This is a genomic window from Bordetella sp. (assembly GCF_057362025.1).
In genome coordinates this window covers 1-57,671 of record NZ_JBMQQZ010000108.1, presented here as the reverse complement: position 1 = coordinate 57,671, position 57,671 = coordinate 1, and the positions used below count along the sequence as shown (strand labels likewise).

General features: G+C 66.8%; 50 protein-coding genes (1 of these 50 running past the window's edge). 27 read left to right on the top strand and 23 right to left on the bottom strand.

The annotated features are described in order from the left end of the window. The 3 genes from tssM to ACO1P8_RS24920 form a co-directional block, all read left to right on the top strand. Positions 1–3,112, top strand: the 3' portion of a protein-coding gene (gene tssM, locus ACO1P8_RS24930) for a type VI secretion system membrane subunit TssM (protein WP_486298541.1). 503 nt of this gene lie to the left of the window's left edge; 3,112 of the gene's 3,615 nt are visible here — the last part of the coding sequence; the start codon falls outside the window, past its left edge; the stop codon is at positions 3,110–3,112. A 67-nt stretch (positions 3,113–3,179) separates the two neighbouring features. Next, entirely contained in the window at positions 3,180–3,902 is a 723-nt protein-coding gene (gene tagF, locus ACO1P8_RS24925; RefSeq protein ID WP_486298540.1) for a type VI secretion system-associated protein TagF, read from the top strand. Positions 3,903–3,926: 24 nt separating this feature from the next. Further along, positions 3,927–5,888, top strand: coding sequence for a serine/threonine-protein kinase (locus ACO1P8_RS24920; protein ID WP_486298513.1), 1,962 nt, complete (start codon positions 3,927–3,929; stop codon positions 5,886–5,888). A 186-nt stretch (positions 5,889–6,074) separates the two neighbouring features. Here the strand turns inward: ACO1P8_RS24920 and ACO1P8_RS24915 are convergent, their stop codons facing one another. The 5 genes from ACO1P8_RS24915 to ACO1P8_RS24895 all read right to left on the bottom strand — a co-directional run bounded on the left by ACO1P8_RS24915 (position 6,075) and on the right by ACO1P8_RS24895 (position 13,410). Further along, a complete protein-coding gene (locus tag ACO1P8_RS24915) occupies positions 6,075–6,407 on the bottom strand; it encodes a DUF4148 domain-containing protein (RefSeq protein ID WP_486298512.1) in 333 nt (110 codons plus the stop codon). 290 nt (positions 6,408–6,697) lie between these two features. Further along, positions 6,698–8,062: an MFS transporter gene (locus ACO1P8_RS24910; protein ID WP_486298511.1), complete on the bottom strand. Its 1,365-nt coding sequence runs from the start codon at positions 8,060–8,062 to the stop codon at positions 6,698–6,700. A gap of 71 nt (positions 8,063–8,133) precedes the next feature. After that, positions 8,134–8,637 (bottom strand): redoxin family protein, encoded by a 504-nt coding sequence (locus ACO1P8_RS24905; RefSeq protein ID WP_486298510.1) that lies wholly within the window; start codon positions 8,635–8,637, stop codon positions 8,134–8,136. A gap of 109 nt (positions 8,638–8,746) precedes the next feature. After that, complete coding sequence (locus tag ACO1P8_RS24900; RefSeq protein ID WP_486298539.1) at positions 8,747–9,646, bottom strand: dienelactone hydrolase family protein; 900 nt, start codon at positions 9,644–9,646, stop codon at positions 8,747–8,749. Between the two features lie 47 nt (positions 9,647–9,693). Further along, positions 9,694–13,410, bottom strand: a complete 3,717-nt coding sequence (locus ACO1P8_RS24895; protein ID WP_486298509.1) for a DUF748 domain-containing protein — start codon at positions 13,408–13,410, stop codon at positions 9,694–9,696. 175 nt (positions 13,411–13,585) lie between these two features. Here ACO1P8_RS24895 and moaC point away from each other — a divergent pair, with 175 nt between their 5' ends. Then, positions 13,586–14,107: a cyclic pyranopterin monophosphate synthase MoaC gene (gene moaC / locus ACO1P8_RS24890; RefSeq protein WP_486298508.1), complete on the top strand. Its 522-nt coding sequence runs from the start codon at positions 13,586–13,588 to the stop codon at positions 14,105–14,107. On the opposite strand, the gene ACO1P8_RS24885 is transcribed toward moaC, so the two are convergent. Continuing rightward, on the bottom strand, positions 14,083–15,117 hold the full coding sequence (locus tag ACO1P8_RS24885; RefSeq protein WP_486298507.1) for a membrane-targeted effector domain-containing toxin: 1,035 nt from the start codon (positions 15,115–15,117) through the stop codon (positions 14,083–14,085). The two genes, moaC and ACO1P8_RS24885, sit on opposite strands and share 25 nt — an antisense overlap. Before the next feature lie 564 nt (positions 15,118–15,681). Here ACO1P8_RS24885 and ACO1P8_RS24880 point away from each other — a divergent pair. The 4 genes from ACO1P8_RS24880 to ACO1P8_RS24865 all read left to right on the top strand — a co-directional run bounded on the left by ACO1P8_RS24880 (position 15,682) and on the right by ACO1P8_RS24865 (position 18,277). Beyond that, positions 15,682–15,933 (top strand): MoaD/ThiS family protein, encoded by a 252-nt coding sequence (locus tag ACO1P8_RS24880; protein ID WP_486298538.1) that lies wholly within the window; start codon positions 15,682–15,684, stop codon positions 15,931–15,933. Next, the gene (locus ACO1P8_RS24875) at positions 15,930–16,424 is read left to right on the top strand and encodes a molybdenum cofactor biosynthesis protein MoaE (RefSeq protein ID WP_486298537.1); all 495 of its coding nucleotides are present in this window, start codon (positions 15,930–15,932) and stop codon (positions 16,422–16,424) included. Before ACO1P8_RS24880 ends, ACO1P8_RS24875 begins: the two co-directional genes overlap by 4 nt. Further along, positions 16,421–16,966 carry a molybdenum cofactor biosynthesis protein B gene (moaB, locus tag ACO1P8_RS24870; protein ID WP_486298506.1) on the top strand — a complete coding sequence of 182 codons (546 nt, stop codon included), beginning with the start codon at positions 16,421–16,423 and terminating at the stop codon, positions 16,964–16,966. The genes ACO1P8_RS24875 and moaB overlap by 4 nt, the downstream gene beginning before the upstream one ends. A 105-nt stretch (positions 16,967–17,071) precedes the next feature. Then, positions 17,072–18,277, top strand: a complete 1,206-nt coding sequence (locus ACO1P8_RS24865; RefSeq protein WP_486298505.1) for a molybdopterin molybdotransferase MoeA — start codon at positions 17,072–17,074, stop codon at positions 18,275–18,277. Here ACO1P8_RS24865 and mobA read toward each other — a convergent pair. From mobA to ACO1P8_RS24850, 3 genes are all read right to left on the bottom strand, one after another. Beyond that, positions 18,272–18,922, bottom strand: coding sequence for a molybdenum cofactor guanylyltransferase MobA (gene mobA, locus ACO1P8_RS24860; RefSeq protein ID WP_486298504.1), 651 nt, complete (start codon positions 18,920–18,922; stop codon positions 18,272–18,274). The genes ACO1P8_RS24865 and mobA overlap by 6 nt on opposite strands. A gap of 56 nt (positions 18,923–18,978) precedes the next feature. Continuing rightward, positions 18,979–20,100, bottom strand: a complete 1,122-nt coding sequence (moaA, locus tag ACO1P8_RS24855; RefSeq protein WP_486298503.1) for a GTP 3',8-cyclase MoaA — start codon at positions 20,098–20,100, stop codon at positions 18,979–18,981. 88 nt (positions 20,101–20,188) lie between these two features. Continuing rightward, the gene (locus ACO1P8_RS24850) at positions 20,189–21,289 is read right to left on the bottom strand and encodes a substrate-binding domain-containing protein (RefSeq protein WP_486298536.1); all 1,101 of its coding nucleotides are present in this window, start codon (positions 21,287–21,289) and stop codon (positions 20,189–20,191) included. 357 nt (positions 21,290–21,646) lie between these two features. On the opposite strand from ACO1P8_RS24850, the gene ACO1P8_RS24845 reads away from it, so the two are divergent. The 8 genes from ACO1P8_RS24845 (at position 21,647) to ACO1P8_RS24810 (ending at position 31,678) form a co-directional block, all read left to right on the top strand. Then, complete coding sequence (locus ACO1P8_RS24845) at positions 21,647–22,201, top strand: formate dehydrogenase subunit gamma (RefSeq protein ID WP_486298502.1); 555 nt, start codon at positions 21,647–21,649, stop codon at positions 22,199–22,201. Continuing rightward, on the top strand, positions 22,198–23,766 hold the full coding sequence (locus ACO1P8_RS24840; protein ID WP_486298501.1) for a formate dehydrogenase beta subunit: 1,569 nt from the start codon (positions 22,198–22,200) through the stop codon (positions 23,764–23,766). Before ACO1P8_RS24845 ends, ACO1P8_RS24840 begins: the two co-directional genes overlap by 4 nt. Positions 23,767–23,816: 50 nt before the next feature. Continuing rightward, the gene (gene fdhF / locus ACO1P8_RS24835) at positions 23,817–26,681 is read left to right on the top strand and encodes a formate dehydrogenase subunit alpha (protein ID WP_486298500.1); all 2,865 of its coding nucleotides are present in this window, start codon (positions 23,817–23,819) and stop codon (positions 26,679–26,681) included. A 28-nt stretch (positions 26,682–26,709) separates the two neighbouring features. Then, complete coding sequence (fdhD, locus tag ACO1P8_RS24830) at positions 26,710–27,525, top strand: formate dehydrogenase accessory sulfurtransferase FdhD (RefSeq protein ID WP_486298499.1); 816 nt, start codon at positions 26,710–26,712, stop codon at positions 27,523–27,525. Positions 27,526–27,537: 12 nt separating this feature from the next. After that, positions 27,538–27,795 carry a formate dehydrogenase subunit delta gene (locus ACO1P8_RS24825; protein ID WP_486298498.1) on the top strand — a complete coding sequence of 86 codons (258 nt, stop codon included), beginning with the start codon at positions 27,538–27,540 and terminating at the stop codon, positions 27,793–27,795. Between the two features lie 97 nt (positions 27,796–27,892). Continuing rightward, complete coding sequence (locus tag ACO1P8_RS24820) at positions 27,893–29,560, top strand: OFA family MFS transporter (RefSeq protein WP_486298497.1); 1,668 nt, start codon at positions 27,893–27,895, stop codon at positions 29,558–29,560. Positions 29,561–30,610: 1,050 nt separating this feature from the next. Next, positions 30,611–30,913 carry a putative quinol monooxygenase gene (locus tag ACO1P8_RS24815; RefSeq protein ID WP_486298496.1) on the top strand — a complete coding sequence of 101 codons (303 nt, stop codon included), beginning with the start codon at positions 30,611–30,613 and terminating at the stop codon, positions 30,911–30,913. 417 nt (positions 30,914–31,330) lie between these two features. Continuing rightward, entirely contained in the window at positions 31,331–31,678 is a 348-nt protein-coding gene (locus ACO1P8_RS24810; protein ID WP_486298495.1) for a GFA family protein, read from the top strand. Between the two features lie 852 nt (positions 31,679–32,530). On the opposite strand, the gene ACO1P8_RS24805 is transcribed toward ACO1P8_RS24810, so the two are convergent. The 3 genes from ACO1P8_RS24805 to ACO1P8_RS24795 form a co-directional block, all read right to left on the bottom strand. Beyond that, positions 32,531–32,995: a universal stress protein gene (locus tag ACO1P8_RS24805; RefSeq protein WP_094843737.1), complete on the bottom strand. Its 465-nt coding sequence runs from the start codon at positions 32,993–32,995 to the stop codon at positions 32,531–32,533. Positions 32,996–33,084: 89 nt separating this feature from the next. Further along, on the bottom strand, positions 33,085–33,435 hold the full coding sequence (locus ACO1P8_RS24800; RefSeq protein ID WP_094843738.1) for a protein tyrosine phosphatase family protein: 351 nt from the start codon (positions 33,433–33,435) through the stop codon (positions 33,085–33,087). A gap of 79 nt (positions 33,436–33,514) precedes the next feature. Further along, complete coding sequence (locus ACO1P8_RS24795; protein ID WP_486298535.1) at positions 33,515–34,921, bottom strand: aminotransferase-like domain-containing protein; 1,407 nt, start codon at positions 34,919–34,921, stop codon at positions 33,515–33,517. 150 nt (positions 34,922–35,071) lie between these two features. On the opposite strand from ACO1P8_RS24795, the gene ACO1P8_RS24790 reads away from it, so the two are divergent. From ACO1P8_RS24790 to ACO1P8_RS24770, 5 genes are all read left to right on the top strand, one after another. After that, positions 35,072–35,995 carry a DMT family transporter gene (locus ACO1P8_RS24790; RefSeq protein ID WP_486298494.1) on the top strand — a complete coding sequence of 308 codons (924 nt, stop codon included), beginning with the start codon at positions 35,072–35,074 and terminating at the stop codon, positions 35,993–35,995. Positions 35,996–36,035: 40 nt separating this feature from the next. Further along, on the top strand, positions 36,036–36,671 hold the full coding sequence (locus ACO1P8_RS24785) for a LysE family translocator (protein WP_486298493.1): 636 nt from the start codon (positions 36,036–36,038) through the stop codon (positions 36,669–36,671). 76 nt (positions 36,672–36,747) lie between these two features. Continuing rightward, on the top strand, positions 36,748–37,710 hold the full coding sequence (locus tag ACO1P8_RS24780) for an alpha/beta hydrolase (protein WP_486298492.1): 963 nt from the start codon (positions 36,748–36,750) through the stop codon (positions 37,708–37,710). A gap of 69 nt (positions 37,711–37,779) precedes the next feature. Then, the gene (locus ACO1P8_RS24775; RefSeq protein WP_486298491.1) at positions 37,780–38,712 is read left to right on the top strand and encodes a dihydrodipicolinate synthase family protein; all 933 of its coding nucleotides are present in this window, start codon (positions 37,780–37,782) and stop codon (positions 38,710–38,712) included. Positions 38,713–38,786: 74 nt separating this feature from the next. Further along, positions 38,787–39,437 (top strand): GntR family transcriptional regulator, encoded by a 651-nt coding sequence (locus tag ACO1P8_RS24770; RefSeq protein ID WP_486298490.1) that lies wholly within the window; start codon positions 38,787–38,789, stop codon positions 39,435–39,437. A 20-nt stretch (positions 39,438–39,457) separates the two neighbouring features. Here ACO1P8_RS24770 and ACO1P8_RS24765 read toward each other — a convergent pair whose 3' ends face one another. After that, on the bottom strand, positions 39,458–40,294 hold the full coding sequence (locus ACO1P8_RS24765; RefSeq protein ID WP_486298534.1) for a ChbG/HpnK family deacetylase: 837 nt from the start codon (positions 40,292–40,294) through the stop codon (positions 39,458–39,460). A gap of 21 nt (positions 40,295–40,315) precedes the next feature. On the opposite strand from ACO1P8_RS24765, the gene ACO1P8_RS24760 reads away from it, so the two are divergent. After that, positions 40,316–40,711, top strand: coding sequence for a GtrA family protein (locus ACO1P8_RS24760; RefSeq protein ID WP_486298489.1), 396 nt, complete (start codon positions 40,316–40,318; stop codon positions 40,709–40,711). On the opposite strand, the gene ACO1P8_RS24755 is transcribed toward ACO1P8_RS24760, so the two are convergent. Then, a complete protein-coding gene (locus tag ACO1P8_RS24755) occupies positions 40,671–42,266 on the bottom strand; it encodes an ArnT family glycosyltransferase (protein ID WP_486298488.1) in 1,596 nt (531 codons plus the stop codon). The genes ACO1P8_RS24760 and ACO1P8_RS24755 overlap by 41 nt on opposite strands. Before the next feature lie 12 nt (positions 42,267–42,278). After that, positions 42,279–43,307 (bottom strand): glycosyltransferase family 2 protein, encoded by a 1,029-nt coding sequence (locus ACO1P8_RS24750; RefSeq protein WP_486298533.1) that lies wholly within the window; start codon positions 43,305–43,307, stop codon positions 42,279–42,281. Between the two features lie 271 nt (positions 43,308–43,578). Here ACO1P8_RS24750 and ACO1P8_RS24745 point away from each other — a divergent pair, with 271 nt between their 5' ends. From ACO1P8_RS24745 to ACO1P8_RS24725, 5 genes are read left to right on the top strand one after another with little or no spacing between them, the layout of a single operon-like run. Further along, entirely contained in the window at positions 43,579–44,628 is a 1,050-nt protein-coding gene (locus ACO1P8_RS24745; protein WP_486298487.1) for a TRAP transporter substrate-binding protein, read from the top strand. 47 nt (positions 44,629–44,675) lie between these two features. Next, a complete protein-coding gene (locus ACO1P8_RS24740; RefSeq protein WP_486298486.1) occupies positions 44,676–46,577 on the top strand; it encodes a TRAP transporter large permease in 1,902 nt (633 codons plus the stop codon). A gap of 9 nt (positions 46,578–46,586) precedes the next feature. Then, positions 46,587–47,678 (top strand): LacI family DNA-binding transcriptional regulator, encoded by a 1,092-nt coding sequence (locus ACO1P8_RS24735; RefSeq protein ID WP_486298485.1) that lies wholly within the window; start codon positions 46,587–46,589, stop codon positions 47,676–47,678. After that, a complete protein-coding gene (locus ACO1P8_RS24730) occupies positions 47,675–48,664 on the top strand; it encodes an NAD(P)-dependent oxidoreductase (RefSeq protein WP_486298484.1) in 990 nt (329 codons plus the stop codon). Before ACO1P8_RS24735 ends, ACO1P8_RS24730 begins: the two co-directional genes overlap by 4 nt. Before the next feature lie 33 nt (positions 48,665–48,697). Then, complete coding sequence (locus tag ACO1P8_RS24725) at positions 48,698–49,528, top strand: amidohydrolase family protein (protein ID WP_486298483.1); 831 nt, start codon at positions 48,698–48,700, stop codon at positions 49,526–49,528. A 14-nt stretch (positions 49,529–49,542) separates the two neighbouring features. On the opposite strand, the gene ACO1P8_RS24720 is transcribed toward ACO1P8_RS24725, so the two are convergent. From ACO1P8_RS24720 to ACO1P8_RS24685, 8 genes are all read right to left on the bottom strand, one after another. Continuing rightward, a complete protein-coding gene (locus tag ACO1P8_RS24720) occupies positions 49,543–49,776 on the bottom strand; it encodes a DUF3820 family protein (protein WP_486298482.1) in 234 nt (77 codons plus the stop codon). Positions 49,777–49,794: 18 nt separating this feature from the next. After that, positions 49,795–51,345 (bottom strand): amidase, encoded by a 1,551-nt coding sequence (locus ACO1P8_RS24715; RefSeq protein ID WP_486298481.1) that lies wholly within the window; start codon positions 51,343–51,345, stop codon positions 49,795–49,797. 62 nt (positions 51,346–51,407) lie between these two features. After that, positions 51,408–52,451, bottom strand: coding sequence for an ABC transporter ATP-binding protein (locus ACO1P8_RS24710; RefSeq protein ID WP_486298532.1), 1,044 nt, complete (start codon positions 52,449–52,451; stop codon positions 51,408–51,410). Positions 52,452–52,462: 11 nt separating this feature from the next. Beyond that, complete coding sequence (locus tag ACO1P8_RS24705; RefSeq protein ID WP_486298480.1) at positions 52,463–53,482, bottom strand: ABC transporter ATP-binding protein; 1,020 nt, start codon at positions 53,480–53,482, stop codon at positions 52,463–52,465. Between the two features lie 14 nt (positions 53,483–53,496). After that, entirely contained in the window at positions 53,497–54,393 is an 897-nt protein-coding gene (locus tag ACO1P8_RS24700; protein ID WP_486298531.1) for an ABC transporter permease, read from the bottom strand. Between the two features lie 43 nt (positions 54,394–54,436). Next, entirely contained in the window at positions 54,437–55,372 is a 936-nt protein-coding gene (locus tag ACO1P8_RS24695; RefSeq protein WP_486298479.1) for an ABC transporter permease, read from the bottom strand. Positions 55,373–55,448: 76 nt separating this feature from the next. Then, positions 55,449–57,026, bottom strand: a complete 1,578-nt coding sequence (locus tag ACO1P8_RS24690; RefSeq protein WP_486298478.1) for an ABC transporter substrate-binding protein — start codon at positions 57,024–57,026, stop codon at positions 55,449–55,451. A gap of 59 nt (positions 57,027–57,085) precedes the next feature. Next, on the bottom strand, positions 57,086–57,671 hold a 586-nt coding region (locus ACO1P8_RS24685), incomplete at its 5' end, for an MlrC C-terminal domain-containing protein (protein ID WP_486298477.1).

Below are 57,671 nucleotides of genomic sequence, written 5' to 3'. Positions count from 1 at the left end.
CAAGGTCGCGCTGCGCGGCGTGGGCGGCACGCGCAACTGCGACTGGTGGTTCACCGACGACGCGGTACTGCTGGATACCGCCGGCCGCTATACCACCCACGAAAGCGATCCCACCGGCGACGAGGACGAATGGAAGGGCTTCCTGGGCCTGCTGTCCAAATACCGCGGACGCCAGCCCATCAACGGCGCCATGCTGACCGTCAGCGTCGAAGACCTGCTGCGTGCGTCCGATTCCGAGCGCGTGCAGCACGCCGCCGTGCTGCGGCGCCGGCTGCAGGAATTGCGCGAACAGCTGGGCATCCAGTTCCCCGTCTATGTGCTGATCACCAAGACGGATCTGCTGTCGGGCTTCGAGGAGTACTTCGCGTCCTTCAGCCGCGACGATCTGGCGCAGGTATGGGGCTTCACCCTGCCCTACGCCCGCACCCAGCAGGCCGACTTCGACCTGTACGAATCCTTCCATGCCGAATACCGCCTTTTGCAGCGGCGCCTGGACGATGCGCTGCCCGAGGTACTGGCTGCCGAAACCGACCCGGCGCGGCGCGCGCTGGCGTATATGCTGCCGCAGCAGTTCGCCGGCCTGCAGGCGGTGCTGGGCCACTTCCTGAGCGACGTATTCGCCACCTCCAAGTACGAAGCGCGGTTGCTGCCGCGCGGCGTGTACTTCACCAGCGGCACGCAGGGCGGCGAAACCTTCGACCAGGTTACCGGCCACCTGAAGCGCTATCTGCGCATCGACACGGGCGCCGCGGCGGTGGCCGAAGCCCCCGCTCCGGGCGAAGGCCGCAGCTACTTCCTGAAGAACCTGCTGCAGGACGTGATCTTCCGCGAGTCCGGCCTGGCCGGCCGCAATCTGCGCTGGGAGCGCCGCTACCGCCAACTGCACTGGGCCGGCTATGGGGCGATCACCGTGCTGTTCCTGGCCTTGATGGCGGGGTGGATCGTCAGCTACCAGAACAATGCCGCCTATCTGGACGAGGTGGCGCGCCGCGTGCCCACGGTGGACAAGCTGGGCCGGGATCTGAAGATCACGCAGGCGGGCGACGTGCTGGGCCTGATGCCCTACCTGGACAGCCTGTGGTACCTGCCGCGCGATGCCGGTTTCGAATTGAGCGATCCGCCGCTGGACCATACCTTCGGCCTGTACCAGGGACGCAAAATGGAGTCGGCGGCGCTGGGGGTCTATCGCGGCACGCTGGAACAGACGCTGCTGCCGCAGGTCGCGCGCCGCGTGGAAACCGCCCTGCGCACCGCTCCCGCCAACGACCTGGAATTCTCCTACGAGGCGCTGCGGGCCTACCTGATGCTTTACGAAGCCAACCATTACGATGCGGACTTCATGCATGCCTGGCTGCTGTCGGATATGCAGAAAACGCTGCCGGAAGGCTACACGCGCCGCCAGTACGACCAGTTGTCGCTGCACCTGCGCAACCTGGTGCGCGACAGGGTGCTTTCCTCGCCCTTCCCGCGCGACGACACACTGGTGCGCGCCGCGCGCGAACGGCTGGCGCGCTACACGCTGGCGCAACGCGCCTACAGCCGCCTGCGCCGCATGCTGGCCAACGACGATGACGCGCCGGACAACACCGCGATCACCCTGGGCGGGCCTTCGGCGACATCGGTATTCGTGCGCAAGAGCGGCAAGCCGCTGACCGACGGCATTCCCGCCCTGTACAGCTACCGCGGCTACTGGAACGTGTTCAACAAACGGGTGGATCGCGTGGCGGAGGTGCTGCGCAGCGACGATGCCTGGGTACTGGACATACCGCCCCCGGGCCTGCTGGACGATGCCTCGCGGCGGCAGTTGATCGTCGATATCAAGCGCCTGTACATGAACGACTACGTGGCACGCTGGGATGGATACCTGAACGACCTGCAACTGGCGCCCAGCACGTCGTTGCTGCAGAACATCCAGATGGCGCGAACGCTATCCGCGCCCGATTCCCCGCTGGCCCGGCTGGTGCGCGGCGTGGCCCGCGAAACCACGCTGCTGCGCGATGCCAACGCGGACCAGCGCTCGCTGATGGACCAGGCGCGCGATCGCGTCAGCAGCACGCGCGACGCGCTGGAACAGATGTTCGGCCCCACGGGCCCGGGCGCGGCGACCCGCGCCGATGCCAGCGACGACAAGCTGGAGCGCATCGTCGACCGGCATTTCGAACCCTACCGGCGGCTGACGCAGAACGACAGCGCGGGCGGGCCGCCCCCCATCGCAGCCACCACCGGGCTGATCAACGATCTGTATACCTACCTGACCGCCGCCGACGCCGCCCTGCGCAGCGCCAGCCCGGCGCCGGGATCGGACGTCGTCACCAAGCTGCAGGCCGAAGCCGGCCGCATGCCGGAACCCGTGCGCGACCTGCTGGCCACGCTGTCGGTCAACGCCTCGGGCCAGGTCTCCGGCGTTGCCCGCGAACGCATGGGCGAAACCGTGTCGGCCACCGTTGGGCTGTTCTGCCGCCAGTCCATTGCCGGGCGCTATCCCTTCGCTCCGCAATCCACCCGCGACGTCGCGCCCAACGACATGGCGCGGTTGTTCGCGCCCAACGGCATGATGGACGATTTCTTCCAGAAGAATCTGGTCAACCAGATAGACGTATCGGGAACGCGATGGCGCTTCAAGCCCGGCATCGACGGCAAGCCCGGCGAGCGCGCCGGCTATCTGGACGCATTCCAGAAGGCCGGCATTATCCGCGACGTGTACTTCACCGCCGGCAATCCCATGCCCTCGTTCCGCGTGTCCATACGGCCGCTGGAAATGGACGCTGGCATTACGCAATTCCTGATGGACGTCGACGGCCAGACCATCCGCTACGTGCACGGCCCGCAGGTGGCGACGACAGTGCAATGGCCGGGCCCGCGCGGGTCCAACCAGGTCAGCATCGAACTGACGCCCCAGGTCGGCACCGCCGGCATGACGACCTCCGGCGCGTGGGCGCTGAACCGCATGCTGGACAAGGCCCAGCTGACGCGCGGCAAGTCGCCGGAAACCACTGTGGCGACCTTCGACTTCAACGGCCGCAAAGTGGTGCTGGAAATCACCGCCAGCAGCGTCAAGAGCCCGTTCCACCTGGCCGAGATGCAGGGCTACAGCTGTCCGGGCAAGGCTTGAGCGGGCCGGGATGGCGCGAACGGATACGGGCATGGCCAAGAGAACCGACGGCGGATGGACGGAAAACATGGATGGCGCGAACCGCGGCGAACTGAATGCCCGCCTGGGCTGGTACGGAAAAATTCCCGCCTCGGGCGACTTCGTGCACCGGCGGCTTTCCCGCGAACTGATTGCATGGTGGGACCGCTGGCTGCAACACGGCGTGGCCGGGCTGAAGCAGGCGGCGGAGCCGCACACAGCGCGCGGCTTCGCCGGCGCGCCCATCTGGAACTTCGCCATTCCCGCCGGCCTGGGGGCGGGCGTCGCGCAGCTGGGCTGCATCGCGCCCAGCCGCGACCGCGTGGGCCGCGGCTATCCGCTGTGCGTGGCCCTGCCGATGCGCGCCCACGAGTACAGCAGCGGCCTGCTCGACGGCGCGACCGACTACTACCGCCAGATCGGCCTGAACATGCTGGCCGCGGTCAGGCACGGCTGCACACCGGAAATCTTCGACCGGTCGCTGCTGTACGTCAGCCTGCCCGGCGGCGCGCCGGAGCTGCCGTCACCGGGCGGCAACGACATCATGGATATCCTCAATGCCGGCACGACCGCGGCCGCCACCCCGCTGGCCACGCGATCGCTGGCGGCCTGGCCCGACCTGCCGTTCTGCTTCAACCCCAGTTCTCATACCAGCTATTGGTGGACCAACCAGGCCGACGGGGCCCCGCTTCAGACCTATGTACACGGCGGCGCCCTGAACGCAACATTGTTTTCCCGGCTGTTTTCCTCGCTGCCCGCGTGGCGGCCATGACAACGCCAGCTCCCGGAGCCGACCATGCCCTCAGTTTCCGCATCCTTGCCCGCGCGTGACGTTGAAACGCTGGACCGCTACGCGGCCGCGGGCGGCATGGCGACGGACCGCATCCGCCGCATCCTGGCCGACCTTGCCCCTGCCCTGCGCGATCTGCACCGGGCGGGACGCGCGCACGGAGACATCACGCCTTCGACGATCGGGTGGGACGCGTACGGCCGCGCGAGCCTGCTGACGCCCCCCCTGGCGCCGGCGGCCAATGCGGAGAACGCGACCCGCCGCGAGGGCTATGCCGCCTTCGAGCAATACACGGACGACCCGGACACCCCTTGCGGGCCATGGACGGATATCTACGCGCTTTCCGCCACCGCCTGCGCGCTGCTGACCGGCCTTGCCCCGCCACCGGCGCTGGCCCGCTGCGTGCGCGACGATTATGTGCCCCTGGCGCAACGGCGCGGGTCCGAGGAACAGGCCTTCTGCGCCGTGCTGGACAGCGGCCTGGCCATGGACGCGCGGGCGCGTCCACGGGACATCGACGAATTCGCGCAGTTGCTGGGGTTCGACGCGGCACCCGCCGCCGTGGCGAAGGAGACCGCGGCGCCGCTGGGCAACGCGACACTGGCCGGGACGTCGCGGACTGGAGCGGAGATTCCGGAAATCGGCGCAGGCGCCAGCGTGGACGCCACGTCGATGGATGTATCGCCGCCGGAAGTCGGGGCAGGCGCCGGCATGGCTGCCGCGCCGATGGAGGTATCGCCGCCGGCCGCCGGAGCCGTGCCCCGCCATCATCCGAGCGCGCTGGAGGACCCGGACGGGCTGCCCCGCGCTATCGATGCGGAACCCGCCGCGCCGGCCGGCGGCGCCGGGCTCGAGCCGGCTTCCGGCGGACATGATGCCGGCGGCCGGGAGAGCGGCGTCACCGTGTATCGGGAAGGACGGCTGGCCGATACGCAGGCTGCCACCGCGCGGGCACCCGCGCAGGATCCCGCCGCCGCCCAATACGCGGAGGCCGTTGCGTCCGTCCACACGCGCGAGGATCCCGAACGTCGATATCCGAAAAGCGAGCGGCCGCGGGCGTCCGCTTCGCGCAGGCACCGTCCGCGCCAACGCGCGCCCCGGCTATTGGTCCTGGCGGTGTCCGCGCTGATCGCGGTCGTGCTTTACGTATGGCTGCGTCCCCAGCCGTCGCCGCGCATCAGATCCGTGGCCCGCGTATCGACCACCGCGCCGGGCAACGCACAAGGAGACGCATCGAAAGCGACGCAAACCGGCGCTTCCGATACCGCGAGCAGCGGGACGCCGGATGCGGTGCCGGGCAAAGCGCCGGAAGCGGCGCCACCCCTGGCGCAGGAATCGACCAGGGGCGGCGCCGAGGGAGCGCCCGACAATAGTCCCACATCATCATTGGCCAGTACGGCGCCGTCCGGGACCCCGCCGGTTTCCACCGCCAACAGTCCAGGCGCGTCGCCATCGAATGGCGCGGGGACAGCGGCGGCGCGGGATAACCCCGACCTCACCCCCGGTGCGTCAACGGCGCCGCCCTCCGGCGCCGATAGCGCCTCGCCCGCTGCCGCGTCGACGGCACCGGATGCATCGGCGACTTCCGCGCCGTCGGGCGCCGCGGGCCCCATGGCCACGGGCACAGACACAAGCACGGGCGCGGCCACAGGAAACGCCAGCGCAACCGCCGCCGTCGCGAGCGCCGCCAAACCCGATACCAAACCCGGCGCGACCGCGAACGCCGCGGCAAAACCGTCTATTCCCGCCGCCAGCAAAACGCCGGTCGCGGTGGCGGTCGCCATCCGCCCCTGGGGCGAGGTGCTCGTCAACGGTAAATCGCGGGGCGTCAGTCCACCCTTGAACAGCCTGAGACTGGCGCCGGGCAAGTACGACATCACCGTGCGCAATAATGCGAGCCCGGATTACCACCAGACCCTGACCGTCACGGCGGACCGCAACGCCACGATCGCCCATACGTTCCAATAGCCGCGCCACGACGATCCCGGCGCCGGTCGGGATGGCCGGTCACCGGCATCGCGCATCGACGCCCCGCCGCGGCCGGCGGCGGAAATGAATCGGCCCCGCGATCAGCGGGGCCGATTGTTCTTGCGATGATGGCGGCAACTGCATGGAGCCGGCATCTTCGGAGCGGGCGTCGAATCCCGCCGGGACTTACGCACCTTGGAACGGCTGGTTGTCCAGGTCGCCGAAGGCAATGCTGGTCGTCGTGTTGCCGCGGTCGATATCGGCAGTGATCTGGGCACGCGTCACACCGTTATCGGCTTGCGCGGTGAACGGAGCGTTGTTCGATTCGCTGTTGCCCGTCAGGCCGGCAAGGCGCGCTTGCTGCAGTTCCGCGACGACTTGCGCGCGGCTTACGGTATTGGCGGCCTGGCCGTAGACGCCCTGGAAGGGAACGTTGTCCGGTTCGCTGTTGGCCGCCTGGGCCGCGCCGATGGCGGCGAAGGAAAGAATCACGGCGGAAACGATGGTCTTGGCATTCATGGCAGTACTCCTTAGTCCTGGTTGAGTGGTTCGGGACGGACATCGCGGAGAGGGAGGGGAGGGGTTCCGCGATGTCCGTTGCTGTTCCCGATGAAACGCATTCTGCGCCGCAAGGACTTAGGGATAAACCCTAGGATAAGGAAATCATATTTCCATAAACGCAAATAATCCGCCCACATTAGACCAGGACTATGGAAACCATAGCCAAAGCCAAAGCGCCCTAGCCAGGCGAAACGCGCGCTATGGACAGGCGCAACGCCCCGCTACCGGGGACGTCCGATACGTGAGCGCTAAACGCGCGTCTCGTCTTCGGCCCGTGTCTCTTTTGCCACGGACGCTTCGGTCTCCGCGGCCGGGGACCGGGGAGGCGCCACCACGTCGGCCTGGGGCTCGACCATCACGAGTTGCTGGTCGACCTCCGGGTCCACCCGCGGATCCAGGGTGGCGGCGGCCGCGGGCGAGCTTTGCAGCGCATCCGGCATGGCCTGGAAGTGCATGGGCGCCTCGTCCACCTGATGCTCGTGCGTCACTTTGATGGGCCGCACGGTCAGCACCAGCGTCAGGGCGCAAGCGGAGATGAACACGTAATACATGTTGGGGCCCGCCAGCGACATCAGCCCGCCGGCGATCAATGGCCCGACGCAAGCGCCGATGCCATAGGCCATCAGCAGGATCGCGCTCAGGCCGACCCGGCGCTCCGGCTCCACATGGTCGTTGGCGAAGGCCGCGCCCAGCGGATACAGCGTGAACTGCAGCACGCCGAACACGCATGACAGCAATAGCAGCAACGGGAACGGCATGGACAGCCATCCCCACATCAGGGCCGGCAGCACCGTCAGCAGCGCCGCGTTGAAACGGATCAATCCGGCGCGATTGACCCGGTCGGACACCCACCCCATCGGAAACTGCGACAGCAAGCCGGCCGTCACGGTGGCGGCGACATACACCGCCACCTGCGCGGTGGAAAAACCGTGCCGCGCCGCGTACACAGGGGCCAGGCCGTAGAAACCGCCGGACAGCAGCCCCGCGACGAACAGCACGGTCAGCGACAGCGGCACGCGCGCCGCGAAGAAGCGCAGGTCCAGCGGCGCCGGCACAGGCGTGGCCGGATGCGAGCGCGCGGTCAGCGCGATGGGCACCAGGCAGAGAATCTGGAATACCGCCACCAGCGTCAGGGGCCGCAGGTCCAGCGTGGCGAATAGGGTCAGCGACAGCTGGCCCAGGACGGTGCCCAGGCCGGACATCAGCATGTAGACGGAGAAAACCCGGCCGCGCAGCCGGTTTTCCGTCTGCTCGTTCAGCCAGCTTTCCAGCACCATGAACTGCGTCACCATGGCGATGCCGGCAACCAGCCGGAATAGCAGCCACAGGGACAATATCTCGATCGAAGCCTGGGCCAGCACCATGACGGCGGCGATGGCCGCGCACGCCACGAAAGCGCGGATGTGGCCCACGCGGATAAGCAGCCGGTGTCCCAGCCGCGCGCCGCAGACCAACCCCAGGTAATAGCCCGCGATCAGGGTACCCACCCAGAACGGACTGACGGACTGCGCGGTCAGGCGCAGCCCCATGAAGGTATTGAAGAGGCCGGTACCGCACAGCATCAGCAGCGCGGCCATATACAGGGAAGAGAAAGAGGAAATCGTGGCGAACATAGTGCGCTTAATGGCGAGAGCCGCGCTGGGCGGCTCTCGGATGGACGGTACTCAGCAAGCAGGCAACCGTGTCAGCACTTGGCGAGCATCGATGCCGCGTCGCTGACCTCGAACTTGCCGGGTGCTTCGATATTCAGCGCCTTGACTGCGCCATCGTCCAGCACCATGGCGTAACGCTGCGAACGCATGCCCATGCCCCGCGCGTTCAGGTCCAGTTCCAGGCCCAGCGCCTTCGTCCAGCTGGCCGAACCGTCGGCCAGCATGCGGACCTTGCCGCCCGTCTTCTGGTCGCGGCCCCAGGCGCCCATGACGAAGGCGTCGTTGACCGACACGCACCAGATCTCGTCCACGCCCTTGGCCTTGAACGCATCCGCATTCTGGATAAAGCCCGGCAGGTGCTTGTTCGAGCAGGTCGGCGTGAAAGCGCCCGGCACGGCAAACACCACGATCTTCTTGCCCTTCACCAGGTCTGCGACCTGGAAGTTGTTCGGACCGAGCGCGCAGCTCTCGGTCTCGGTTTCGATGAACTCGGTCAGGGTGCCGTCAGGGACCCGGTCGCCGACTTTGATGGTCATTGATTATCTCCAGTGAAACAACGAAAAACGCATTTCATGCGCTCGTCGCGGCGATGTCGCCACGAGCCGCAACGCCCGTGCCTGGCCAGCGGCCGGACACGCGCGCAGGTCAACCCTGCGCCGACGATGCCAGATTATGCTGCGAAAACCATTCGAGCATACGCTCCCAGGCCTGTTCCGCCTGCGCCTTGCGGTAACTCGGCCGATAGTCGGCATGAAATGCATGGCCGGCGCCCTGGTACACATCGATGACGGACGCCTTGGCGGCGGCGGAACCCCTGGATAGCGCTTCCCGCATGGCGGCGACGTCGTCCTGCGTGATGCCGGTGTCTTCAGCGCCGTAGGCGCCGCGCACGGGCGCATGCATGTCGCCGGCAATGTCCACGGGGAATTTCGGCCGCAGGGTCTCGTCGCGCTTGCCGCGCAAGGGGCCGTAGAACGCCGCACCGGCCTTCAGCTTGGGATCGTGGGCCGAGTACAGCCAGACGAAGCGGCCGCCCCAGCAGAACCCGATAATGCCCAGCCTGTCGGCGTCGCCGTTATGCCCCGCCGCCCATTTGGCGGTGGCGTCCAGGTCGCCGATCGCCTGCGGATCCGGAATTTTGCTGATGATATCCGCCTGCAGCTTGGCAATATCGGTGTACTTCGTGGGATCGCCCTGGCGCGCGAAGAGGTCGGGCGCGATGGCCAGGTAGCCGCGGTGCGCGAGGCGCCGGCAGATATCCTGGATGTACTCATGCAAGCCGAAGATTTCCGGCACCACCAGCACCGTCGGCAGACGGGTACCCCGCTGCGGCTGGGCGCGATAGGCGCGCATATTCCCGCCGGCGGCCGGCACTTCCACCCAGCCGGCGGTCAATCCCTTGGCGTCGGTCTTGATCGCCGTCTGCGCCATGACGGGCCCCGCCGCGAGGCAAAAGCCCGATGCCGCGGCTGTCGCGATGAAACCGCGGCGATCCAGGCGCAGCGGCGGCAGAAGGCTATCCAGGTGCTTGTCGTCCATGCTGATGAACTCCGTTCGTTACCCTATGCCGGGAACGCCCCCGGCGGGCGGCCTCAACGCCTCAAGGAAAATTCCACCCGGCTCGGCGGACCTTTGTCCTTCACACCGTCCGCCGACAGATTCGGTGCGACCATGAATATCCGGTCCATCGGCGCACCCTGCTGCTGCAACTGTTCATACGCCGCCTGGGCCCGCGCATCGGCCAGCTTGCGCAATTGATTCTCGCCGGCAGGCGCCGCCTGCTTCAGCAAGGCTTCCATCTGCGCCGGCGGCACGGATTTCGCCATGCCGATGAAATTGCGCGGCTTGTTGTCGATCTTGGCGTTGTCGTAAGCGGCCTCCAGGTATTTCGCGCGTTCGGCCTCGGACAGCGGCGCATCGCCATCCAGCCTGCCGCTCTTGCCGGTGGCGCGCGAGCGCGCGGCACGGATGCGCATATCCACCCAGGCCTGGCGCAGGCCGGCCTCGTCGGACACAGGGTCCGCGCGTCCGGCGATGTCCATCTTCAGCGACGGCCGGTCGGCCATCGCCGCCGCCAGCTTCTTCAGCTTCGCTTTGTCGTCGTCGCTCAGCGTCGAGCTGCCCGGCTCGAAGGCGATATAGGACAGCTCGTCGCCCCCGCCGAAGGCCGACGCCAGCAGGCTGAACGGCGAGGTGACGGCCTTGACGATGAGGTTGCCGATGACACGGAGGATGATGCCGCCCACCGAAAAATTGGGATCGTCCAGCGACCCGGATATCGGCAGGTTGATATCGATATTGCCGGAACGATCTTTCAACAATGCGACGGCAAGCATTACCGGCAAGGTGGTCGCCTGCGGGCTGTCGGTCTTCGCGCCGAAGGTCAGCTGGTCCAGCTGCACACGGTTGCTGGCCTGCAGCTGCCGGTCCTTCAGGCGGTATTCGACATCCATCGACAGCTTGCCGCGCTCGATGGGGTAGCCGACGTACTTCGCCGAGTACGTCGTGAAGCGCGGCAGGTCGACGCCGCGCGCCGACGCCTTGATGTCCAGCGTCAGGAATTTGGCGAAGGGCTGGACGATGCCGCTGATCGACAGCGGCGCGGTACGGTACACACGCCCCGTCACGCTGACCTTGGCGGGCTTGGGGTCGGTGGACGATACCGCCGACACAGACCCCTCGATGGCGGACAGTTCGGCGGTGTAGTTGGGCCGCACGAAGCGGTCGTTGAACGTCGCCCGTCCATTCTTCAGCGTGACGCTGCGAACGGCGATATCGGGCATGTCGCCATGGGCGCGGGATTCGGCCGGGCCGCTGGACGCCTTCGTCCGGGACGGCTCCGGCGCCGGCGTCGATGGCGTCTCGCGCGCCTGCGTGTCCTGCGTGATGGAGCCGCCCGCCTTGCCGGGTTCGGCGATCAGGCTCATCACGTTGAGCTGACCCTGGGAATTCAGCAGCACGTTGCCGTAGAAATTGTCCAGCGTCACATCGCCCAGGTCTATCGTGGGCTTGCCGCCAGCCAGCGATATCGCCATGCTGCGCAGGCTGAGCAGCTTCCAGGCCAGGAAATCGGCACGGTTCACACGATCCTGCAGGTTCAGGTCGCTGACGTCCACGCCGCCCTTCCACGTGACTTTCATCGGCGCCGCGCCCCGCGCGCCGGTGAAGTCCACATCGCCTTTGGCACCCAGCCGGATCGATTTCACCGTCGCGTTCAAGCGCGATGCGGCATACGGCGCCAGCGTCGCCACGTCCAGGTTGGACAGGTCGACACGCGCCTTCACCGCCAGCGGGTTCAGCGTCAGGCTGCCCTGGGATGCCAGGTCGCCGTCACCCAGGAGGCCTGAAGCGCGCAGGTCGAACTTCGACGATCCCGAGCCCAGCACGAACCTGTCCACGCCCAGCGCCAGGCGCTTCACGGCCACCGTGATCGGGGGATTCAGCGTTTCGTCGCGTGCGGATACGCCGGCGAGGTCCAGTTTGATGTCGGATGCCTGGATGGCATACGTGCCGGCCTTGTCCCGGACGTCGACCTTGGCGGCGGCGCCCACGGTGCCCGCCAGCAGAGTTACCGGCGCGAAGCTGCGCACCGCGCTGGCGAACGGCGCCAGCGGCAGGCGCTCGGTCTTCGCATCCAGGGTCAGGGCCAGAGGCTGCAGGATCACGCCGCCGGTGGCATGCAGCGTGGCGCCATCGGGGTTCTCCGCGCCCAGCTCGATGGCGATGGGCTGGTCCTTGGGTTGGGGCAGCGCGACATGGGCGACGGACACCGAGACCTTGTCCAGCGCATAGTCCAGTTTGGTGGCCGCATCGCGCAGGCGCAGCTGGCCATTGACGATGGACACCTTGTCCACATTGATATGCCAGGGATCCGGCTCGGCGGCGGCCGTCGTGGCCGGCGGTGCTGTGGTTGGCGGTGCTGCTGCCGGCGGTGCTGTGGTCGGTGATGCTGCCGCCGGCGCTGCTGCCGGTTGTGCCGTCGTCGGCGGGATGACGGTCGCGGGCGCGGTGTCCGCCGGTGCGGTGCCGTCCTTCGCCTCGGCCGCCGGTGGCGCGGCTGCGGCCCCGGCAGGCGCCCGCGGCGCGGCAGTCGCGGTGTCCGTCGCCGTCGATCCCGTCGCCGGGGAGTCGGGGTTGGCCGCCGGCGGCGCGGCGGTCCCTGGCGCGGCTACCGGCGGCACGGATGCGGTTTTCACGGTGGACACCGTGGCCGGCCCCTCCGTTTTGGCGCCCGCGCCCAGGCGCTGCAATTTGTCGATGACGTCCAGCCAATTGACGCGCTGGTCCGCGTAGCGGCGCGTCTGGATGTTCGGATCCGTCAGCGTCACTTCGCCGACCTGCAGGCGCCTTTCCAGCGGCAGCGCATCCACGCCACGCACGTTCAGCGCGCTCCATGCCGCCAGGCGCTCATCCGAGGCCTCGCGCAGGTCCACGTCACGCAGGCTCAGGCCCCCGGTGATGCGCAGCTTGGGCGCCGCATCCTTGGGCTGCTCGAAGGCGATGTGCAGATCGGAATCCAGCAGCGCTCGGTTCAATTTCACGGGCAACGGCACCCCCCACGCGTCGGCCCATTTTTCCAGTTCGAGTCCGCTGAAGACCACATCCAGCGTGGATGTGGGGGTAGCGTCGAACGGCCGCGCCGTACCGTTCAGGTCGAAGGGGCTGCCGTTGATCCGCGCATGGAATTTCGGCACGACATCGATATCGGTGGCATAGCCGAAGTTTGAAATGAACGGTACGCCCAGGGCGATCTGGTCGATAACCTGCTGGCGGCCCGTCACCTTGTCATCCAGGGTGATCGAGCCATTCTCCAGCCGCATGTTGTTCAGTGAAAACCGCGGCAGGGGCTTGTCTTTTTCATCCGGCGCGGGTTCCGGCTTGCCGGCGCTCATTTCCTCCAGTTTCTGCTGGATATCCGAGAAGTTGAAATGCGCCCGCGCGTCGCGCACCAGCGCCACGCGCGGCTCGCGCAACACCATCGCATCCACCACCGGAGCGAACCAGAACAGCGACTTCCACGAAGCGCTGGCATCGGCTTCGGCCACCGTCAGCAGGGGCTGGGCGCCGCCCGGCTGCGCGATGGCGAAATCGTGCACGCGCAGCGTCAGCGAAAAAGGATTGAACGTGATCTTGCCGACCTGGATCTCGCGCCCCAGCAGCGCCGCGACGTCACGGGTCAGCGCGCGGCGCGTGAGTTCCGGCACCTGCCATGCGGCCAGCGCGAGCAGAAGCAGGATCAGCCCTACGACCGCCCCCGCGATCCGCAAAAACCGCCGCGTAAATCGAATTCGGGGCAAATACGAGGGCATCCATCATCTCCTGTAGGCGTTGCGGGATTATGGCCCCCTGGCCTGTACGCGTCCATTATCATAGGCAGCCCGAACGCCGCGATTCAGGCGCGTTTGGGTGCAACATCAAACAATTACGTCGCTGGCGTAATTTCGTTTCAAATCTTGAACGGACCGCCCAAGGCGGCGCATCGGCATGTCCACCTCTACCCCGGCCTTGAGCCACCTCGATGAATCCGGCCAGGTCCGCATGGTCGACGTTGGCGGCAAAACCGTCACTGCCCGCGTCGCCATCGCGGCGGCCCGCGTGCGCATGAACGCCACCGCCTACGGCCTGCTTACCCAGCCGGGCCAGGGCAAGGGCGAGGTGCTGAATACCGCCCGCGTGGCCGGTATGCTGGCCGCCAAGCGCTGCGCCGACCTGATCCCCCTGTGCCACAGCCTGCCGCTGTCGTTCGTCGGCGTGGACTTCGCCTTGGACGACGCGACGCACAGCATCGATATCCGCGCCACCTGCCGCACGGACTTCCGCACCGGCGTCGAAATGGAAGCCATGACCGCCTGCAGCGTGGCCGCCCTGACGGTCTACGACATGTGCAAGGCGGCCGACAAGGGCATCGTCATCGAGCAGATCCGCCTCGAATACAAGGCCGGCGGCAAAAGCGGCGAATGGCGGGCGGACTCGGGCGCAGGTCAGGTCCCCCGGGACCGGGGATAGCACGACAGGTAGTCCAAGGCCCGGTTCAGGAAGGACGGCCGTTGCCGGGCGGTTGCCTGCGCCACGCCAGGCTCCCGCACATCCACCTTGAATACGAAGTCGCCCTTTATCCGGATGGTTTCCTTATCCCCGACGAAGCACGACGGATGCTCGATTTCGAAGCCGGCATCCGCATCGACGCGGTTTTCCGTCGCGTCCTCGAACCGCACCCCCGGCACACCCATCAGCTCTGAAAGCCCGGGAACGCCATCGAATACGCTCATGTGCGCGTTTCCCACCAGGGCGATCCATTTGCCATCCTGGCCCTCCCGGGGAACACGATCGCACGCATGATTGGTTTCATTCATGACGAGATAAGAAAAATAATTCATGACGGGTATACGCCACGCCTCGCTATCGTCGGCATAGCTCTCGCCGCCCTTCAGGAAATAACTCGCCGCGCAGTCAACGGCAATAACGCTTATGCCGGCCCGATGCGCGGCCTCCACGAGCGAGCCATAGCTGTACTTTTCCGTGACCGCGCGGTCCAGCCTGCGAAACGGCTCCCACCCGTTTTCCTGTTCCCGCAGGTAACGGGCCAGGCCCGCCGATATTTCGTTGTGCGGCGACCCATTCAATTCAGCGAGCGCATCGCCATGGACATCGGTCAATAGATGCTCCATGTACAAGCGCTCCACACCTTGTGCCTTGAGCGCCGGCATATTCTCGATGAGCAATTTCCTGGCTCCGACATGGCTGTGCACTTCTCCCAGGACCAGACCGGGGCAAGCGTCCAGCAAGCTCGCCAACTGCTCGCCGGGATCCCGGTTGGGCACATTCGGTATTTCGCGCGCATAGCAGCGTTTTTGCGCCAGGCGTTCGGACCGCACATCCAGGAAGAACTGCTGAGCGTCGTCCTGGAGTTCCCGTCTCCTGGCATATGTCTTATGCGCGACAGAATTGATCGCCCTATCGCGCGTGGCGAAGTCCGGATCGAAGGCGTGGCGGTCCCCCATCAACCAACGGTCCACCAGGATATTCAGCGTAGGGCGATCGCATAACGGAATCTCATATTTGCCCGATAGCTTGTCCAGACCGGGGCCTTCGGCTACGCAGGTAGGCGCATCGGTTCCCTCCGCGAGCGGTTCCAAGGCCACATATGGCGATATAAACGACTGATTCGACACTACTTCCGGCATGCTGCCTCCAAAAGATAGGCCGGGCGCTCGCATACCGGGTTGTTACAACCGGGGCAGCCACCTTCCGGTGCCGCCATCCACCCGTTACGCAAGGGAACCGGCCACGAAAAACGCGGCATGATGCCGTCACCGGCCCTGCGCGAAGCCTGGCGCGATGAATATCGGACGCAGCGGGACGTGGCGCGCGGCGGCAACCCGCGCCGTCCCTCCCCCGCCGACCGGCCACGCCATCGTCCGGTCGACGCGGTAGAATGCGGGAGTCTTGGGAATCGTGCGCCCCCGGCCGGCACCGCGTCCGTTCTCGCCAGCGCGCCGACGCGACAGGACAACTATGCAGACGATTTCGGGCCGACGGCCCAGAGGTGCGCGGTGAGCGGCTCGAATCAGAATCCCGGCATGGATCCGGCCATCCAACTCCTGTATTTCGCGCGCGTCGCCGAAATGACCGGCCGCCGGGCGGAAGCCTGGCCGCTGCCGGACGACAGCGTGACCGGCCTTGCGCTGCTGGCCAGCCTGGAACAGCGCTATCCCCAGCTGGCGCCCGCCGCCCGGCTCAGGCTTGCGGTGAACCAGACCCACGTCAAGGCCACGGTCACGATAAAGGCCGGCGACGAAGTCGCCGTTTTCGAGCCCGTCACCGGAGGCTGATCGCCATGGTCGTGGTACAGGAAGCCGACTTCGACGCGGCGGCTTTGCAGGCCGCGCTGCGCGAACGCGCGGGCGCCGCCGCCGGCGCCATCGTCACCTTCACCGGCTATGTCCGCGACTTCTCCGCGGACGAGGCCACCGAAACCCTGTTCCTGGATCACTATCCGGGAATGTGCGAACGCGAACTGCAGGACATCGGCGACCAGGCCATGAAGCGCTGGCGCGTCATCGATTTCGTCATCGCCCACCGCGTGGGCGCGCTGCCGCGCAACGCCCAGATCGTATTCGTGGGCGCCGCCAGCGCGCACCGCGGCGACGCTTTCCGCGCCTGCGAATACATCATCGATGCGCTGAAGACGCGTGCGCCCTTCTGGAAGCGCGAAACGCTGGCTGGCGGCCGCAGCTTCTGGGTCGAACAACGCCAAGCGGATCACGACCGGACCCATTCATGGGACGCCGGCGCCAGCGGTTTATCGAAGGAAAGCACATGAGCGAGCAAAAAGACGACAAGAAAGCGTGCCTGGCATGCGCGGTCCTGACGGTCAGCGATACGCGCACCGCCGGCAACGACACCTCCGGCAACTGGCTGGCCGAAACCCTGGCGCGCGACGGACACGATTGCGTGCGGCGCGACCTGGTGAAGGACAACGTGTACCAGATCCGCCGCGTCGTCAGTGCATGGATCGCCGACGCCGAAGTCCAGGTCATCCTGATCACCGGCGGGACGGGCTTCTCGCATCGCGACTCCACCCCCGAGGCGGTAGCGCCCCTGCTGGACAAGGAAATCACGGGTTTCGGCGAATTGTTCCGCCACGTGTCCTACCAGGAGATCGGCAGCTCCACCATCCAGTCGCGCGCCCTGGCCGGCTACGCCAACGACACGGTGGTGTTCTGCCTGCCCGGCTCCACCGGCGCCTGCGAAACCGCATGGAACCACATCCTGCGCGAACAGCTGGACAGCCGCCACAAGCCCTGCAACTTCGCCAGCCATTTGCAAAAGAAGGCGCTTGAAGCCAGGGAACGCGCCCGCTGACCCTCGCATCCGTCCTTCAGCAAAAAAGGCCTTTTCTTCCCCTGGCAGGCCGGCAGCGCCGGCCCCCGGGGCCGCCACCATCGCCATTTCCTCGCGAGTACACATATGCTGGAATTCGACGACGCCCAGACCCGCCTTGCCAACGGCGCGCCGCGCCCGCAGACCGCCACGGAGACCGCACTGCGCGACGCCGCCGGGCTGGTACTGGCGCGCGACCTGACCGCGACGCTGGACCTGCCCTCGGCCGACAACAGCGCCATGGACGGCTACGCGCTGCGCTACGAAGACTACCGCGAGGGCGTCGCCCTGCCGATAGACCAGATCGTGTACGCCGGCCATGCGCCCCAACCGCTGCGGCCGGGCCACGCCGCGCGCCTGTTCACGGGCAGCCTGATGCCGGCCGGGGCCGATACCGTGATCATGCAGGAAGACACGCGCGAAGCCGGCGGCAGGCTCGAAATCGCCCGCGCCCCGCGGCAGGGCCAGCACGTGCGCCGGCGCGGCGAGGACACCGCCGCCGGCAGCCCCCTGCTGGCCGCCGGGACGCGCATCGGGCCGGCGCAGATCGCGCTGCTGGCATCGCAAGGCATCGCGCGCGTGACCGTGCATCCCGCCGTCCGCGTGGGCATCCTGACCACCGGCGATGAACTCGTCGCCCCGGGCGAGGCGCGAGCCCCGCACCAGATCTACAACTCCAACGGCGCCATGATGGCGGCCCTGGTGGAAGGCATGGCGGCGCAGGCCACGCAGATCCTGCACGCGCAGGACAACGAAGCCGCGCTGAAATCGGCCTTCCAGGCGCTGGCGCGCGACTGCGACCTGATCCTCAGCATCGGCGGCGTGTCGGTGGGCGACAAGGACCTGGTCAAGCCCGTGCTGGAAAGCCTGGGCGCCACGCTGGACCTCTGGCGCGTGCGCATGAAGCCCGGCAAGCCGGTGGCCATGGCGCACGTGGACGGCAAGCCGGTCGTCTGCCTGCCCGGCAATCCGGTATCGGCATTCGCGGTGTTCACGGTGCTGGTGTCGCCGCTGCTGCGCCGCATGCAGGGGCGGCGGGATCTGTTTCCGCAGGTCAGCATGCTGACGCTGCGCACCGACACCCCGCGCCATGACAGCCGCGAGGAATTCCTGCGGGTGCGCCGCGAGGTCGACAACGGTGGCGTGGGGCAGCTACAGGCCTTCGACCGGCAGAGCTCCGGCGTGCTCAGCTCCCTGCCCTGGGCCACGGGCCTGGCGCGCATTCCCGCCGGGCAGACGGTATACGACGGCGAAAAGGTCGCCTACTACGACTTCAAGCACTGGCTGTCATAAGCCATTGCGGTCGGCATCGGCCAGTTCGCTGGCGGTATTGACGTTGACGAAGGCATCGGGCTGATCGTCGAAGGGCACTTCGACGCAGCCCGCCCGCGATTGCCACGTATCGACTTTGCGCCCGCCTTCGGCCAGGTACTGCAACAGATCGGGCAGCAATTCGCGCGACACCAGCATGCATACCGGCTGGCGCTTGCCGCCGCTGCACGCCACGGCCAGGCGCGCCGCCGGCCCCCGCGCCCGCAGGGCCTGGCCCAAACGCGCGACCATATCGAGCGGCAGGAAAGGCACATCGCACGGCGTCGTGGCAATCCATGGGCAGCGCGATGCCACCAGTCCGGCCGCGACCCCGGCCAGGGGCCCCTGCCATTCGCCGTGCGCGGGATCGTCGGCCACCACCTTGCCGTATTCGGCGTAGCGTTCCAGATTGCGATTGGCGCTGATCAACAAAGCGCCCACCTGCGGTGCGAAGCGGGCCGCGACATGCTCGACCATGGGGCGGCCACGCAGCAGCGCGCAGCCCTTGTCGACGTCCCCCATGCGCGAGCCCCGGCCGCCGGCCAGGATCAGTCCGGCGATGCGCGCGGTCTCCAAAGCGTCCTGCCCTGCCGGCGCGGCAACCGGCCCACTTGCTTGCGCGTTCATGCGAGGCTCCTTTTACCCCTGCGACGGCCCCGGGTACGACTGCCCGTGGCCGGGCCCTAGCCGCCGATGTAGCTCATCTCGACTTTCGGATCGCGCAGCACGCCCGGCGTATCCGCCAGGCGGCGCTCGGAATAGTGGTCGTCCCGGGCTGCCCAGATGCCCGCCACGGCGGCAGCCAGCTGATCGTCATCCACGCCGCCGCGTATCAAGGCGCGCAAATCATGGCCGCGGCTGGCGAACAGGCACAGGAACAGGCGCCCTTCGGGCGACAGGCGTGCGCGCGTACAGCCTTCGCAGAAGGCCTGCGTGACGCTGGATATCACCCCGATCTCGCCGGCGCCATCGACATAGGTCCAGCGTTCGGCCACGCGGCCCATCGGATCGGTCTGCAAAGGCACGAGCGGGAAATGTTCCGCGATGCGGGCAATGACGTCGGCACTGGGCAGGACCTCGGCCATGTTCCAGCCGTTGGTGCTGCCCACGTCCATGTATTCGATAAAGCGCAGGATGTGGCCGGAACCGCGGAAATGCCGAGCCATCGGCAGTATCTGCCCATCGTTGACGCCGCGCCGCACGACCATGTTCACCTTGACCGGCGCCAGCCCGGCCGCGGCCGCGGCGTCGATACCGCGCAGCACATCGGCGACGGGAAAGTCGGTATCGCTCATGCGGGCGAACAAGGCCGGATCCAGCGCGTCCATGCTGACGGTCACCCGGCTCAGGCCGGCCTCTTTCAGCGCGCGGGCCTTGCGGGCCAGCAGGCTGCCGTTGGTGGTCAGCGTAAGCTCCAGCGGGTCGCCTTCCGGCGTGCGCAGGGCGGCCAGCAGGCCGACCAGTGTCTCGATGTTCTTGCGCAGCAGGGGCTCGCCGCCGGTCAGCCGGATCTTGCGCACGCCCAGGCGCACGAAGACGGCGGCGGTGCGCGCCATTTCCTCGAAGGAAAGAAGCTGCGCATGCGGCAGGAAGACATGGTTGCTATCGAACGCATCGCGCGGCATGCAGTACGTGCAGCGGAAATTGCAGCGGTCCGTGACCGAAATGCGCAGGTCGCGCAGCGGACGCGCGCGCGCATCGCGCGCCGGCTGGCCCTGCGCCGGCAGGGCGTCCGCGCCGGCAAACTGGACATCCCCGCTGCCGGCCGGGCCGCGGTGTTCGGTCAGATAGATTACTTTCGACATGATGTCATGATAGTTTTCCACGGCGCGTAGCGCCACCCGCAAGGCGCGAAGCGGTAGCGGCCGGTCAGGCATGCCCGCGGCAGGCGGCCTAGCCGAAGGCCTCCTGCAAGGTCTGTATGCGCCCGGTTTCGCTGGCATCGTAGCCTGTCAGCTGCCCCACATAGCCCTTGTAATCCGTCCCCCTCATGATCGCCAGCAGCGCCTGCATGGCCGGCTGCTCCAGCGCCGACTTGCGGATGGCGAAGAAATATCGCTCCCGCGCCAACGGAATGAAATCCAGCCCGAAGCGGTGCGCGGCGGTTTCCACGCCGATCCCCGCATCGGCCATGCCGCTGGCGATATGGGCCGCAACCGCCATGTGGGTGAACTCGCTGTTCTCGTAGCCATGCACACGCGCCACCGGTATCTTCAGCCCGCGCAGCATCAATTCGATCAGGTGCCGGGTGCTGGAACCTATCTGGCGGTTGACGAACCGCACGTCCGGGCGCGCCAGGTCAGCGATGCCGTGGATGTTCTTGGGATTGCCCGCCGTCACGAAAAGCCCCGTGTTGCGCACGGCAAGATGGATCAGCAGATGCTCGGAAGGATGTAGCCATTGCGCGTAATGCCGCAGCATGGCCGCCTCGAAGTCGCCCTGCGGCACCTGGAAGCCCGCCAGGTCGCATTCGCCCCCGTCCAGCGAAGCCAGCGCTTCCGTGGCCGTGCGATAGCGCAATTCGAGCGCGGCGCCCCCTTCGGACAGCCGCCCCGGCGCGCTGATGTGCTGCATCAGCGCCTCGACGGCGAAACCATGGCTGGCATGCAGGCGCAGATGGGGGCCGGTCTCGGGCAACAGGCGTTCCAGGTCTTCCTGCAGTTCCGAGGCCAGGCTGTCCAGCATGGGCATCAGCCGGGCCTCGATGCGGCGGTTGGCCCACAGCAGGCGCTGTGCGAAGGGCGATAGCTCGGTGCCCTGGCGCCGGCGCGTGATCAGCAGCGGCGTACCGAAGACCGTCTCGAAACGCCGCAGGACGCCCCAGCCGTGGCGATACGACAGGCCACACGCGCGGCAGGCGCCGGCGATATGGCCTACCGCATCGATCGCCGAAAGCAGCGCCAGCACTTCCTGCAGCGGCACGCCGTCGTCCCCGCTGCCCTGTGTCAGCCACCATCCCGGCCGCAGCGCGATACGGAACGCGCCGTCGCTCATCGCCGCGCCCCCGCGGACCGCTGCGCGCAGCGCCGGCCCGGCCGTGGCGGGATAGCCATCCATGACGACAAATAGGCAATTACGTGCATATTGAACCCCTACCGCATACAGGGATAAAGTGCCGATCCAGGGACAACGGCGCCAACAATTATGTTTGATATTGCATATTAGTGGCCCAGTACGATTTGCGCCACCGCGACGCGCAACCGATAACGCCGAGCCCCGCATGCCGGGAATCCGGCGCGGTCGGCCCGCCGGCGGCGTTTCCTTGGAAGGGGAAACGCGCGGCGTCCGGGGATGGAAGCATCCCCAGGGCTCGCCGGGGTGGCAAAAACCATAACGAGGAATGTGATTCCCATGCGAGAAGGTGAAGCCAGGGCAAACCTGGCATCCAATGCAGGCGCGCGCGGCGGCGAACTCGCCCAGCAGGCCGCCGCCCAATCCGGGCATCCCGCCATCGCGGCAGCCGCGCGGGCGATCGAGGCGCACAAGGACGTACCGGGCGCCCTGATGCCCATTCTGCATGCGGTTCAACACGAGCTGGGCTGTATCCCGCCCGAAGCCGTGCAACCCATCGCCGAGGCCCTCAACCTGTCGCGGGCCGAGGTGCACGGCGTCATTACCTTCTATCCGCATTTCCGCCAGACCCCGGCCGGTCGCCACATGATCGAGATCTGCCGCGCCGAATCCTGTCAGGCGATGGGGGGCGAACAGATCGCCGCCCACGCGCGCAAGAAGCTGGGTTGCGATTTCCATGCGACCAGCCCAGACGGCGCCTTCACGCTGGAACCGGTGTACTGCCTGGGCCTGTGCGCGCAATCGCCGGCCATGCTGATCGACGGCGTGCCCTACGCGCGGCTGACGGCCAAGCGCTTCGACACCATCCTCGGCTATGTGAAGGAGGCGCCATGAGCGAACCCATCACCATGTACGTGCCGCGCGACGCCGCCGCCTTGGCGGTGGGCGCCGATGAGGTCGTCCGCGCCGTTCAGGCGCAGGCCGCGCGGCGCGGCGAGACGGTGCGCATCGTACGCAACGGGTCGCGCGGGCTGCTGTGGCTGGAGCCCCTGGTCGAAGTCGCCACGCCCGCGGGCCGCGTCGCATACGGTCCCGTGCAGCCCGAGGACGTCGCCGCGCTGTTCGACGCCGATTGGCTGCGCGGCGGCGCCCATGCGCTGGGCCACGGCCCGACGGAAGAGATTCCCTACCTGAAGCGCCAGGAACGCCTGACCTTCGCCCGGGTCGGCATCACCGACCCGCTCAGCCTGGACGACTACCAGGCGCACGGCGGCCTGCAGGGCCTGCGGCGCGCGCTGGCCATGACGCCGGCACAGGTGGTCCAGGAAGTCCAGGATTCGGGCCTGCGCGGCCGCGGCGGCGCCGCCTTCCCCACCGGCATCAAGTGGAAGACCGTGCTGACCACGCCGGCGGACCGCAAGTACATCGTCTGCAATGCGGATGAAGGCGATTCCGGCACCTTCGCCGACCGCATGCTGATGGAAGGCGACCCCTATGTGCTGATCGAAGGCATGGCCATCGCCGGGGTCGCGGTGGGTGCGACGCAGGGCTATATCTACGTGCGTTCGGAATACCCGCACGCCATCGCCGCGCTGCAGGCCGCCATCGGCCATGCGCGGGCGGCAGGCTGGCTAGGCGACGATATCCTGGGCAGCGGCCGGCGCTTCGACCTGGAAGTGCGCAAGGGCGCCGGCGCCTATATCTGCGGCGAAGAAACGTCCCTGCTCGAAAGCCTGGAAGGCAAGCGCGGCGTGGTCCGCGCCAAGCCGCCGCTGCCGGCCATCGCGGGCCTGTTCGGCAAGCCCACCGTCATCAACAACGTGATCTCGCTGGCCTCGGTGCCCAGCATCATGGCGCGCGGGGCGGCCTGGTACCGCGACTTCGGCGTGGGCCGCTCGCAAGGCACCCTGCCCTTCCAGCTGGCCGGCAACCTGAAGCACGGCGGCCTGGTGGAAAAGGCCTTCGGCCTCACGCTGCGCGAACTGCTCTACGATTTCGGCGGCGGCAGCGCCTCCGGCCGGCCGCTGCGCGCGGTGCAGGTGGGCGGGCCCCTGGGCGCCTATCTGCCCGAATCGCAGTGGGACGTCCCGCTGGACTACGAAGCCTACGTCAGGATTTCCGCCATGATCGGCCACGGCGGCCTGGTGGCTTTCGACGACACGGTCGATATGCAATGGATGGCGCGCTACGCCATGGAGTTCTGCGCCATCGAATCCTGCGGCAAATGCACGCCCTGCCGCATCGGCTCCACCCGGGGCATGGAAACCATAGACCGCATCGCCGCGCGCGGCCCGGACCACGCGCAGCAGGTGCATCTGCTGCGCGACCTGTGCGACACCATGCTGGGCGGCTCGCTCTGCGCGCTGGGCGGCATGGCACCGTATCCGGTGCTATCCGCCCTGAATCATTTCCCCCAGGATTTCGGCCTATCGACCGCGAACGCGGCGCAACCGGCCTAGCAAGGCCCACCGCGGGCCTCGGCCGGCAAAGACAGATTGGAGACACCACCATGTTGGAAACCGTCATCAAGCGAGACCGGGACTACGGCACCCCGGCGCGGGTGTCCGAACAGCAGGTCAACCTGACCGTCGACGGCCAGGAAATCCGCGTACCGGCGGGCACCTCGGTGATGCGGGCGGCGGCAGAGGCGGGCATCAACATTCCCAAGCTGTGCGCCACCGACAGCCTGGAAGCCTTCGGTTCCTGCCGGCTGTGCCTGGTGGAAATCGACGGGCGGCGCGGCTATCCGGCTTCCTGCACCACGCCGGTCGAGGAAGGCATGGTGGTGCGCACGGAAACGCCCAAGCTGCACGACCTGCGGCGCGGCGTCATGGAGCTGTACATCTCGGATCATCCGCTGGACTGCCTGACCTGTCCGGCCAATGGCGATTGCGAACTCCAGGATATGGCGGGCGTCGTCGGCCTGCGCAATGTGCGCTACGGCTACCAGGGCGCCAACCACCTGAACGACGCGAAGGACGAATCGAATCCCTATTTCACGTACGACGCGTCCAAGTGCATCGTCTGCAACCGCTGCGTGCGGGCCTGCGAGGAAACGCAGGGCACCTTCGCGCTGACGATTTCCGGCAAGGGCTTCGAATCGCGCGTATCGGCCGGCCAGGACCAGCCTTTCCTGGACAGCGAATGCGTCTCGTGCGGCGCCTGCGTGCAGGCCTGCCCCACCGCCACGCTGCAGGAAAAGACCGTCATCATGATGGGCCAGGCCGAACACGCCGTGGTCACCACCTGCGCCTATTGCGGCGTGGGCTGCGGCTTCAAGGCGGAAATGAAAGGCCAGGAAGTGGTGCGCATGGTGCCGTGGAAGGACGGCCAGGCCAATCGCGGGCACTCCTGCGTAAAAGGCCGCTTCGCCTGGGGCTACGCGACGCACAAAGAGCGCGTCACCAAACCGATGATACGCAAGCACATCACCGACCCGTGGCGCGAGGTATCGTGGGACGAGGCCATCGCGTATGCCGCCTCGGAATTCAAGCGCCTGCAGGAACGGTATGGCCGCGACTCGATCGGCGGCATCACATCGTCGCGCTGCACCAACGAGGAAACCTGGCTGGTTCAGAAGCTGGTACGCGCCGGCTTCGGCACCAACAACGTCGATACCTGCGCCCGCGTGTGCCACTCGCCCACCGGCTACGGCCTGAAGCAGACGCTGGGCGAATCCGCCGGCACGCAGACCTTCGATTCCGTCATGCACTCGGACGTGATCGTGGTCATGGGAGCCAATCCCAGCAGCGGACACCCGGTGTTCGCCTCGCGCCTGAAGCGCCGCCTGCGCGAAGGCGCGCGCCTGATCGTCATCGATCCGCGCCGCATCGAACTGGTCAGCTCGCCGCACATCAAGGCCGACTACCACCTGCAGGTGCGGCCCGGCACCAACGTCGCCCTGCTTTCCTCGCTGGCGCACGTGATCGCCACCGAAGGCCTGATCAACGAAACCTTCGTCGCCGAGCGCTGCGAGAGCCGGCCCTTCCAGCAATGGCGCGAATTCGTTTCGCGCCCGGAGAACTCGCCGGAAGCCATGGAAGCCGTGACCGGCGTGCCGGCCGCCGCCGTGCGCGGCGCGGCGCGTCTGTACGCCACCGGCGGCAATGCGGCGATCTACTACGGGTTGGGCGTCACCGAGCACAGCCAGGGATCTACCACCGTCATGGGCATCGCCAATCTGGCCATGGCCACCGGCAACATCGGTCGCGAAGGGGTCGGCGTCAACCCGCTGCGCGGGCAGAACAACGTGCAGGGCTCCTGCGACATGGGGTCCTTCCCGCACGAGCTGCCGGGCTATCGCCATATCTCCGACGACACGGTGCGCGGCGAATTCGAACGCGACTGGGGCGTCACGCTGCAACCCGAACCGGGCCTGCGCATCCCCAATATGTTCGAAGCCGCGCTGTCCGGTACCTTCAAGGGCCTGTACTGCCAGGGCGAGGACATCGTGCAGTCCGATCCCAACACGCAGCATGTGGCGGCGGCGCTGGCGGCGATGGAATGCATCGTGGTGCAGGACCTGTTCCTGAACGAAACCGCGAAGTATGCGCACGTCTTCCTGCCGGGTTCCTCCTTCCTGGAAAAGGACGGCACCTTCACCAATGCCGAACGGCGCATCTCGCGCGTGCGCAAGGTCATGGAGCCGCGCAACGGCCTGTCGGATTGGGAAGTGACGGTGGCGCTGTCCAACGCCATGGGCTACCCCATGCACTACCGCCATCCCAGCGAGATCATGGAAGAGATCGCACGGCTGACACCCACCTTTACCGGTGTGACCTACGAAAAGCTGGACCGGCTGGGCAGCGTGCAATGGCCCTGCAATGACGAGGCGCCGGAAGGCACGCCGATCATGCACATCGACGAGTTCGTGCGCGGCAAGGGCAAGTTCATCATCACGCAATACGTGCCCACGGAAGAACGCAGCACGCGCAAGTATCCCCTGCTGCTTACCACCGGCCGCATCCTGTCGCAGTACAACGTGGGCGCGCAGACCCGCCGCACCCCCAACGTCGTATGGCATGGCGAGGACGTCCTCGAAGTCCATCCGCAGGACGCGGAAGACCGCGGTATCGCCGACGGCGATTGGGTGGGCGTGCAGAGCCGCTCCGGCGAGACCGTCCTGCGCGCCGTCCTGACCGACCGCGTGCAGCCCGGCGTGGTATACACCACCTTCCACTTCCCGGAATCGGGCGCCAACGTGGTGACGACGGACAACTCCGACTGGGCCACCAATTGCCCCGAGTACAAGGTCACGGCCGTGCAGCTGACGCGGGTGTCGCAGCCTTCCGAATGGCAGCGCCAATGGAGCCGCTTCAGCGACATCCAGCAAAAGCTGCTGGCCGAGCGCGAGACCGTGCCCGCCGGGAAATAGCCCGTACGCAAGGGACTATTGCAGCCATATGGAAAACCAGACATCGGCGCACGCGCGGGTCCTTCGCATCCGGAACGGCGTGCCGGCGCGCGAACCGGATGACGACGTGCTGGCGGAAGAAACGCCCATCGCGCTGGAATACAACGGCATCAGCCATGCCACCATGCTGGCCACGCCGGCCGACCTGGAGGACTTCGCCATCGGCTTCTCGCTGACGGAGGGCATCATCGACGGCGCGCGCGACGTCCGCGACATCGAAACGCGATCCAGTGCCGACGGCATCGTGCTGGCCTTGACGATATCCAGCGCGTGCGGGGCCCGGCTCAAGGAAAGGCGCCGCGCCCTGTCCGGCCGCACCGGCTGCGGCCTGTGCGGCGTGGAGACGCTGCCGGAAGTGCTGCGCGACATCGCGGCCGTGCCGTCCGGGCCACCCCTGGCCATCGGCGCCGTGCTGCATGCCATGCGATCCCTGCGCGAACGCCAATCGCTGCATACGCTTACCGGCGCCACGCACGCCGCCGGCTGGGCGGGCGCGGACGGAACGATCGCGCTGGTGCGCGAGGATGTGGGCCGGCACAACGCGCTGGATAAATTGATCGGCGCGCTGGCCCGGCGGCAGGATGGCGCGCCCGCGGCGGGCAGCGGCCTGATCGTCGTATCCAGCCGCGCCAGTTTCGAAATGGTGCAGAAAACCGCGGCCGCCGGCGTCGGCATCCTGGCCGCGGTCTCGGCGCCCACCGCGCTGGCGCAGCGGCTGGCCGACCGGCTCGGCATCGCGCTGCTGGGATTCATGCGCGACAACGACGCGACCTTGTACTCGCACGCCGAACGCATCTCCGCATAACAGGGAGCAAGAATGGAGATAGGCAATCTCATCCGCATGGCCAACCGCATCGGCGACTTCTTCGACGCCATGCCCGACCGCCCGGAGGCGATCGAAGGAGTGGCCAGCCATATCCAGAAATTCTGGGAGCCGCGCATGCGCGTGGAGTTGTTGGCGTTCGTCGAACGCCACCCGGATGGCATCGACGGCGATGTCCGGCTCAGTCCCATCGTGCTGGAAGCCGTCAAACGCAACCGCGAACGCCTGACGCCGAGGGCAGCGGCGCATTAAAACGAGCAACAGGCAAGACCGCAGGCAGAAGAGCCGGAAGCCGCGATCGCGCGTTCCCATCGCGGCATTCCGATCAAATCAATAACTAGGAGACAACATGAGCTCAGCGACCACGCTGGACCTTCCGGGCAGCAAGCCCGGTTTTCTGGAGAAGGAAAGAACCATCGCGGGGCCGGGATTCAGCCGCTGGCTGGTACCGCCCGCCGCGCTCGCGATCCACCTTTGCATCGGCATGGCCTACGGGTTTTCCGTGTTCTGGCTGCCGCTGTCCAAGTCGTTGGGCGGCGCCACGCCGCTGGCCTGCCCCGCCGACATGAGCCTGGCCGCCGAGCTCTTCACCAAGAGCTGCGACTGGCGGATTTCCAGCATGACGGTGACGTACATCCTGTTTTTCGTCCTGCTGGGCTGCTCGGCCGCCGTGTGGGGCGGCTGGCTGGAACGCGCCGGTCCGCGCAAGGCCGGCATCGTTTCGGCGGCCTGCTGGTGCGGCGGCCTGGTGATTTCCGCGGTGGGCATCTATGTGCATCAGCTATGGCTGCTGTGGCTGGGCTCCGGCGTGATCGGCGGCGTGGGCCTGGGGCTGGGCTATATCTCGCCGGTCAGCACCCTGATCAAGTGGTTTCCCGACCGCCGCGGCATGGCGACCGGCATGGCCATCATGGGCTTCGGCGGCGGCGCGATGGTCGGCGCCCCGCTGGCAAACCTGCTGATGCGCCACTACGCCTCGGCGAACTCCCCGGGCGTATGGGAAACCTTCCTGACACTGGCCGTGGTCTACGCGGTCTTCATGATCGCCGGGGCGCTGTCCTATCGCGTGCCGGCGGCGAACTGGAAGCCCGAAGGCTGGACCCCGCCGCAGACGCGGACCGCCAATGCCATGATCACGCACGGCCACGTGCACGTGAAGAAAATCTGGGGCGTGCCGCAGTTCTGGCTGGTGTGGTGGGCGCTGTGCCTGAACGTGACCGCCGGCATCGGCATCCTCGGCATGGCATCGCCATTGCTGCAGGAAGTGTTCGCCGGCCGGCTGATCGGCCAGGACGCGCTGAGTTTCTCGCAATTGAACAAGGAACAACTGGCCGCCATCGCCACCATCGCGGCGGGGTTTACCGGCCTGCTCAGCCTGTTCAATATCGGCGGGCGTTTTGTCTGGGCCAGTTTGTCGGACAAGCTCGGTCGCAAAATGACCTATTTCACCTTCTTCGTGCTGGGCTTCGTGCTGTATGCATCCGTGCCGTGGTCCGCGCACGCCGGCCACCTGGCGCTGTTCGTCGGGGCGTTCTGCATCATCCTGTCGATGTACGGCGGCGGTTTCGCCACCGTTCCCGCTTATCTGGCCGACCTGTTCGGCACGCAAATGGTGGGCGCCATCCATGGCCGCGTGCTGACCGCCTGGTCGGCCGCCGGCATCTTCGGCCCGGTGCTGATCAGCAATGTGCGCGAGTACCAGTTGTCGATTGGCGTCCCGCGTGCGCAGGTGTACGACATCACCATGTATATCCTGGCTGGCCTGCTGATCGTCGGCCTGCTGTGCAACCTGGCGATACGGCCGGTGAACCCCAAGCATTTCATGAACGACGAGGAACTGGCCCGCGAAAAAGCACTGGCGCACGAACGCGTCAGCGCGGCGAGCGTTCACGGGGAATCCACCTCCACCTTCAAGACTCCCCGCTCGGTCATCGCCTTCGGCTGGGCCTGCGTGTGCATCCCGTTGGCCTGGGGCATCTGGGTGACGCTGCAGCAGGCTGTGGTGTTGTTTCGGTAGGGTAGTTTCCCGGCAGCGCTGTGCACTTTCCTCATCAAGGGGGGGGGCGTGACGGTTGCTGTCGGGGCGTGTCTTTCTGATGCCGTCCGTCGGGGGTGGTGCCTGTCGGGGCCAGCCCGGAGGAGCCGGTCCGGCGCCTTCGCGCCGGACTCCCGCGTTGTCATCCTCGTACGGCGGCCGAAGTGGCGGTGGGGTTCTTGCGGGTTTTTTGCCCGGCCGTCCTGCCTACGGATTCCCTCGCGCGGCTCCAACGGGCTGGCCCCGACAGGCACCACCCCCGACGGACTCTGATGTGCTTTATTCACTGTCCGTTGGGGCGAACTGGGTTCTTGCGCTTCGTGGATGGTGAATGCTGCCGTAGAAAGATTTTGCCGCGCACGTCGATCGCTGGCCGCCCAGCGCGGCCAGCGATCGCCTACACGATGCGTCATGCCGTGGGTGCTTTCGTGCGCGGGTCTGGCATCTGGAGTGGATGCCGTTACATTCGCACGCCAGCAGGTGACCTTGGGCGAGATGGCGAACGAGCCGAGATGGTCAGTGAGCCGCGACATTGTCCCCGAACGCGTACGGGCTGCCAGGATTGAGGGTGTCCGCGGCATCCGGAAACCTGCGGGAGGGTCTTAAAGCGAGGCTGTCGGAAATTTTGTGTCCGTGGCATCTGAGGACATCGCATTCCACGTGTCCAAGTTCACTTAACTTGGCATTTCGGTCACCTAGTTTGGAATTCGGGTGTCGAATGTCACTCAACTTGGAAATGACGATGCCCCGATTTTTCGCGCAACGCCACAGCCTGTCGTCCGCTAGTCCTTTCATTCGGTCGAGAAACACGAACGCGACCACGAGCGGCTTGATAATGCTGATCAATACGGTGAAGCCCACCAGGATGTTCGAAATCAGACCGTGTATCAGGAGACTCTTTACTATATGCTGATGCGACGGTGCTTCCGATCAATGCACCATTGGCGACGGTAGGCACGCGCCATACATGCACGAAGAGATCATTGCGGGTTCCCGTCGATACCCGCAATCGGCATCAACAAGGAGGCAGGCATGGTCAAGACTGCGTTGTTCGTCCGGCTCGAAGCGAAACCGGGAAAGGAGCAGGAAGTCGAAAACTTCCTGATGGGCGGACTGCCGCTCGTCGAGCAGGAACCCGCGACGATTGCGTGGTTCGGGCTGAAAATCGCGCCGTCGGTGTACGGCATCTTCGATGCGTTCCCCGACGATGCCGGACGCCAGGCGCACCTCTCCGGCAAAGTAGCCGAGGCGCTGATGGCGAAGGCGCCCGACCTCTTCGCCAAACCGCCGGAAATCATGAACATTGATGTACTCGCGGCGAAGCTGCCATCGTAGCCGGGAATGTCGATATTCCGCGCGACGCGCTCGGCTTAATTACCAGCCTGTCAGGCGCGTGAAGTGTCGCTCGCATCGGCACGCTCGACGGGAGGCGCAGCCGATACTGTGGGTTCTGCTTTAGCGACCGTCGAAAGCACGGGCGCTAACCTGGTCCTCCTTGATCCGCCGCTGACGTTCGCTAGGGACGTCCACTTGCCGAGCTTGGACAGCCGTTCGAGTGCCGTAGTGGGCGCTTTGCGGAATGTCGCCTTTTAGCCGAAAGCCGTCGCTGCCGTGCCCTCCAAGGTTATGCCGCTTGACCAGCGCTTTGGCGTGGAATTACAGAACTTCCACACGGCATGATGGGATGATGACAGCGAATGGCGATTGCGGCATCATCGCGGCGACCGATTCTCACTGTTCAGGATGTCTGTCATGAAATATGAAGGAAGCTGCCATTGCGGCCGGATCCGGTTTGAAGCCGAGGGGGAGATCGGCCAGGCCATGTCGTGCAATTGCTCGATCTGCGAGCGCAAGGGCGCGCTGATGTGGTTCTTGCAGCCTGAGGCCATGCGCCTGCTGACGTCGGAATCGGACATGAGCACTTATGTGTTCAACAAGCATCTGATCAAGCACCGGTTTTGCCCGGTCTGCGGCATGCATCCCTATGCGGAAGGCACCGCGCCGTCGGGGCAGGCCATGGTGGCGATCAACCTGCGCTGCGTTGAAGGAATCGACCTGGACACCCTCCCGGTCAAGCATTTCGACGGCCGCGCGCTTTAAGCGGACCGGGCGGGGCCACTACGGCGTCCATGCTTTGGCCGGCGCGGCACGCCAGCGCGACGGCCCCGTAGCCTGGGTCAGGCCAATACAGTTTCCACACCGGTGCGGCACGTGCGACCGCTGATGGCCGTTCGCACACGTTGACGTCTTGCGCCGGAAAATTCCAGGCTAAGTGCAATTCAGCTCGCAGAATTTCAATTGTAATGAAATGCCGGTTTCGAGTTGGTTGAAGCGCTTTCTCTAACTCGTTCATTTGTATAGAAGTGAGACTTCAAGTTAGGTGAACTTCGACACCACGGCCGCCGCCATCCGCATGCAGCCCGTCGCATTCAACCACCGTGTAGGCGCATCGGGGCCGCGCTGGGCGGCCCCGATGCGACGTGCAACGCAAAATCCTCCAGCGGCGGCAACCGCCACCAACGAAGCGCAATAACCCAGATCACCCCAGCGGACAGCGAATAAAGCACATCGGAGTCCGGCGGGGGTGGTGCCTGTCGGAGCCAGCCCGTTGGAGCCGCGCGAGGGAATCTGTAGGGAGGCCGGGCGGGCAAAAAAACCGCAAGAAAACCGCCGCTACTTCGGCCGCCGGACGAAGATGACAACGCGGGAGTCCGGCGCGAAGGCGCCGGACCGGCTCCTCCGGGCTGGCCCCGACAGGCACCACCCCCGACGGACGGCATCAGAAAGACACGCACCGACAGCAAACCGATCAATGCACGCCATTACCAAATCACCGGCCGGGAAGCACCTGTTCCTGCGCAGCGGTATGGAAGTAGCGCGGGGCATGGGTCCGAAAAAAACCGGCGCCCCAAAGGGCGCCGGTCTTGGGTCGGATGCCGCTGTAGCGGCAGGTCAGGATTTTTCTTCCTTGACGCGATAGACCAGTACCGCGACGTGGGCGAGCGAAAGGACTTTGGCGGTGACGCTGCCCAGCAGCAGGCGCGACAGGCCGCTGCGTCCGTGGCTGCCGATGAAGATCAGGTCGCAGCCGTTTTCCTGCGCGGCCTGGACGATGCCGTCGGCGACGTTGAAATTGGAGATGGCGCGCGACGTGCCTTTGACGTTGGCCGTTTCCGCGCGGTCCAGGACCTGCTTCAGATAGCGCTTCGATTGCTCGGCGGAAGCCTTCTCGTAGTCCTCGTCCGTGATCGCGTAGGCGGCCGCCATGCCGTCGAAGCCGATGGTCGCGGCGAACGGCTGGGTGACGTGCAGCGCAACGATTTCCGCGCCGACGGAGCGGGCAAAGCAAACCCCAGCGTTCGCCGCCTGGGCGGACAGCGGAGACCCGTCGGTGGGAATAAGGATTTTCTTGAACATGTCCAGCTCCTTACACGGTGTTATGTGTACCCCATCCTACCGGAAAAGCGCCGGACGCGGCAGAGCAGTGTCCCCAGGCCGGGACCCTGCTAGCGCGCCCCCGCTTGCTGCGACGCAACGAAGAGATTGGTGCAGCGGGTCCCTGTCCGGCAATAGGCCAGGATGGGCTGCGGCAGCGTTTCCAGCAGCTTGCCGAAACGGCTGACGTCGTCGGCCGTCATGCCGCCGCTGATGACCGGCTGGTATTCGACCTTCAGCCCGGCGTTCAGCGCGGCCTCGGACACCGCCGCCGCGGTCGGCTGGTCCGGTCCGCCCTCGTAGTCCGGCCGGTTGATGATCACGCTTTTGAAGCCGGCGGCGGCCACGGCGGCCATATCGTCGGGAGACAGCTGCGGCGCGACGGCGAACGATTCGGTCAGGCGATTGATGGGAACGGACATGATGATCTTCCTTTGACGTAGTGCTTCGGGGACGGCCCCTATCACGCGAGTATATGCGGGACGCCGCGGCTCATGTCCGCTAGGCTGGCTCGCGCACCAGTTGCCGCAGCAATTGCCAGGCCGGCGCGTTGTCCACCATGCTGGCGGAGAATCGCAGGTATGTCGACGGCGCCTGCGATGGCGAGAACAGCGAGCCCGGCGCCAGCAGCATGTTATGCGCGGCGGCGGCGCGTGCCAGCCCTTCGGCGTCGCGCCCGCAATCGGCCCAGATGAACATGCCGGCATGCGGCATATCACGGATGCGCATGCCAAGATCCAGCAGGCGCCTGGCGCATCGCTCGCGCGCTTCGTCGACACGGATGCGTACCCGCTCCACATGGCGACGGAACTGGCCGTCGGCCAGGATGCGATGGATCACGCGCTCGCCCAGCTCGGGCGAGGTCAGGCCGGCCAGCATTTTCAGGTCCGCCAGCTTCTGCAACAGAGCCGGGGCGGCGGCGACATAGCCCACGCGCAGGCTGGGCGCCAGCATCTTGGAAAAACCGCCCACCAGTATCACGCGATTGAGGCGGTCCAGCACCGATAGCCGCATGGCGTTGCCCGGATGCAGTTCCGCATAGGTATCGTCCTCGATCACCGTGAAATCGTAGCGTTCCGCAATGCGCAGGACATCGTAGGCGGCGCCGGCCGACAAGGTATGTCCGGTCGGGTTGTGCACCACGCTGTTGACGATGAACAACTTGGGACGGTGCTGGGCGGCGAGCTTTTCCAACGCCTCCACGTCCGGGCCGGCGGGTGTGCGCGGCACGCCGATCACGCGCGCGCCGATCGCCGCGAGGCGGCCGAATATCACGAACCAGGCCGGATCCTCGACCAGTACGGTATCGCCGGGGCCGACCAGCAGGCGGGCGATCAGGTCCAGGCCGTGCGTGACGCCGTTGGTCGTCAATAGATTGTGCTCCGGATGCGCCGGCACGCCGATGCCTTGCAGCTGCGCCGCGATTTGCTGGCGCAGCGCCGGAAAACCCTGCGGATGCCCGTAGGAAAGGAAATTGCCCCGCACGGTACGGCCGACGGCGCGTACCGCGCCGGCAATCATCTCGGCATCCAGCCAGTCCGCCGGCAGCAAACCCGCGCCGCCCGGCATCCCCGGCGCGGTGGATTCGCGGAACATGCTGCGCAGCAGCCACGAAATATCGATACGCGCCGGCGTATCCAGCGTGGCTTCCGGCGCCGGAACCGCCGCGGCGGCGCGGGCGGTGTCGCGTGGCGCGACGAAGAACCCGGCGCCGCGCCGCGACTGGACCAGTCCGCTCGCAGCCAGGCGATCGTAGGCTTCTACCACGGTAAAGCGGCTGACACCGGCTTGCTGCGCCATGGCGCGGATGGAGGGCAGGCGCGATCCCGGCCGCAAGCCCTCGTCGTGGATACGGCGCGTCAAGTCGTCCGCCAGCTGGCTGGCCAAGGTGACATCGTTGCCGCGCACGGGGCGCCAGGCGGGGGGAGGCGGAGAAAGTGTCATGGTGAATTCGCCAGGCCAGTTATTGCAGTGAACTGGATAGGTGTACCGGTACTGTACCGGAACCCGTGCGTAGAGTGTCATTTTCCCGCTCCGGCCTCAACCCTGGTTTCCACCATGACGCGCCCGTCCACGACCCTTGCATCGCTGTCATCCACCCCCGCCGCGCCGCACGGCTGGACGGGCTACGGCGCGGCCCTGCTCGGCATCCTGATTTTCAGCCTGACCCTGCCGATGTCGCGCATCGCGGTCGCGGAGCTGCATCCGCTGCTGGTGGGCCTGGGCCGGGCGCTGGCCGCCGCGGTACCCGCCGCCCTGCTGCTATGGCTGACGCGCAGCCGCCTGCCGCGGCGCGAGGAAAGATACGGGGTGGTCCTGGCAGCGCTCGGCGTTGTGGTGGGCTGGCCCGTCGCGTCGACACTGGCCATGCAATCGGTGCCCGCCGCGCACGGCGCGGTGATCAACGGACTGCTGCCGCTGTCGACCGCGGCTTTCGCGGCCCTGGGCAGCGGCGAGCGTCCGTCGCGGCGATTCTGGGCGTGGGCATTGGCGGGCGCCGGCCTGGTCGCCGCCTTTGCCCTGCGCGAAGGCGGCGGCGCGCCGCAGGTGGGCGATCTATGGCTGCTGCTGGCCGTCGCGCTGGGCGGGATGGGCTACGCGGAAGGCGCGCGGGTTTCGCGCACCCTGGGCGGGTGGCGTACGATCTGCTGGGCGCTGGTATTCAGCGCGCCCTTCATCGCGGCGCCGGTCGCGTGGATGGCCGCGCATACGCCGGCGGCGCCGTCGCCGGCCGCCTGGATGGCGCTGGCCTATCTGTCCTTCGGCTCCATGTTCCTGGGCTTTTTCGCCTGGTATCGCGGACTGGCGCGCGGCGGCATCGCGCGCGTCGGGCAAGTACAACTGCTGCAGCCCTTTATGACCGTCGCGGCGGCGGCCGTGCTATTCGGCGAGCAGGTCACCCCCGCCACGCTGGCCTTCGCGCTGGCCGTCATCGCGGTCATCGCCGGCGGCAAGGCCGCGGCGGCGCCGGGCCGGAAGTAGCCCGCGCCGGACCAGGAACCATCCGCATGGACAGTAAGACATGAGCGATTCCATCCCCCTGCTTTCGGCCAGCCTCCTGGGACCGCTGGCCCTGTTTTCGCTGGTCAGCTCGATCACCCCGGGCCCCAATAACATCATGCTCGCTTCTTCGGGGCTGAACTTCGGCTTCCGGCGCACGGTACCGCATATGCTCGGCGTCAACATCGGCTTCTCGCTGATGATCCTGCTGGTGGGCGCGGGCCTGGGCGCGGTCTTCCATAGCGTGCCGCTGCTGTACACGCTGCTGAAGTACGGCGGCGCGGCGTACCTGCTGTATCTGGCGTGGAAGATCGCCACCGCGGGCGAAATCCGCGAAGGCGGGCGCCGCGCCCGGCCGTTCACCTTCCTCCAGGCCGCGGCCTTCCAATGGATCAATCCCAAGGCCTGGGTCATGGTGGTCGGCGTGGCCGCCACCTATATTCCCGAATCGGGTTTCTTCATGAACCTGCTGGTGGCCACCCTGGTATGCGGCCTCGTCAATCTGCCCAGCATCGGTATGTGGGTGACTTTCGGCACGGCCTTGCGGCGCGTGCTGCACCGGCCCGGCGCGGTGCGCGCCTTCAACCTCACAATGGCCGCGCTGCTGGTCGTATCGCTGTACCCTATCGCGCTGGACCTGGCGGAACACCTGGGATAAGCGCCCCGCGGACGGCAACCCCGGATAAGCGCCCCCGCCGGGAGGAACCCCGCCAGCAGCGGCCGGTCTATCTTCCATGCCTCGCCCGCCACGTCTGCCCATCCGTATCAGCCTGCGCCGCGCCCTGGCTTGCGCGCTGCTGGCCGCGACCGCCGTCGTGGGCTGCACGCAGCTGGACGCCTGGCAGCGGGACGCCATTTTTTCCCCGGCCCAGGGCGACCAGCGCTGGTTCAGCGAACCGCCCGCCGGCACGCGCGTCTTCGACCTTCCCGTCGCGCCCGGACAGCACGTGCGCGCCTGGTACTGGCAAAGTCCGGATCCGGCCGCCCCGGCCGTCCTGTACCTGCATGGCGCGCGTTGGAACCTGAACGGCAGCGCCTTTCGCATGACCAGCTGGACTCGTCTGGGGTATTCCGTACTGGCCATCGACTATCGCGGTTTCGGCGACTCCACCCGGATGCTGCCATCCGAGGAAAGCGCCGGCCAGGATGCCGCCGAGGCCCTGCGCGAACTCGCCAGGCGACAACCCGACCCGGCCAGGCGCTTCGTCTATGGGCACAGCCTGGGCGGCGCCATTGCCATCGACCTGGCCTCGCGCAAGGACCTGCCCGCCTTCGCCGGGCTGATCGTCGAATCCAGCTTCACCAGCATCGCCGCCATGGTGCAGACGCTCAAATGGGGCTGGGTGCCAGGGGCCAGCCTGCTGGTCACACAGCCGTTCGACTCCCTGGACAAGCTGGCCGACCTGACCACGCCGGTACTCTTCCTGCACGGGACCGGCGACCGGGTGGTTCCGCATACCATGAGCGACCAATTGTTCGCCGCCGCGCAGCGGGTGGCGCCCAGCCTGAAACGCCTGGTGAAAATAGACGGCGCATCGCATTCGGGCGCCGTGCGCAGCGGCCCGGTCTACGACGAGGCGGTGGAATCCTTCGTGCGCGATGCCAGCCTGGCGTATCGCGGCGCGCCCATGCCGCAACGTCCGCCCGCGGACGCGCGCACCGGCGACACGGCGGTCGGGCAGGCGTCTCCGTTGTAAATATATTAACGAGCCGGTAGACTGGGCCGTCGGCGCGCATGGGCGCCATTTCCCTACCGGAGAACGACCTTGAACCGTAGCCGCTGGCAGGGGGTATTTCCCGCCGTCACGACCAAATTCCGCGAAGACGAGTCGCTGGACCACGAGGAAATGCGGCGGCACTTCGGCTTCCTGATCGATAACGGCGTCCACGGAATGGTGACCTGCGGATCCCTGGGGGAAGCCAGCACCCTGTCGATGGAAGAAAAGCTGGCGGTCGCCCGGACCGCGGTGGAAGTCAGCGGCGGGCGCATCCCCGTGCTGGCCAATGTCTCGGAAACCAGCACCCGCGACGCACTGCGCTATGTCAAGGCAGCGGTCGACCTGGGCGTCGACGGCTTCATGGTGATGCCGTCCGTCCTGTACGTGGCCGATGCCCGCGAAGCGATGCAGAACGTGCGCACCCTCGCCGAGGCGGCCAGGAAGCCCTGCATGATCTACAACAATCCGGTCGCCTACCGCGTGGACCTGAAGCCGGAACACATGGCGCAACTGGCCGACTGCGAATGGCTCGCCGCCATCAAGGAAAGTACCGACGACATCCGCCGCATCACCGACCTGCGCAATGCGCTGGGCACGCGCTTCCAGCTATTCATCGGTGTCGACGACCTGTCGTTCGAAGCGCTGGCGCTCGGCGCCGACGGCTTGCTGGCCGGGCTGGTCACCGCCTTCCCCCGCGAAACGGTCGCCCTCTACGATCTGATGAAGGCAGGCGAATGGGCGCAGGCGCTCAAGCTTTACCAATGGTTCACGCCGCTGCTGCACCTGGACGTATCGACCAAGCTGGTGCAGAACATCAAGCTGGCCGAAACGCTGGCCGGCGTCGGCAATGAAAACGTCCGCCGGCCCCGCCTGCCATTGGCCGGCGACGAGCGGGCCCGCGTGGAGGCCGTCGTCAGGTCGGCGCTGGAAAAACGGCCCGAGGAATTCCGGTCACACCCGATAACGTCGCGACGCGCTTGAGCCGCACCGCCGGCGGCCGGGCTCCGGTACCATACGGCCGCCGACGATGACGAAGTAACAACACGACCTGGACCATGAGCGCAGCCCTGCCCAAACGCCGAGCCGCCGACGTCGCCTATGACGCCGTCGAAAGCATGATCGCCACTTTGGAGCTGCAGCCCGGCAGCCCGGTGGTCGAAGCCGATCTCGTACAACGCACCGGCCTGGGACGCACGCCCCTGCGCGAGGCACTGCTGCGGATGGTCACCGCCGGCCTGATCACGCAAGAGCCCCGGCGCGGCCTGCGCGTCTCCAATGTGCAATTGTCCGATCACCTGGACCTGATCCAGACGCGGCGCGCGCTGGAACAACTGATCGCCACGGCGGCGGCCCGGCGCGCCACCCCGCCGCAAAGGGCCATCATCCTGGACTGCGGCACCAACATGATGCGCGCGGCCGAGGGCGGCAACCTGGACGACTATATGCGCGCGGACCAGATGCTGGATCACGCCTGCCACGACGCCTGCCGCAACGTATCGGCCGTGACGGCCGTCACGCCGCTGCTGATCCAGTGCCGCCGCTTCTGGTATGCGTACCAGCACGAAGGCGATATCAAGGAAGGCGCGCGCCACCACATGGCGATGGCCGAAGGCATTGCCAGCGGCGACGAACGGGCAGCGGCGCGTGGCGCCGACGCGCTGATGGACTACCTGGAAGCGTTCGCGCGCAAGGTCGTCGACGTATAGCGCCATGCGCGCGGGGTACGTCAGACGTCGGCGTAGCGGACGACGCGCAGCCCGATGGAGGACATCCAGCCGCCCAGGCCGGGCTTGGACAGGACCTGGTACTCCGCGCCGCGCTGGGCGTCCATGCCCTGCCTGCCGCCTGCCGGCATGGCCGGATGGCACATCAGCAGATCGCCGTCACAGGAATTGCGCAGCCACAGCGTAAGCAGCGTGTCGTAGGCCTGCGCGCCGCCCTGGAAATCGTAGACGCCCAGGAAACGCCGATTGGTGCGCCGCCCCGCCTGCTTGGCCGCGCGGGCGAACGCAGCCGCGCCCAGCGCCGCGATGATCCGCGCCTTGCGGCGCAGAGGCCGGGGCACGCCATCCAGGCAGCCCGGCGCCGTATAGCGCAGCCAGGGCCCGGGGCCAGGATAGCGGCGGGCCAGCACGGCAAACAGCGCCTGGCGGATCTGCGGCAATTGATGCACGTGCTGGTGGCCGTCGATGAAATCGGGCGCGCGGCCCATGGCCGCCTCGAAGGCGTCCAGCTGGCGTTCGATCTGGCGCATCACGCGTCCGCCGTCCAGCATATGCGCGTACGCGAAAGGGATCAGGCGCGACAACGGCAGGTACAGGCCCGATTCGCCCAACGCTTCCGTGAAGTTCAGATGCAGGCCGGCGTCGATGTCCAGCTCGCGCAGGCGCGGCGCATCGAGGCGGAACGCCGGCGCCTGCGACAGGCAGCCCACGGCGCTGATCCGCCCCGCGCGCGCCAGCCCGATCACGCCCTCGTTGATCGCCGCGTTCATGCCAAAATCGTCCGCGCATACGACAATGCGCCTGATATCCGCATAAGTGTGCGCGGGTCCCTCTGACATCATCGCCTTGGAAGTTCCGGAATGCGGGTTCTGATCCAACAATTGAGCTGGTTCGTCGCAGTTGGCTGCGCGGCCGCCGCCACCCATTGGGCCACGGCCGTCGCCTGCGTGGAAGTCCTGCACACGCCGCCGCTGCTGGCCAATGTCGTCGGCTGGCTGGTTGCGTTCTGCGTTTCGTTCGGTGGCCATTATCGACTCACTTTCCGTCACCAGGCCAGTGCATGGCATGTGGCGGCGCGGCGGTTCTTCTGCGTGTCGGCCGCCGGTTTCCTGGTAAACGAAGCCGCGTATGCCTGGCTGCTCAGCCGCACGACGCTGCGATATGACGTCCTGCTGGCGCTGATATTGGTCGGCATCGCGGTCCTGACTTTTCTGTTCAGTCGGTTTTGGGCGTTCCGCCGCAATACTGCGACTTGAACGCGGCGTCCGGCACGACGCGCCACAAGGCGCGCTTGCCGCTCACGGCAAAAGGCGCCTTGCCGCGCAGGGCGGGATAGGCATCCTGATCGTCCTCGGGGTTGCCCCAGAACCAGAACGTCTGTCCCGCGGGCGCGGCGCACAGGCGTGCCTGCAGTTCGTGCACGGAGATCAACGTATCCTTCATCGCCTCGGGACGGAACTGGCCGGCGTCGTATAGCTCTTTGCGCCAGTTGTCCCGCTTGGGAATATCGGGGTTGTTCCAATCGTCCACCACCCACGCCGGACGTGGATCCCGCAAGGCCATCGGCAGGTCGTAGCCGTATGCATGCAGCATGACGATCTGGTCCCCCGGCTTGACCTCCGCCCGGGCGCGCGCGCCCAGAGGCGCGGAATTGGGCCGCGCATAAATGGCAACGAACACCGTCATCAGTACGCACAGCACGATCGCCGTCGCCAGGCAGCCCCGATAGAGGCGGCGCGAGCTTTCCGCATTATCGCCGGACAAGCCCGTCACGATCACCTCGGCCACCAGCACAGCGAGCGGAGCGAGCGTCGGCAACACATAGCCCACCAGCTTGGACGCCGGCAGGGAAAAGAACGCCAGCACCACCACGATCCAGACGCCCATCAGGAGTCGTACGGCATGGGCATCGCCGCCACGCTCGGCCCAGAACGCCTTGCGGAACACGGCGCCCAGCCAGAAGGTCCAGGGCAGGATGAAACCCGCCAGCACAGGCAGATAGAACCACACCGGCTGTCGGTTGTTGAACCCGGTTTCGGCGAAACGATCGAACTGCTGATAGATGAAGAAATAATTGAAGAAGCCGGGGAATTGCTTCTGCATCGCCCAGAACCACGGCAGGCAGACCACCAGGAAGGCCCCGATGGCGGGCGGCCACAGCAGCGCCGCCAGCCCGCGCCACTGGCGCAGCATGGCGATCCATATCAGGAGAATGCCGCCGGGCAGCACCACGCCGATCAGTCCCTTGGACAGAACTCCCAGCGCGGCCAGCACCGCCGTCGCCACGGCCAGCGTGCGCCAGGGTGCGCCCCGCGTGGCGTTCAGCACGGTGGCGGCCCCGGCAACCGTGGTCAGCGTAATCATGCCGGCCACCAGCATGTCCAGGTTGGCGAACTGCGCGGCGCCGAAGAAAAACGGCTGCGTTGCCAGCACCAGCAGCGACACCGTCGCCGCCCGCACACCACGATAATGCCGGATGAAGCCGTACACGGCCATCGCTGCCGCCCACGCGGCCAGCCAGGACGGCAGCCGCGCGGCCCAGGGATGGACACCGAAAACATCGAAGGCGGCGGACGCCAGCCAGTAGTACAGCGGAGGCTTGTGGAAGAACGGCATGCCGTTGAGCAAGGGCACGACATGCTCGCCGGCGCGCAGCATTTCCCAGGCAACACCGGCGTAGCGACCCTCGTCGGGCAACGTCATCGGCCGCAGCCAGGACAGCCATAGCAACCACACGCCCGTCACGGCAAAAAGCCAGCCCGCGGACAGCGACTCCAGGCGGCGCATCCATGCATCAAACACACGCGACATATTTATGGGGAACTATTTCTTTTCGGTGAAAACTTTGCCGCGCTGTTCGCGCACGACATACAGGGGCCGGCCTTTTACTTCGTCGAATATGCGGCCGACGTATTCGCCGACGACTCCCAGGGACAACAGATTGATCCCCGCGAAGAACATCAGCGCGGCAACGATGGTGGTCCAACCGGACACCGCGTTGCCGTACAGCAGGAAGTCCACCACCAGATAACAGCCATAGGCGAAGGACATCAGGGCGAAGGCCAGGCCGATCATGCTGACCATGCGCAGCGGCCAGGTGGTGAAGGCAGTCAGGCCGGCGAACGCCAATTTGAATAGCTTGCGCTTGCTGTAGTTCGTATTGCCATACGCGCGGGCATCCGGGGTATAGGGCAGCGCCTCCGCCTGGAAGCCGACCCATGCGTACAACCCCTTCATGAAACGCGTGCGTTCGGGCAGGGCATTCAGCGCCTGCACGACCCGGCGGTCCATCAGGCGGAAATCGCCCGCGTTCGGCGGCACTTCCACGCCGCGCCCTTCGCTGAGCATGCGATAGAACATGCGCGAGCCCAAACGCTTGAACCAGGACTCGCTATCGCGGTTCTCCCGCACGGCGTAGACCATATCGGCCCCCGCGCGCCAGCGGGCGACCATTTCAGGGATGAGCGCCGGCGGATGCTGCATGTCCGCATCCAGGCAGATGACCACATCGCCGGTGGAGGCCTCCAGCCCGGCGCTCAAGGCAGCTTCCTTGCCGAAATTGCGCGACAGCTGCACATAGCGGAAGCCATCGAGCGAGGCCCATTTCTGCATGAGCTCCGGCGTGCCGTCCGTGCTGCCGTCGTCGGTGACGATGACTTCCCATGCCGTGCATAGCTTGCTGAGCATGGACATCAGCGCCGGCAGTAGCACGCGCAGGTTGTCGCACTCGTTCAGGCAAGGAACCACGCAGGAAATGCGGATATCTCGCGATTCCTCGTCTCTGGCGGGGCTGTCGGCGGGCAACGTGCGGGGCACGAATGCTTCGGAGCGGGATTCGATATGCATGTCGATCGCAGGAAGGGAAACTGCTGCGGCGCAGTATCGCCCTGTCGACGTCGAATTTTCATGAAATGGGCGATCACCCGATGTGGGAACGATCGGAGCCGTTTCGTTTCGCTTCAGGGTGAATCTGGCATTTGGCATGCTTGGATCCCGCTCGCTCCGCAGGGAGCCCTGGCTGGCCCCTATTGTAAAGAAACGGCAAAACTCATAGCATGGGTATAACGATTTACTAAATCGTTATACATACCAAAACCTACATCTATAAGACGGAGACAAACGCATGAAAACACTAGGCTTTTTCCGCCAGCCCGCGCCTGTCAGCCGGCGTGGCTTCCTGCAAGCCCCCGCCGGCACGGCCGCGGCGATCGCCGCCCCGCGGGTGTGGGCGGCCCCGGCCACGGTCTCGCTGCGCTGCTCGATTTCGCAACCCGCCGACCAGCAGTCCGCCCAGTACATCTGGTACGAGCGCTTCGCCGCGGATCTGAAGCAATCCGTCGGCGACCGCATCCGCGTCGATATCTTCCCGAACGGCCAGCTGGGCAAGGAATCGGATGTCGTCCAGCAGGTCCGCCTGGGCTCCATCGACATGATGATCACGGGCAGTTCCATCTGGGCGACAGCCCTGCCGGAACTCGCCCTGCTGGACATGGGCTTTGTGTTCGATAGCTGGGACCACGTCAACAAATCCGTCGACGCGGGCGTCGGCGAGCAATTCAACAAGCTGCTGCAAGCGCGCACCGGCTGCACCTTTATCGGTTGGGGCAATCACTTCAACGCCCGCAGCGTATACACGAAGAAAGTGGTCGAGCACGACAGCGACCTGAAGAACGTCAAGCTGCGCGTGCTGCCGACGCCGATTTTTGTCGAGACCTTCAAGCTGATGGGCGCGATTCCCACGCCCATCCCGATCAACGAGCTCTACACCGCCGTGCAGACCGGCGTGGTCGATGGCTTCGAACATGACGCCGCGACGGTACTGTCGAGCAAGTTCAATGAAGTCGTCAGCAACTGCTGGCTGACCAACCACTTGTTCAGCCCGTCCATTACGGCCATCGGCAAGCGTGGCCTGGGCAAAATCCCGTCCGACCTGCAGCCCGCCTTTTTGAAGGCGGCCCAGGAGGCATCCCTGTACCAGCGCGAAGTCGCCGGCAGCAAGGGCAAACAGGCGCTGGCCGACCTGGAAAAGCAGGGCATCAAGTTCCATCCCATGGATCCCGCGGAAAGGCAGCGCCTGCGCCAGGAAATGGAAAACAAGCTGTGGCCCAGCGTGACCGCGCAGTATCCGGTCACCAAACCGATGCTGGACATCATCAACACATCGCGCGCCTGAGCGCGCCGACAGCGTCGAGGATGCCGCCTCGCGGCTGGGAGCACAGCATGAACGCACATGTACTGACAGGCAGCGCCGGTGCGGCGCAAGGCCATGCCGGCGCGGACGGCGCGGCCGCGCGCTCGCGCTGGCTGGGACGGATCTGCGCCGTCATCGAACACTTCTGCGCCCTGGTCCTGGCCGTGGACGTCGGCGTGGTTTTCGTTTCCGTGATCCTGCGCTACTTCCTGCACAGCCCGGTCGACTGGGCCGAGGAAGCGGCGCGCGGACTGATGGTCACGCTGGTGTTCCTCGGCGGCGCGACGGTGCTGGCGCGCCGCCAGCACGTCGGCATCGAAGTCTTCCGCGGCCTGTTGCCCCGCTCGTGGCGCGAACCCGCCGTGCAGCTGGGTGGCTGGGCGGTCGCCGGCACCTCGGCCGCGCTGTGCTACTCGTCCTGGGAGCTGCTGCTGGATTCGGTGAACGTGACCACGCCCATCGGCGCGCCGCAATGGTTGACCGTTCTGCCGGTATTCGTGGGCGCCTTCGTCATGACGATGGTAGGTGTCGCCAATGCCCTGTGCGGCCCGCGGCGCGCGGTCTATGGCACGCTGGCCGGTGCCATCGCGCTGTGCGTTGCGGTCTGGGCCTGGAATGGGTGGATGCCCGAAGCGTGGGCCATCCGGCCGTGGCTGCTGCTGACGGCGGGCTTCTTCGGCAGCCTGATCGCCGGCGTACCCATCGCCTTCGTGCTGGCGTTGTCCTCGCTGCTGTATTTCCTGGCCGAGCCCACGCTTCCGCTGATCATCTATTCCCAGCAGGTGATGGCCGGCATGGACCACTTCGTCCTGCTGGCGATCCCCTTCTTCGTGCTGGCCGGCCTGATCATGGAATCGAACGGCATGTCGACCCGGCTTATCGAACTGCTGGTGCGGATGTTCGGCCGGGTACGCGGCTCCATGAACCTGATCTCCATCCTGGCCACGGCATTCTTTTCCGGCGTGTCGGGCTCCAAGCTGGCCGATATCGCCGCCGTGGGCGGCATCGTGGTGCCGGCCGTGCGGCGTACCAAACAGGACGTCAACGAAACCGCCGCGGTGCTGGCATGCTCGGCCGTCATGGCCGAGACGATCCCGCCGTGCGTGAACCTCATCATCATGGGTTTCGTCGCCAATATCTCGATCGGCGGGCTGTTCCTCGCCGGGCTGGTGCCGGCGGCCGTCCTGGCCACCGGCCTGTCGGCCATGGCGATCTGGTTCGGCAGGAAGGTCGACCCCATGCAGGCCTTCCCCGTGCGCATGCCGTGGCCGCAACTGCTGGGCGGCGCCTTCATCGCGCTGGTGATGGTGGGCATGATAGGCAAGGGGGTGACATCCGGCGTGGCGACGTCGACGGAAGTGTCCGCTTTCGCGGTGGTCTATGCGCTGGCCGCCGGCGCATTGGCCTTCCGCGAGCTGACGCCGCGCGCCGTCGTCGCGCTGTTCGTACGGGCGGCGTCCATGGCGGGCGGCATCCTGTTCATTATCGCCGCGGCGTCCAGCGTGGCTTTCGCGCTGACGGTGCAGCAACTGCCCGCCTTCCTGTCCGACACCATGACGCACCTGGCGCACAACTACGGCAGCACGGCCTTCGTCCTGGTATCGGCGCTGCTGATGGTGATCTTCGGCGCCATCCTGGAAGGTGCCCCGGCGCTGATCATCTTCGGACCGCTGCTTACCCCCATCGCGCAACAGGTCGGCGTCAACCCGCTGCATTTCGGCACCGTCGTGGTGATCGCCATGGGCCTGGGCCTGTTCAGCCCGCCTTTCGGCCTGGGCCTGTTCGCGACCTGCGCGATGACGGGCACGCGGGTCGAACAGGTGGCGCGGCCGATGGTGAAATACCTCGTCCTGCTCGTGATCATGCTTATAGTGCTGATTTTCGTGCCCGCGATCAGCTTGTGGGTGCCCCGCATGATGAACATGGCTTGAGAACAAACGATGACGACGATCCAGGATGTGGCCGCGCTGGCGGGCGTGTCGGTAAGCTCGGTTTCCAATGTGCTGAACGGCCGCACGGACCGTCTCGGCCGCGAGACCTTCCAGCGGGTGCAGGACGCCATCCGGGAACTGAACTATCGCCCCAACCTGGTGGCGCGCCAGCTCAAGACGGGCTACGCGCCGCTGATCGGCCTATTGGTACCGACCACCGCCAACCCGATGTTCGGCGAACTGGCGGTGCACGTCGAGACCGCCGCGCGCGACGCGCAGGGATTCCGCGTGCTGCTGGGCAACACCCACCGCGACCGGGAACAGGAATCGCGCATCTTCGACGACCTGATCGCGCTGGGGGTGCGCGGCGTCATCCTGGCATCGTCGCGCACCGACGAAGGACACCTGGAAGCAGCCATCGCGCGCGGGCTGGCGGTGGTCAGCTATGACCGCGGCGGCGACGGCGATGCGCGCTCGCACATCGATCATGTTTCGCCCGACAACATGCTGGCTTCCCGGCTGGCGGTCGACCATCTGGTCGCGCACGGCCACCGGCGCCTGGCGCTGGCCACGCCGGACGTCAAGACGGTCAGCCGCAAGCTCAAGCGGCAGGGCTTTCTTCAGGCGGCGCAAGAGGCCGGCGTGGGCCGGCACGCGCAGGTGCTCGAAGGCGCCACCGGCTCCGGCTACGGCGATTCGAACCTTGCCGACGAAGGCTACGCCATGGCCGGGCGCATCGCGGCCATGCCAATCCGCCCGACCGGCATTATCGCCATCAATGACATGATGGCGATGGGGCTGATGGCCGGCCTGCATCGCGCGGGGCTGGCCGTGCCGCGCGACGTGTCGGTGATCGGCATGGACAACCTGGTCATGACGGCTTATGCCAACCCGCCGCTGACCACGGTGGAAATGCCCAGCGCGGAAATGGCCCGCGCCATGGTGGCCATGGTGGTCGAACGCCTGGCTCAACCCGAATTGCCGGCCCGCGAAGTGCTGTTCCAGCCGCGGCTGATCGAACGGCAGTCCGTGACCGCCCCGCCCCCGGATTCCGCATCTGCGCGCCCGCGCGCGCGGCCCCCAAGGAAAACCCCCGCATGACCACGATTCTGTTGACGCATTCCCCGCAGGCATTGGCCAATTACTATGGCGACCGCGCGCTGCGGGCCTTGCGCGAACTGGGCGAAGTCCGGCTGAATCCCGGCGCCGATCCCACGACACCGGAGGAGCTGATCCGCCTGGCGCAAGGCTGCCGGATCATCGTATCCAGCCGTCTGGCGGCGGCGCCGGCCGCCGTATTCGATGCCTTGCCGGACCTGGTGGCTTTCTGCCGCGTCGCCGTCGACATCCGCAATATCGACGTGGAAGCGGCCAGCCGGAATGGCGTACTGGTGACCCGCGCCACGCCCGGCTTCGATGCCTCGGTGTCCGAATGGATCGTCGGCGCCATGATCGACGCCAGCCGCCACATCAGCCGCGCCGCGGCTGCCTATTGGAATGGCCGGCCGGCTCCCGTCGCCATGGGCCGCGAGCTGCGCGGCGCGACCGTGGGCATCATCGGGCACGGCCATATCGGCAGCTATCTGGCGCGCATTTGCCACGCCCTGGGCATGCACGTCCTGGTCCAGGATCCACGCGCGCAGACCCTGGCCGACGGCATGCGGCAAGTGGACCTGGATACGCTGCTGGCCGAGTCCGACTATGTGGTCTGCCTGGCGCCGGCCTTGCCGGAGACCGCCAACCTGATGGGCCGCGACGCCTATGCCCGCATGAAGCGCGATGCGATCTTCATCAATGCATCGCGCGGCGAACTGGTGGACGAGGAAGCGCTGCGCGATGCGCTGGACGACGGCACCATCGCCGGCTGCGCGCTGGACGTGGGCCGCGCGCAGGACCAGATGCCCTCGCCCTGGCTGGCGGCGCATCCGCGCGTCATCGCCACCCCGCACGTCGGCGGCCTGACGCCGCAAGCCGCCGAACACCAGGCCATGGATACGGTTGCCCAGGTCCGCGCCATTCTGCGCGGCGAGCCGCCGCCCCATGCCGTGAACCTGGCCGGCGCCAGCCGCCTGCGGTCCCCCAGATAGGCGTTGTCGCACCCGGTACCCTGGAGAAGCCCGATGAAGAAACCCGTCCTGAAAGCGCCTGACGGCGCATGCGATTGCCATATCCACATCTACGAGCTGGAGCGCTACCCGTTGGCGGCGACGGCGACGTTCGGACCGCCGCAGGCGTCATGGGAGGACTACCTGCAGGTACGGCAGGCCCTGGGGCTGGCACGCGCGGTCATCGTGCAGGCGACGGGATACGGTTTCGATAATCGCTGCGCGCTGGAGGCGCTGCGGCTGTCGCAAGGGTCCGCGCGCATGATCGCCACGCTGCCCGTCGATACGCCCATGACGCAATTGCGCGAACTGCACGAGGCCGGCGTGCGCGGCGTGCGCTTCATGATGATCCCGGACAGCGGCGGCGTGATGCGCTGGCAAGACCTGGAACCGATGGCCCGGCGTATCGCCGAGCTGGACTGGGTCATCAATCTGCAACTGGATGGTCGTGAACTGGCGGACTACGCGACGCTACTGCGCGCGCTGCCCTGCCGCGTCAGCATCGACCATAACGGCAAGTTCCTGACCCCGGTGCCGGTATCGCACCCGGGCTTCCAGGCGCTGCTGGGCCTGCTGGATACCGGCAACGTGTGGGTAAAACTGTCCGCGCCTTACGAAACATCGAAGTCCGGCCCGCCCGGCTACGACGACGTCGGCGTCCTGGCCCGCGCGCTGGCGACGGCGAATCCGGACCGCTGCCTGTGGGCCAGCAACTACCCGCATCCCGGTCGGCAGGATGCGCCCGATAACGCCGACATGCTGGATATGCTCGCGCGCTGGGCCCCGGATGAAGCCGCGCGCCGCAAAATCCTGGTCGATAATCCGGCGGGCTTGTATGGATTCTGAACGCTCGTACGCGTTCAGGCCGGCCGCCTGGCTATCCCGCCCTCGCGCAAGGGATCCAGCAAGGGCCTGAGGCCGTTATGGTCGAGCTCATGCATCAGTGCCAGCAGCTCGCCCAAACGCCCCGGCGGCAGACCCTCGCGGACGAACCACGTCAGGTAATGGCCGGGCAGGTCCGCCAGCAGGCGGCCCTTGTATTTGCCGAAAGGCATGGCCCAGGTAACGAGGAGCTTGAGGTCTTCGGGGCTCATGGCATCCCGGACGCTGCATCAGTCCAGCGTGGCGGCCGGGCAGCCGCCGCGCGCCTGCTCGAAGGCGAAGGCCAGGCCCAGCAGGCGTGCCTCGTCATACGGTGCGCCCATGAACGATAGGCCCACGGGCACGCCCGCGCGGGCCATGCCGGCCGGCACGCTGATCTCCGGCAAGCCGCAGGCGCTGGCGATGTAAAGGCCGGCGTAGGGGTTGCCGGGGTAGGAAACGTAGTTTGCATCCTCGCGATCGTAGCGCGGCGACGCGGGGCAGGATAGCGTCGGGAACACCACGGCGGACAGGGCCTCTTCGCGCATGGACTGCGCGACGGCGGCGCGATAGGCGGCCAGGGCGGATTCGGCCCCGGCGCGCTGCGCCGCCGTCTGCGTGCGCGCCAGCTCCAGCGCACGGCGCAGGCCCGCCAGGGTGCGGGGATTGACCTCGCGATCGGGATGGGCCGCCGACCAGTCCTGCGCGGCTTCCAGCAGCCGCGCCATATCGCGCGGTCCGGGGCCGCCCGCCAGATAGGCATCGAGTTGCGCTGGCCATTCGGCTTCGGCCAGCGGCGCCAACAGGTTGGGATACAGGGTCTGCATGTACGCAGGCTCCGAAGAGGCGCCGGCGGCGTCCTCCCGCCGATCGGCCCCGCTCGCCGTCCGGTCCGCCGGCGCGGGCGACCGCCAGGGCACCAGCGTCGCGCCCAGGTCGCGCAGCAGGGCGTGGGCCTCTCGCATCAGGGCACGCACCTCTTCGTCCTGCCCCGGGAAATCCACCGCCACGCCTATGCGCGTTCCGCGCGCCGCGTCCTGGCGCAGGCCATTCAGATACCCTGTCCGCACCGTGCCCGCCTCGGCCATGGCATGGAGCAGCACAGCCACGTCGCTGACGCATAGGGCCATGGGCCCCACGGTATCGAAGGACAGCGCCAACGGCAGGACGCCGTCGAGGGGCACCAAACCATGCGTGGGTCGCAAGCCGGCCAAACCCGTTACGCAGGCCGGGGCGCGCACGGAGCCGAAGCTGTCGGTGCCCAGGGCGGCGGGAGCGAAACCGGCCGCGACGGCCGCCGCGCTGCCGCTGCTCGATCCCGCGGCATTCCGCGCGCGGTTGTAGGGATTCAAGGTCAGGCCGCCCATCGAGCTGTACCCGTGACGGCCATTGGAGCAGGCCAGCTCCGACATATTGGTCTTGCCCAGCAGGATGGCGCCGGCATCGCGCAGCCGGCGCACCACTTCGGCGTCGCGCGCCGGCCGGTGATCGCGCAGGACCGCGCAGCCCGCCGTGGTCGCCAGGCCGGCGATATCGATGTTGTCCTTGACGACGATGGGCACGCCGTGCAGCGGGCCGCGCACCAGGCCGCTCGCGCGTTCACGATCCGACTGTTCGGCCTGGGCGTGGGCCCGCGGATCCAGCGCGAGCATGGCGTTGATCGCCGCGCCCTGCTTGTCGTGCGCGGCGATACGGGCAAGAAACGCTTCGACCAGCCGCACCGAGCTTGTCGCCCCCCCAGCCAGGGCGGCGCTCAACAGGTGCAGCGTCTTGCCTATCGGATCATGCATCGGATCGCGCATATCGGCTCGTACATCGGGTTTGCGTGGCCGGCCTAACTGGGCCTGACGGGGCCTAATGGGTCCTAACGGAAATGGCAGGCCACCCATTGCGTCGCGCCGGGAGTGCCGTCCTGCACGGGCCGCGGCGTCAGCGCCGGCCGCTCGCGCTTGCAGACATCCTGCGCCAGCGGACAGCGCGTATGGAAACGGCAGCCGCTGGGCGGATTGGCCGGACTGGGGGGATCCCCGCGCAGCAGCATGCGCTGGCTGCGCACATGGGGATTGGGCACCGGCACCGCGGAGAGCAGTATTTCGGTGTAGGGATGGCGGGGCTGCGCGAACAGCGTATCGCGATCGGCCAGTTCGACCAGCTGCCCCAGATACATCACCGCCACGCGATGGCTGATATGCCGCACCACCGCCAGGTCATGCGCGACGAACAGGTACGCGATGCCGAATTCCTGTTGCAGGTCCATCAGCAGATTGATGACCTGGGCCTGCACCGACACGTCCAGCGCGGACACCGGCTCGTCGCAGACGATCAGCTTGGGCTGCAGGGCCAGCGCACGCGCAATGCCCAGGCGCTGCCGCTGCCCGCCGGAAAACTCGTGCGGGAACTTCTTCATGGCCTCCGGCCGCAGGCCCACCTTGGAGAAGAGCCACGCCACCCGCTCCGCCCGCTCGCGGGCGCCATGGCCTTGGGCGGAAGCGAAGTTGCGCATCGGCTCGGCCACGATCGCGCCCGCCGTCATGCGCGGGTTCAGCGACGCATACGGGTCCTGGAAAATGATCTGCATATCGCGCCGGCGCTCTCGCATATGCGCCATGTCCAGCCGCGCGATGTCCTCGCCGTCCAGCAGCACCGAGCCCGACGTCGGCTCTATCAGGCGCAGGATGGACTTGCCGGTCGTGGTCTTGCCGCAGCCGGACTCGCCCACCAGCGAAAGGGTTTCGCCGCGCGCCACGTCGAAGGACACGCCATCGACGGCCTGCACCGTCGGACGCCGGCGGCCCAGCCAGTTCGCCGAACCCGGATAGTGCTTGACCAGATCGCGCACTTGCAGCAGCGGCGCCGGCCCGTCCGGCGTGGCGCCGGGGCCCCGGGCCGGCGGTGCCTCCGCCTGCATCGACATGGTGTTCATACCGCAGCTCCTTCCGCCGCCGTGGCGGCCACCCGTTCGGCCTCGAAACAGGCCACCACATGATCGTCGCCCAGGGCACGCAAGGCCGGGGTTTCGCGCCGGCAGCGCTCGGTGGCGTAGGCGCAGCGCGGCGCGAAACTGCAACCCACGCCCAATTGCGTCGGCGGCGGCACCATGCCCGGGATTTCGGTCAGCCGCTCGGCGGTGTTCATCGACGGCATGGATGCCATCAAGGCCCGGGTGTACGGATGCAGCGGCCGATCGAACAGGTCGATCACCGACGCCTCTTCCACCTTGCGGCCCGCATACATCACCACCACGCGCTGGCAGCACTCGGCCACCACGCCCAGGTCGTGGGTGATCATGACGATGCCCATGCCCAGCTTGCGCTGCAGGTCCCGCAGCAGCTCCAGGATCTGCGCCTGGATGGTGACGTCCAGGGCGGTGGTCGGCTCGTCGGCGATCAGCACTTCCGGATTGCAGGACAAGGCCAGCGCGATCATCACGCGCTGGCGCATGCCGCCGGACAACTGGTGCGGATACTCGTTGACGCGCCGCTCCGGTTCGGCGATCTGCACCAGGCGCAACATCTCCATGGCGCGCGCCATGGCTTCGCGGCGGCCCACCTTCTGGTGCAGCATGACGGTCTCGGCGATCTGCCTTCCCACGGTCAGCACGGGGTTGAGCGAGGTCATGGGCTCCTGGAAGATCATGGAGATGCGGTTGCCGCGGATGGCCCGCATCTGCTTTTCGCTCAGCGCCAGCAGGTTGGTGCCGCGGTAGCGCACCTCGCCGCCGGCAAAACGCGCAGGCGGCATGGACAGCAGGCGCATGATGGACAGCGCGGTCACGCTCTTGCCGCAACCGGATTCGCCCACCACACCCAGCGTCTGGCCGGCGCGCACCCGGTACGACACGCCGTTGACGGATTTGACGGTGCCGGCCACGGTATCGAACCAGGTCGACAGATTGTCCACGTCCAGCAGGACCGGCGCGGACGATATATCTTCGGTCATGTCCTACCTTCTTCTTACAGTTGGTTGGCCAGGCGCGGATCCAGCGCATCGCGCAGGCCGTCGCCCATCATGTTGATGGACAGCACGGTCAAGGCCAGCAGCACGCCGGGATACAGGATGATGGTGAATGCCACCGCCACGAAGTTGCGGCCCTCGGCCATCATGTTGCCCCAGCTGGGCACCTGGGCCGGTACCCCCACCCCAAGGAAGGACAGCACGGCCTCCGTCAGGACGGCGGTGGCGGCGATGAAGGTGGCCTGCACGATCAGCGGCGTCACGATATTGGGCAGGACATGGCGCACCAGGATTACCGGCAGGCGCGTGCCGATGGCGTGCGCGGCCTCGACGAACAGTTGTTCGCGCAGCGTCAGCGCCAGCGAGCGAACCAGCCGCACCACGCGCGGCACCTGCGGGATGGTGATGGCCAGGATGACGGTCGACAGGCTGGCGCGGATCACCGCCATCAGCGCGATGGCCAGCAGGATGTCGGGTATGGCCATCATGCCGTCCATGACACGCATGATGATGGCGTCGGTCCAGCGCACGAAGCCCGCCATCAAACCGAGCGCCACTCCAAGGACGGTCGCCAGCACCGCCACCGAGATCGCCACGATCAGCGAAACGCGGCCGCCCCACACCGCGCGGCTGAACACGTCGCGCCCCAGCGCATCGGTGCCGAACCAATGCTCGGCGGACGGCGGTTTCAGGCGCTGCACCGGATTGATGGCGGTGGGATTGTGGGTGGCGATCCAGGGCGCCGCCAGCGACAGCGCCGCGATGGCCAGCAGCAGCACGATACCCAGGATCAGGGTCGGATGCTTGCGCAGCCAGCGCCACCGCAGCGAAGGCGGCGCGTCGACGGCGGCAGCGAGGGCCGGGTCTGCCGCCGTCGGCGGGCCCGCCGGGCGCATTGCGGAAGAAGTATCGGACATCTCGGTATTCCCAGGAACCGCGTCAATAGCGGATGCGAGGATCGAACAGGCGGTAGCTCAGGTCGATCAGCAGGTTGATCAGCACATAGGCGCCGGCCGACAGCAGCAGCACGCTCTGGATGACCGGATAATCATGGTGCTGCACCGAATCGATCACCAGGCGGCCGATGCCGGGAATGGCGAAGACGGTTTCGGTAACCACTACGCCGCCGATCAGCAGCGCGATACCCACGCCTACCGTCGTCGCGATGGGGATCGCGGCATTGCGCAGGGCGTGGCCCAGCACGGGCATTACGCCCAGGCCCTTGGCGCGCGCGGTGCGGATGTAGTCCTCGTGCAGCACTTCCAGCACGGTCGCGCGCGTCATGCGGGTGATCAGCGCGATATACACCAGCGCCAGGTTCACGCAGGGCAGGATCAGGCTGCGCAGCCAGGGCCACAGTCCGCTGGACAGGCGCGTGTAGCCTTGCACCGGCAACCAGTGCAGCTGCACCGCGAAACCGTAGATCAGCAGATAGCCGACCAGGAAAACCGGCACGGAAAACGCCAGTACCGCGAACACCATGACCACGCGGTCGATCCACGTGCCGGCCTTGTAGGCCGCCAGCACGCCCAGCGGAATGGCCACCGCGATGGACAGGCCCATGGTCAGCAGGGCAATGGACAGCGTGGGCTCCAGCCGCTGCGCCAGCAGGCGGGTGACAGGCACCTGCGTGAACAGCGAGGTGCCCAGGTCGCCGTGCAACAGTTTGCCGGCCCAAAGAAAGAACTGCTGCCAGAGCGGCTGGTCCAGCCCCAGGGCCACGTGCAGGCGCTGGATGTCCTCGGCCGTGGCCAGGTCGCCGGCGATCAGCGCCGCCGGGTCGCCCGGCGACAGGTGTATGAGCAGGAAGACGATCACCGCCACCACCGCCATGACGGGCAGGGTGGCGAGGATGCGCCGGATTACATAAGCCATGAAAGCTCCTGGCGTCTATCGCTACGTTGGCGCCATGGCATTGCGCGCGGCTCCGATCGCGGGCCGCGGCCATGCCTTATTTATCCAGCACCCAGACATTGGGCAGGCCCCACAGCAGGTCGCTGTGCTTCACCGCCTTGCGGACCGCATGCACGCGGCTGTACTGGCCGACGGCGATGTAGGGGATGGCCTCGTAGGCGCGTTCCTGGAATTTATCCAGCAGCTCCTTGCGCTTGGCGGGATCGGTGGCGGCGATCCATTGGGTGCGCAATTCATCCAGCTGCTTGTCGCAGGGCCAACCGGGCAGGCTATTGCCGCAGGCGGCGCCCAGGTAGGTATTGTTGATCGGCGAATTCACGTTGTAGTCGGCGGCCGCCGACAGGTAGACGCTCCAGCCACCCTTGTCCACCGGGTTCTTGCTGGCGCGGCGCGCGGTTTCGGTGGCCCAGTCCATGGACTGGATGTCCAGGTTCATGCCCAGGTCCTGCATCGCCTGGATGGCCACCAGCGTGGCGGAATTCAGATAGGCGACGTCGGTGGGCAGCAGCACCGCGATCTTCTCGCCCTTGTAGCCGGACTCCGCCAGCAGCTTCTTGGCCAGGGTCATGTCGACCTTGCGGTACGGGGCCGCGCCGGCGCTGGTGTCGTTGGGGCTGCCGCAGATGAAGTAGGTGGCGCAATAATCCATCCGCATGTCGGCGGGGTAGCCCATCGCGGTCACGAACTTTTCCTGGTCGATGGCGTGGCGCAGCGCCTGGCGCGCCTGCACCTTATCGAACGGCGGGTTCAGGAAGTTCATGATGATGTAGGCTTGCGACTTGCCCGTCACGCCCAGATGGATGTCGCTGTCGCCGCGCAGTGCCTGGATATAGTCGGGCGGCAGCTCCTCGATCATGTCGACTTCATTGTTCTTCAGCGCGGCGATGGCGCTGTTGGAATCCGGCAGGATGGCCCATTCCACGCGATCGACGTGCGAGGTCTTGTTGCCGGCCAGGCCTGACGGCGCTTCGCTGCGCCCCACATAGGCCGGATTGCGCACGAACACCAGCTTGCTGCCCGGTACCCATTCGTCGCGCTTGAACAGATAGGGGCCGGAGCCCACCACTTCGTTCAGGGGCGAGGTGTCGGGCATTTTGGCCAGGCGTTCCGGGATGATGAAGGCGGGATAGCTGGCCACCTTGGCCAGGCCGTCCAGCACCGGCCCGAACGGCTGGCTCAATGTCAGCGTGAATGTCTTGTCGTCGACGGCCGCCCACTTCCCGCCAGCCGCCACCATCGCGCGGCCGATGTTGTCGCGCTTCTGCCAGCGTTGCAGCGAGGCCACCACGTCGGCCGACCGCACCGGATTGCCGTCGCTGAACTTCAGGCCGTCGCGCAGCGTGAAGGACCAGGACTTGCCGTCCGCCGAGGTCTTGTAGTTCGCCACCATCTGAGGCTGCGGATTGCCCTTGGCATCCGGCGCGAACAACGTGTCATACACCATGAAGCCGAAGTTGCGGGTGATATAGGCGGTGGTGAAGAAGGGGTCCAGCACCTTGAGGTCGGCGTAGGGCACCAGCCGCAGGGTCTTGCCCTCGGCCTGGGCGGGAGCGCCGGCCAGGCATGCGGCGGCCATGGACAAGGCGACGAGAGCGGATTGAATGCGGCGTTTCATGGAGGCTCCGTAAGCGGAATCGAAAAGAGGGAAATGCGGCGAGCGTACTGCGGCGTGCCTTACAACGGCCATTTGGGCATGCGGATTTTCTTGTAGGTCAGCGTCTTCCAGTCCGGCGTCGCCACGCCGGGCGCGCCCACGTAAACGATGTGCCTGGCGACCTTGGAGAACGAGGCATAAAAATGCTGCGCCGATTTCACCGCCACGATCTTGCGCGCGGTCAAATCGCAGCCCAGCTGGGTGAACAGGTCGATGTTCATCGCCTGGTTGCGGTTGGAGACCAGTACGATCTCCACGCCGCCGGCCTGCACCAGCGCGCAATCGCCCATGGACGTCGGGCTGCCGGTCAGGCCGGTCATCTTCATGTCGCGCCGCAAGGCGCGCACGGTACAGACCGCGTCGACCGGCTCTCCCGACAACGGGCCCACCTTGCCGCCCAGGCGCATGGGCAGCGTGGCCCCCTCGCCGGCGTCGAAGGCGATGCGCACCGCCAGCGGATCCCACAGCGGTCCCAGCGCGGCGTTGGCAATGCCGCGTTCCAGCAGGCGGCGCAGCACGTAAGTCGAATCGCCCGGCGCGCCGCTGCCGGGGTTGTCCGCGCGGTCGGCCAGCACCACCGGGCCGCCGTCGAAGGCGAGCGCTTCG

What these genes read in the sequence shown, in the direction of transcription:
- ACO1P8_RS24910 (WP_486298511.1), bottom strand. Translation starts at nt 8,062, where the DNA reads ATGTTCGCCACGATTTCCTCTTTCTCTTCCCTGTATATGGCCGCGCTG.
- ACO1P8_RS24700 (WP_486298531.1), bottom strand. Translation starts at nt 54,393, where the DNA reads ATGCGCCCGGCGGGCCCGCCGACGGCGGCAGACCCGGCCCTCGCTGCC.
- ACO1P8_RS24845 (WP_486298502.1), top strand. Translation starts at nt 21,647, where the DNA reads ATGCGAGAAGGTGAAGCCAGGGCAAACCTGGCATCCAATGCAGGCGCG.
- ACO1P8_RS24785 (WP_486298493.1), top strand. Translation starts at nt 36,036, where the DNA reads ATGAGCGATTCCATCCCCCTGCTTTCGGCCAGCCTCCTGGGACCGCTG.
- ACO1P8_RS24695 (WP_486298479.1), bottom strand. Translation starts at nt 55,372, where the DNA reads ATGGCTTATGTAATCCGGCGCATCCTCGCCACCCTGCCCGTCATGGCG.
- ACO1P8_RS24915 (WP_486298512.1), bottom strand. Translation starts at nt 6,407, where the DNA reads ATGAATGCCAAGACCATCGTTTCCGCCGTGATTCTTTCCTTCGCCGCC.
- ACO1P8_RS24755 (WP_486298488.1), bottom strand. Translation starts at nt 42,266, where the DNA reads ATGTCGCGTGTGTTTGATGCATGGATGCGCCGCCTGGAGTCGCTGTCC.
- ACO1P8_RS24735 (WP_486298485.1), top strand. Translation starts at nt 46,587, where the DNA reads ATGACGACGATCCAGGATGTGGCCGCGCTGGCGGGCGTGTCGGTAAGC.
- ACO1P8_RS24920 (WP_486298513.1), top strand. Translation starts at nt 3,927, where the DNA reads ATGCCCTCAGTTTCCGCATCCTTGCCCGCGCGTGACGTTGAAACGCTG.
- moaB (WP_486298506.1), top strand. Translation starts at nt 16,421, where the DNA reads ATGAGCGAGCAAAAAGACGACAAGAAAGCGTGCCTGGCATGCGCGGTC.
- ACO1P8_RS24815 (WP_486298496.1), top strand. Translation starts at nt 30,611, where the DNA reads ATGGTCAAGACTGCGTTGTTCGTCCGGCTCGAAGCGAAACCGGGAAAG.
- moaA (WP_486298503.1), bottom strand. Translation starts at nt 20,100, where the DNA reads ATGTCGAAAGTAATCTATCTGACCGAACACCGCGGCCCGGCCGGCAGC.
- fdhF (WP_486298500.1), top strand. Translation starts at nt 23,817, where the DNA reads ATGTTGGAAACCGTCATCAAGCGAGACCGGGACTACGGCACCCCGGCG.
- ACO1P8_RS24810 (WP_486298495.1), top strand. Translation starts at nt 31,331, where the DNA reads ATGAAATATGAAGGAAGCTGCCATTGCGGCCGGATCCGGTTTGAAGCC.
- ACO1P8_RS24770 (WP_486298490.1), top strand. Translation starts at nt 38,787, where the DNA reads ATGAGCGCAGCCCTGCCCAAACGCCGAGCCGCCGACGTCGCCTATGAC.
- ACO1P8_RS24850 (WP_486298536.1), bottom strand. Translation starts at nt 21,289, where the DNA reads ATGAGCGACGGCGCGTTCCGTATCGCGCTGCGGCCGGGATGGTGGCTG.
- fdhD (WP_486298499.1), top strand. Translation starts at nt 26,710, where the DNA reads ATGGAAAACCAGACATCGGCGCACGCGCGGGTCCTTCGCATCCGGAAC.
- ACO1P8_RS24895 (WP_486298509.1), bottom strand. Translation starts at nt 13,410, where the DNA reads ATGCCCTCGTATTTGCCCCGAATTCGATTTACGCGGCGGTTTTTGCGG.
- ACO1P8_RS24805 (WP_094843737.1), bottom strand. Translation starts at nt 32,995, where the DNA reads ATGTTCAAGAAAATCCTTATTCCCACCGACGGGTCTCCGCTGTCCGCC.
- ACO1P8_RS24720 (WP_486298482.1), bottom strand. Translation starts at nt 49,776, where the DNA reads ATGAGCCCCGAAGACCTCAAGCTCCTCGTTACCTGGGCCATGCCTTTC.
- ACO1P8_RS24745 (WP_486298487.1), top strand. Translation starts at nt 43,579, where the DNA reads ATGAAAACACTAGGCTTTTTCCGCCAGCCCGCGCCTGTCAGCCGGCGT.
- ACO1P8_RS24880 (WP_486298538.1), top strand. Translation starts at nt 15,682, where the DNA reads ATGGATCCGGCCATCCAACTCCTGTATTTCGCGCGCGTCGCCGAAATG.
- ACO1P8_RS24765 (WP_486298534.1), bottom strand. Translation starts at nt 40,294, where the DNA reads ATGTCAGAGGGACCCGCGCACACTTATGCGGATATCAGGCGCATTGTC.
- ACO1P8_RS24825 (WP_486298498.1), top strand. Translation starts at nt 27,538, where the DNA reads ATGGAGATAGGCAATCTCATCCGCATGGCCAACCGCATCGGCGACTTC.
- ACO1P8_RS24705 (WP_486298480.1), bottom strand. Translation starts at nt 53,482, where the DNA reads ATGACCGAAGATATATCGTCCGCGCCGGTCCTGCTGGACGTGGACAAT.
- ACO1P8_RS24760 (WP_486298489.1), top strand. Translation starts at nt 40,316, where the DNA reads ATGCGGGTTCTGATCCAACAATTGAGCTGGTTCGTCGCAGTTGGCTGC.
- moaC (WP_486298508.1), top strand. Translation starts at nt 13,586, where the DNA reads ATGTCCACCTCTACCCCGGCCTTGAGCCACCTCGATGAATCCGGCCAG.
- ACO1P8_RS24840 (WP_486298501.1), top strand. Translation starts at nt 22,198, where the DNA reads ATGAGCGAACCCATCACCATGTACGTGCCGCGCGACGCCGCCGCCTTG.
- tagF (WP_486298540.1), top strand. Translation starts at nt 3,180, where the DNA reads ATGGATGGCGCGAACCGCGGCGAACTGAATGCCCGCCTGGGCTGGTAC.
- ACO1P8_RS24690 (WP_486298478.1), bottom strand. Translation starts at nt 57,026, where the DNA reads ATGAAACGCCGCATTCAATCCGCTCTCGTCGCCTTGTCCATGGCCGCC.
- ACO1P8_RS24905 (WP_486298510.1), bottom strand. Translation starts at nt 8,637, where the DNA reads ATGACCATCAAAGTCGGCGACCGGGTCCCTGACGGCACCCTGACCGAG.
- ACO1P8_RS24730 (WP_486298484.1), top strand. Translation starts at nt 47,675, where the DNA reads ATGACCACGATTCTGTTGACGCATTCCCCGCAGGCATTGGCCAATTAC.
- ACO1P8_RS24800 (WP_094843738.1), bottom strand. Translation starts at nt 33,435, where the DNA reads ATGTCCGTTCCCATCAATCGCCTGACCGAATCGTTCGCCGTCGCGCCG.
- ACO1P8_RS24780 (WP_486298492.1), top strand. Translation starts at nt 36,748, where the DNA reads ATGCCTCGCCCGCCACGTCTGCCCATCCGTATCAGCCTGCGCCGCGCC.
- ACO1P8_RS24865 (WP_486298505.1), top strand. Translation starts at nt 17,072, where the DNA reads ATGCTGGAATTCGACGACGCCCAGACCCGCCTTGCCAACGGCGCGCCG.
- ACO1P8_RS24715 (WP_486298481.1), bottom strand. Translation starts at nt 51,345, where the DNA reads ATGCGCGATCCGATGCATGATCCGATAGGCAAGACGCTGCACCTGTTG.
- ACO1P8_RS24790 (WP_486298494.1), top strand. Translation starts at nt 35,072, where the DNA reads ATGACGCGCCCGTCCACGACCCTTGCATCGCTGTCATCCACCCCCGCC.
- mobA (WP_486298504.1), bottom strand. Translation starts at nt 18,922, where the DNA reads ATGAACGCGCAAGCAAGTGGGCCGGTTGCCGCGCCGGCAGGGCAGGAC.
- ACO1P8_RS24820 (WP_486298497.1), top strand. Translation starts at nt 27,893, where the DNA reads ATGAGCTCAGCGACCACGCTGGACCTTCCGGGCAGCAAGCCCGGTTTT.
- ACO1P8_RS24740 (WP_486298486.1), top strand. Translation starts at nt 44,676, where the DNA reads ATGAACGCACATGTACTGACAGGCAGCGCCGGTGCGGCGCAAGGCCAT.
- ACO1P8_RS24725 (WP_486298483.1), top strand. Translation starts at nt 48,698, where the DNA reads ATGAAGAAACCCGTCCTGAAAGCGCCTGACGGCGCATGCGATTGCCAT.
- ACO1P8_RS24710 (WP_486298532.1), bottom strand. Translation starts at nt 52,451, where the DNA reads ATGCAGGCGGAGGCACCGCCGGCCCGGGGCCCCGGCGCCACGCCGGAC.